The organism is Porphyrobacter sp. SLTP (assembly GCF_009905735.1).
GTDB lineage: Bacteria > Pseudomonadota > Alphaproteobacteria > Sphingomonadales > Sphingomonadaceae > Erythrobacter.
This window is the reverse complement of the sequence record NZ_JAAALE010000010.1, coordinates 1-55,253: the sequence shown is the minus strand read 5'-3', so window position 1 is coordinate 55,253 and position 55,253 is coordinate 1. Positions and strand designations below refer to the sequence as shown.

The following is a 55,253-nucleotide window of genomic DNA, read 5'->3' as shown; positions in this document are numbered from 1 at the left end:
CGATGACGCTCTGCGCGCGCACGCCATCCTGGCCGAGCCGGGCGAGCCGCACCTGCACCTCTACGGCAAGCACGAAGTGCGCGAGGGGCGCAAGATGGGCCACGTCACCCGCGTCGGACATGCGGTGCGATGACCCCCGAAATCGTGCTGATCTACGCCCGCGCCGCCAATGGCGCGATCGGCAACGAGGGCGACCTGCCGTGGCGCCTGCCCGCTGACCTCAAGCGCTTCAAGGCGCTGACGATGGGCAAACCGATGATCATGGGCCGCAAGACCTTTGAAAGCCTCCCCGGCCTGCTCCCCGGCCGCCGCCACATCGTGCTCTCCCGCCGGGACAGCTTTGCCGCCGACGGCGCGCAGATCGCCGGATCGGTCCAGGAAGCGCTCGCGCTGGCGGAGGAAGGCAACGCAGCCGGCGAAGTCGCGATCATCGGCGGGGCGGCGATCTATGACGTGTTCCTGCCCCTCGCCCACCGGATCGAGCTGACCCAGATCCACGCGAGCTACCCCGGCGACACCTTCATGGCCGAACCGGGGCGCGACTGGGTGCTGACAGGGCGCGAGGATCACGCCGCGCAGGAGCAGCATCCCGCATTCTCGTTTCTGACCTTCCGCAAGGCTGGCACCGTCTGATGCGCTGGCTCGATCACCGCGATTCCATGCCCGAGGCGCTGCGCGGTGCCATCATCGCGCTCGGCAATTTTGACGGGTTCCACGCGGGCCATCAGGCCGTGGCGGGCGAGGCGATCCGCTGGGCGCAGGCCGAGGGCCGCCCCTCGATCATCGCCACCTTCGATCCGCATCCGGTGCGCTTCTTCAAGCCCGATGTGTCACCCTTCCGGTTGACGACCTTGGAGCAACGACAGGAATTGTATCTGGCGGCGGGCGCGACCGCGATGCTGGTGTTCCACTTCGATGCCGATCTGGCGGGGACGAGCGCCGAGGACTTCATCCGCGCCATCCTGATCGAGCGCTTTGGCGCGCACGGGGTGGTCACCGGCGGCGATTTCACCTTCGGCAAGGGCGCGAAGGGCAATGTCGAGCTGCTGCGCACCCTTGGCAGCGAATTGGGCCTGCAATCGCGCGTGGTCGCAGCGGTGAGTGAGGGAGACGAGGTCGTCTCCTCCAGCCGCATCCGGCAAGCCTTGCGCGACGGCGACCCGCAGCTGGCCGCGCGCCTGCTCACCCGACCCTTCGCGATCCGGGGCATCGTCGAACATGGCGACAAGCGCGGGCGCACCATCGGCTACCCCACCGCCAACGTCACAATCGACAACTACCTGCGCCCCAAATACGGCATCTATGCCGTGACAGGCCGCCTGCTCGCCACCGGCCAGGTGCTCCACGGCGCGGCCAATATCGGCATCCGCCCGCAGTTCGAACCGCCCAAGGAGCTGCTGGAGCCCTATTTCTTCGACTTCTCCGGCGACCTGTATGGGCAGGAGATCGAGGTGGCCTTCCACCACTTCCTTCGCGGCGAGGCGAAGTTTGACTCGCTCGACGCGCTGATCGCACAGATGGACAAGGATTGCGCCGAAGCGCGGCGGTTGCTCTCTTCGTCATCCTGAACTTGTTTCAGGATCCATTGCGTCACAAGCACCGCTGCTCGAAGCCGAAGAATGGATGCTGAAACGAGTTCAGCATGACGAGTTTGGGACGTGGTGCGCGCAAACACTTTATCGCGAGCCGCAATTGCCCTAACGGCCCGAGCCTATGTCTGACGAAAGCACCAAGCGCGATTACCGGGACACCGTCTTCCTGCCGAAGACCGATTTCCCCATGAAGGCCGGCCTCCCGCAGAAGGAGCCGGGCATTGCCGCGCGCTGGGAGCAGATCGGGCTCTACAACGCCCTGCGGGATGCCCGCCGGGGCCGCGAGAAGTTCATCCTCCACGATGGCCCGCCCTATGCCAATGGCGACATGCATATCGGCCATGCGCTGAACCATATCCTCAAGGACATGGTCTGTCGCACCCAGAACCTCTTGGGCCGCGATGCGCCTTACGTGCCGGGCTGGGATTGCCACGGGTTGCCGATCGAGTGGAAGGTCGAAGAAGCCTACCGCAAGGCCAAGAAGAACAAGGACGAGGTTCCGCCCAAGGAATTCCGCGCCGAATGCCGCGCCTATGCCCAGCAATGGGTGGATGTGCAGCGCGAGCAGCTGAAGCGGCTCGGCATCATGGGCGATTGGGACCATCCCTATCTCACCATGGATTTTCAGGCCGAAGCGACGATTGTCGCCGAGCTGATGAAGTTTGCCGAGGCGGGCAACGTCTATCGCGGGGCCAAGCCGGTGATGTGGTCCCCGGTCGAAAAGACCGCGCTGGCCGAAGCGGAAGTCGAATACGAGGACATCACCTCGACCCAGATCGACGTGGCCTTCGAGATTGTTGAGTGCCCCAATGATCCAAGCCTTGTCGGAGCGTTCGCGATCATCTGGACCACGACACCTTGGACGATCCCGGTGAACCAGGCTTTGGCCTATGGGCCGGAGGTTGAGTATGTGATCCTCACTCTCGATGGCGAACGCTACTTGGTCGCGCAGCAGCAAGTCCTTGAGTTCTACCGGAGAGTGGGATTCACCGTTATTGACGGTGTCATTCAGGACAATGAGCCGCAGAAGCGGTGGAACGACACCGGCAAGCTGATCAAAGGCGCAGACCTCGCCGGCACCCTCGCCCGCCATCCGATGCACCACCTCGGCGGGTTCTACGCGACCCCGCGCCCGCTGCTGCCCGGCGACTTCGTCACCACCGACTCTGGTACTGGCCTCGTCCACATGGCGCCCGATCATGGCGAGGACGACTTTGACCTCTGCAAGGCGAACGGCATCAACCCCGTTTTCGCGGTGATGGATGACGGGCGCTACCGCGACGACTGGCCATGGCTGGGCGCTGCCGACGAGCGCCGCATGAGCGTCATCAACCCCAAGTTCAACGCGCCCGATGGCCCGATCTGTTCGGACCTGCGCGAAACCGGCGCGCTGCTCGCCGCAAGCGCGGATTACGCCCACTCCTACCCGCATTCGTGGCGCTCCAAGGCCAAGGTGATCTTCCGCTGCACCCCGCAGTGGTTCGTGCCGATGGATAAGGTCCTCGGCGAAGGCGGGACTCTGCGCGACGTCGCCCTCTCCGAAATCGCCCGCGTCGACTTCATCCCCGAAAAGGGCCGCAACCGGATCGGTGCGATGGTCGAAGGGCGGCCCGACTGGGTGCTCTCCCGCCAGCGCGCGTGGGGCGTGCCAATCACGTTATTCGTGCGGCCGGATGGCTCGTACCTACAAGACCCCGAAGTCAACGCCCGCATCGTTGCCGCCGTGCGTGAGGAAGGCGTCGATGCGTGGGAGGAAGCGCGCAAGGCGGAATATCTCGGCAGCGCGCACAATCCCGACGACTACGAAATGGTCACCGACATTCTCGACGTCTGGTTCGATTCGGGCTGCACCCATGCCTTCGTGCTCGAAAGCGGGCGTTGGCCGGACCTGACATGGCCCGCCAACCTCTATCTTGAAGGCTCCGACCAGCATCGCGGCTGGTTCCAGTCCTCGCTGCTGCAATCCTGCGCCACGCGCGGCCGCGCGCCTTACGACCAGGTGCTGACCCATGGCTTCACCATGGACGCCAAGGGCCGCAAGATGTCCAAGAGCGAGGGCAACACCATCAGCCCGATCAAGGTGATGGAGGAATACGGCGCCGACATCATCCGGTTGTGGGCGCTGAGCGTCGATTTCACCGAAGATCACCGCATCGGCGACGAGATCCTCAAGGGCGTCGGCGACCAGTATCGCAAGCTGCGCAACACCTTCCGCTACCTTCTGGGTGCGCTCGACGGCTTTGTGGGCGACATGGGCGATGGCGGGGCCTTGCCGGAGCTGGAAGTTTACGTGCTGTCGCTGCTGGCCGATCTCGACCGAAAGCTGAAAGCCGCGGCGGAAGCCTACGACTTCAACCTCTACACCCGCCTGCTGGTGGATTTCTGCAACGAGGATCTGTCCGCGTTCTACTTCGATATCCGCAAGGACTCGCTGTACTGCGACGGGCCGGATTCGACCACGCGCAACGCCTATCGCACGGTGCTCGACCTCCTGTTCCACGCGCTGATCCGCTATGCCGCGCCGGTGCTGGTGTTCACGGCGGAGGAAGTATGGCTCAGCCGCTATCCCGAGGATGGCGAGGCGGACGACAACGGGCAGCGCGGGTCTGTCCACCTGCTCGAATGGCCCGCCGTGCCGGGCGTCGTGGTCGACAATGCCCGCTGGGACATGCTGCGCGCGCTGCGGGATCAGGTCAACGAAGCGATCGAGCCGCTGCGGCGCGACAAGACGATCCGCTCCAGCCTCGAAGCCGAAGTGGTCGTTCCTGACAGCGCGGTGCCCGAAGGCGTTTCGGACGAACAACTCGCCGAGCTGTTCATCACCGCGACAGTGACGCGCGGGCAGGGCGATGCGGTGATCGTCACCAAGACCTCCCACCACAAATGCGGCCGTTGCTGGCGGCTCCTGCCTGACGTGGCGGAAGACGGGGCGTTGTGCGGTCGTTGCGATGCAGTTGTCGGATCATGAGCGGGTTGTTCACCCGCAACCGGCTGATTGGCCTGGCGCTGGCGGCGCTGGTCGCCATCATCGACCAGGTGGTGAAGTGGTACGTGATCGGCCCGCTGCAACTGCGTCAGGTGCTGCATATCGACCTGCTGCCGTTCTTCGACCTTACCTATACCGAGAACAAGGGCATCTCGCTCGGGATGTTCCAGGCCAATGACATGGAAACCCGCTGGCTGCTGGTGCTGCTCACCGGGGTGATCGCGCTGGTGGTGCTGGTGTGGATGATGCGCGAGCGCAAGCTGGGCGAGATTCTCGGCCTGTCGCTGATCCTTGGCGGAGCGCTGGGGAATATCCGCGATCGCTATGAACTGGGTTATGTCATCGACTATGCCGATTTCCACATCGAGACCTTCCGCCCGTTCCTGATCTTCAACATTGCCGACGCCGCCATCACCATCGGCGTCGTCATAATCCTTGCCCGCAGCCTGCTGGTGCGCGACAAGGACGACACCGAAACCGGGGAAGCGCCCCGTGGAGAGACCCAAGATGCGTAAGTTTGCACCCCTGATCCTGCTGACCGGCGCTTCGGCGATGCTGGCGGCCTGTGGCGGCGGCGGCGGGGTGTTCAACCGCGAGCGGCCCGACGAATTCGCTGTGCAGCGTCAGGCGCCGCTGGTGGTTCCGCCCGATTTCACGCTCACCCCGCCGGCCCCCGGCGCCCCGCGTCCGTCCGAAGGCACCGCGGCCGAACAGGCGCTCGACGCCCTGTTCGGTGGCCCTGCGCCGCGCAGCCGCGTGGAAGCGAGCGTGATCGACCGCGCTGGTGCCGCCGCGCCGAGCATCCGTAGCCAGGTTGGCGATACCGAAACCAACACGGTCGCCAAGGGCCGCGTGACCCGCGACATCATTGCCGCGCCCGAAGGTGACGGGCAGGCGGCAACGACGGTGATCCCTTCGTGATTTGCGCGGGCCCTCAGGCCCGCGACGTCCTCGCTCACGCAGTCTGAAGGCCGCATCGCTCCGGTCGGCCTTGCGGTCGGCGTGTGACCGCAATTGCGCTTTATTCCCTGCCCTCAACCTCGCGGCTCACCAGCAGCTTGTCGATCCGGCGACCATCCATGTCGACGACCTCAAAGCGCCAGCCTTGGTCGGTGAAGTGCTCACCTTCGCCCGGCAGTTTCTTCATCACCGACAGCGCATAGCCTGCCGCTGTGCCGAATTCCCGGTCCTCGCCATATTCGATGCCCAGCCGGTCTGCCAGCGCATCGGCCGATAGCGAACCCGATACCAGCAGCGAGCCATCCTCGCGCTCCACCACCGACGGCAAATCGCCATCATCGCTGTCACTCGCGAAGTTGCCGACAATCGCGGTCAGCAGGTCGACCGGCGTGACGATCCCTTCGAAGTGCCCGTATTCGTCGTGCACCACCGCCATTGCCACTTCAGCCGATTGCAGCACGCGCAGCGCGTCCATCGCGTCGAGCTGGTCGGGCACCACCTCGACCTTGCGCATCATCGCGCGGATCGAGACCGCCTCGCCGCTGACCATCGCCGCCAGCACATCGCGGACTTTGACCACGCCAAGGATCGTGTCGGGCGAGCCTTCGGCGACCGGCAGCAGCGAATGCGAGCTTTCCTCGATCGTTTCGCGGATTTCGGCGACGTCGGCATCGGCCTCGATCCAGTCGATATCCGTGCGCGGCGTCATCATCTCGCGCACCGGACGCTCGGCCAAGCGGACCACGCCGGTGAGGATCTGGCGCTGTTCGGCCTCGATCACGCCCGACCGGGTCGCCTCGGCAAAGATCATCCGCAATTCCTCGGCGGTGACTGTCGCCTCGTCGGTGCGGCGCAGGCCGAACAGGTTGAAGATGACCGCCGAGCTCGAATCGAGCAGCCACACCAGCGGCGCGCCGATCCGCGAGAGCATCGCCATCGGCAGCGCCATCACCAAAGCCAGCGGTACCGCGCTGCGCAGCGCCAATTGCTTGGGCACCAGCTCACCCACGACGACGCTGAGATAGGTGGTCAGCGCGATCACGACGGCAAATCCGGCCTCGTCAGCATATTCGGGCGGCAGGCCCAGCGCTTCCATCCGCTCACCCACCGGCCCGCCGAGGCTCGCCCCGGAATAGGCGCCAGCGACAATCCCGATCAGCGTGATGCCGATCTGCACGGTCGAGAGGAACTTGCCCGGATGGGCGGCCAGCGCAATCGCCGTTCGCGCCGCTTTGGACCCGGCTTCGGCCTTGGCTTCGAGCGTGCTGGTCTTGGCTGACACAATCGCCAGCTCGGACATGGCGAAGACGCCATTGATCACAACAAGCGCCACAATGGTGGCAAGATCGGTCCAGGGAAACGGGGTCACGCCTTCTGCGCTAGCACAAACGGGCGGTGTTGCCAGCCTTGCAACATCATCGCTTGGCGGCATTCTGTTCAACATGGGTCAATGCGCGAGGGGTCAAGGGCCCTATTGTCTCAGTGGGCTGAACCCTTGCTGCCGTTCCGGTTGCATGGCACTTTTAGCGTCACACAAGAGGGAGAAATTGCTTATGACTATCTCGCGTATTCTGCTGTCAGGCACAGCTGCACTTGCCTTGCTGGGCACCAGCGCCTGCGTCACTGACCCCAACACCGGCGAAAAGAAGATCTCGCGCACGGCCATCGGCACCGGCCTTGGCGGCACGCTCGGCTACCTGCTCGGCGGCGCCATCGGCGGCGATACGGGCCGCATCATCGGCGCAGGCATCGGCGGCTCGGCCGGCGCAGTGATCGGCAAGCAGTATGACGACCAGATCAAGGAACTGAAGGAACAGACCGCCGGCAGCGGTGTGGACGTGGAAGAAGTCGGCGATCAGGACGCCATTCTCGTGCGTCTGCCCGACGGCGTGACCTTCGCCACCGGTTCTGCGGCGATCAACCCGGGCTTCCTCGATACCCTGAACAGCGTCGCTGAAACGCTGATCAAGTATCCGAACAGCCTGATCGACGTCTATGGCTTCACCGACACGACCGGGTCGCCCGCCACCAACCAGCGTCTGTCCGAACAGCGCGCACAGGCGGTTGCCGATTATCTCGCCGCACGCGGCGTGGCGCGGGCGCGGATGGCGACGCAGGGCTTTGGCGAGCAGTATGACTATTTGCGCGTGAAGACCGGCGACAACATCAGCGAAGCGCTCAACCGTCGGGTTGAGATCAAGATCATCCCGGTCAGCCAAGCCGACGTGAGCGCCGCTCGCGGGAATTGATGGTCTGACACAGGCATAGCGGCGGGCCGTCCCTCGGGGCGGCCCGTTTGCGTTTATGCGTTCCGCACGCCATCCGGCGCGCGAAATCCTCGCTCCCTTCAGTCGCTGCGGGCGCGCGGTCGCGCTTGCGGGCTGCCCTAGCGGGACAGCCCGATTGCGTTTCAGCGCAGCGCTGCGGCCCGCTCCGCCAACCGCTCGACAGCAGCGGCGTGAATGGCCGGGGAGCACACCAGCACCCCGAAATCGCGTGGATCGTGCTTGTTATAGGCAAGCGGTCCGCCGAACGCGTCCGTCACCTCAGCCCCTGCCTCGCGCGCTATGAGAGTCGCAGCGGCGATGTCCCACTCGTAGCCCCAGCGCAATGTCGCCACCAGATCGGCCTGATCGGCGGCGACCATCGCGATCCTGAGCGCAATCGAGTTGGGCTGATCGACCATGACCAGATCGCTGTCATCGTTGGGGAGGCTGAGAGTCGGCACTCGCGCGCCGGAGAATTCGGTACGCTGGCTCGCCCGGATCATGATGCCGTTCAATGTCGCGCCTTGCCCAGCGACCGCCACCCATTCCTCGCGCCTTGCGGGTGCGGCGAGCATCCCGATCAGCGGTCGGCCCGAACTCACCAGCGCCACCGACACCGCCCAGCCCGGCCGCCCGCCGACAAAATCGCGCGTGCCGTCGATCGGATCGACCAACCAGATGAGGCCGCTCTGCGTGCGCGCCTTGTCATCGGCGGTTTCCTCGGACAGCCACGCCGCCGACGGCAACAAACGGTGCAGCTCGCGCTTGAGAAAGCGGTCAACCTCAAGGTCAGCCTCGCTCACCGGGTTGCCTGGGGTCTTGTCCCAGCTGTGCAGGTCATGCCCTGCCCCCGGCCAACGCGAGTGGGCGATGCGGCCCGCCTCGCGGACGATGGCCAGAAGGTGATCCCTGTCAATCATGAGAGGCATCCGTGTTGGCCGTGCCGCAAGCACTTTTCAAGAGGGTCGATCCGTGCTTAGGCCCCCGCCAGACGACCTCTCGTCAGGATACGCCCAGAATACGCATCAAAGGGATCGATACGCCATGAACGTCCATGAATACCAGGCCAAGGAACTGCTCGCCCAGCACGGGCTTGCCATCCCGGCCGGCCACGCCGCGCTGACCGTCGAAGAAGCGGTGGAAGCTGCCAAGAAGCTGCCCGGGCCGCTCTATGTCGTGAAGGCGCAGATCCATGCGGGCGGCCGCGGCAAGGGCAAGTTCAAGGAACTCGGCCCCGATGGCAAGGGCGGCGTGCGCCTCGCCAAGAGCCTTGAGGAAGTGGAAGCCCACGCCAAGGAAATGCTCGGCAACACGCTGGTCACCATCCAGACGGGGGATGCGGGCAAGCAGGTGAACCGGCTCTACATCACCGACGGCGTCGACATCGCCAAGGAATACTACCTCTCGCTGCTGGTTGACCGTGCCACCGGGCGCGTCGCCTTCGTGGTTTCGACCGAGGGCGGGATGGATATCGAGACCGTGGCGCATGATACGCCCGAGCTGATCACCACCTTTAGCGTCGATCCCGCGCAGGGCTTCCAGCCGCATCACGGCCGCGCCGTGGCCTTCGCGCTCAAGCTGACCGGCGATCTCAATAAGCAGGCCCAGAAGCTTGCCAAGCAGCTCTATGACGCCTTCCTCGCCACCGATTGCGAGATGCTGGAAATCAACCCGCTGGTCGAAAGCGAAGACGGCAAGCTGCTGGTGCTCGACGCCAAGATGAGCTTCGACGGCAACGCGCTCTACCGCCACCCCGATATCGAAGCCCTGCGCGACGAGACCGAAGAAGACCCGGCGGAAGTCGAAGCCAGCGAATATGACCTCGCCTACATCAAGCTTGATGGCAACATCGGCTGCATGGTGAACGGCGCGGGCCTCGCCATGGCGACGATGGACATCATCAAGCTGAACGGCGCCTTCCCGGCCAACTTCCTCGACGTGGGCGGCGGTGCCACCACCGAGAAGGTCACCGCGGCCTTCAAGATCATCCTCAAGGACCCTGCGGTCGAGGGCATCCTCGTCAACATCTTCGGCGGGATCATGAAGTGCGACGTGATCGCCAACGGGATCGTGCAGGCAGCCAAGGACGTGAACCTTCAGGTTCCGCTGGTCGTCCGCCTCGAAGGCACCAATGTCGCGGAAGGCAAGGCGATCCTCGAGAATTCGGGCCTCGCCATCGTCAGCGCCGACAATCTGGGCGATGCCGCACAGAAGATCGTCGCCGAGGTTAAGAAGGCCGCCTGATACATCCCGGGCGGCGTTGATCGCGTATCAATTTCGCCCGGTCCTACGCGCCGCCGCCTCGCTTGACGTTTACGTAAACGCAAGCTACGCGGCGGCCAAGGCTTCAGTTCCAGTGATTCTGGGCCAGTGATTTTGTGAGAGGAAGGAACGCCCCATGAAGATCCTCGTCCCCGTCAAGCGGGTGATCGATTACAACGTCAAGCCGCGGGTCAAGGCCGACGGCACGGGCGTTGACCTTGCCAACGTCAAGATGAGCATGAACCCGTTCGACGAGATCGCGGTCGAGGAAGCCATCCGCCTCAAGGAAAAGGGCGCGGCCACCGAGATCGTCGCTGTCAGCGTCGGGCCGGCCAAGGCGCAGGAAACGCTCCGCACCGCGCTTGCAATGGGCGCCGACCGGGCGATCCTGATCGAGACCGACGAGGACGTGGAACCGCTGGCGGTCGCCAAGATCCTCAAGGCGATTGCCGATGAAGAAGCCCCCGGCCTCGTCATCCTCGGCAAGCAGTCGATTTCGGACGATTCGAACCAGACCGGCCAGATGCTCGCAGCCCTCATGGGCCGTCCGCAGGGCACCTTCGCCAACACCGTTGAGGTGGATGGTGACAGCGTGATCGTGAAGCGCGAAGTCGATGGCGGCTTGCAGACCGTGAAGCTCGCCATGCCCGCGATCGTCACCACCGACCTGCGTCTGAACGAACCGCGCTACGCCTCGCTGCCGAACATCATGAAGGCCAAGCAGAAGCCGCTCGCGACCAAGACCGCTGCCGATTACGGCGTCGATCTGACCCCGCGCCTCAAGACCCTCAAGGTCGCCGAGCCGCCGGTGCGTCAGGCGGGCGAAAAGGTCGCCGACGTCGCCGCGCTGGTCGAAAAGGTCAAGGCGCTCGGCATCGCGTAAGGATTAACCCCGCCCCCGTTCGTGTCGAGCGGAGGGCGCAGCCCGTGGTCGAGACAGGCTTCTCGACTTCGCTCGAAGCGAACGGGTTTCAAGTGAGAGGTAAGTTCAATGAAGACTCTGGTTCTCGTCGAACATGACAACACAAAGGTGCACGATGCGACCCTCGCGGTCGTCACGGCTGCATCCAAGCTGGGCGAAGTGCACCTGCTCGTCGCCGGTCACAACTGCGGTTCGGTTGCCGAAGCTGCGGCCAAGATCGCAGGCGTGGGCAAGGTCCACGTCGCGGATGATGCTGCCTATGCCAACGGGCTGGCCGAAAACGTCGCTCCGCTCGCTGCCGAGCTGATGGGCCACCATGACGCGTTCCTCGCCGCTGCCACCACGCAGGGCAAGAACGTCGCCCCGCGCGTTGCGGCGCACCTCGATGTGATGCAGGTCAGCGAGATCCTGTCGGTTGAAGGCCCCAAGACCTTCACCCGCCCGATCTACGCCGGCAATGCCATCGCCACCGTCGAATCGACCGATGCCAAGCTGGTGATCACCGTGCGCGGCACCGCGTTCGAAAAGGCCGCGACCGAAGGCGGCTCGGGCACCGTCGAAGCCGTTGGCGGCGCAGGCGATGCCGGCATCTCCAGCTTCGTCAGCTCGGAAATCGCCAAGAGCGAGCGTCCCGAACTGACCAGCGCCAAGATCATCGTCTCGGGCGGCCGCGCGCTGAAGGATGCGGAAACCTTCGAGGCGACCATCACCCCGCTCGCCGACAAGCTCGGCGCCGCCATCGGCGCGAGCCGTGCGGCGGTCGACGCGGGCTATGTCCCCAATGACTATCAGGTCGGCCAGACCGGCAAGATCGTGGCCCCGGAAGCGTACTTCGCCATCGGCATCTCGGGCGCGATCCAGCACCTTGCCGGCATGAAGGACTCCAAGGTCATCATCGCCATCAACAAGGACGACGATGCGCCGATCTTCCAGGTCGCGGATATTGGGCTGGTCGCTGACCTGTTCACGGCGGTGCCGGAGCTGACTGCGGCGCTGTAAGGCGCGGAACGCGCAAAAACTTGAAAATGAAAGAAGCCTCCGGCAGCCTGCGCGCTCGCCGGAGGTTTTTTCATGCGTCGTGCCGCTCTTGCCCTCGCCGCCCTTGCGACCGCAATCACGCCTGCTGCTGCGGCCGAGCCCGTCGTGCTCGAGCCGGGCAGCAAGTGGAGCGTCGATTTCGACAAGGACAAGTGCCGGCTGATTCGCCTGTTCGGGCCCGAGAGCAGTCGCAATGTGATGATCCTTGAGCAGTATTTTCCGGGAGAGCACTTCAGTCTGGCGCTCGCTGGGCCTGCGTTCGACGCGATCAAATGGTCGGCGAAAGGCAACACTGTCCGGTTTCTCCCCGATCGCCCGCCAACCGTGCAGGAGCCTTTGGTCGGGCCGCTGGATGGTTACGGCCGGGCGCTCTACTTCACGTGGGTCAGCCTGAGCGGAGATGACCCGTTAGAGGCAAAACTCGGAAGAAATGCGCCACCCAAGCCCCCCCAGAGGCTCGACCCCGCGGTCGGCGCGGGGGTCAGGTCTGTCGAGATCGCCGATTCGAACAATCAGGTGCGCCTGATGACCGGACCGCTCGACGGCCCGGTCAAGGTGATGAACGAATGCCTGATCGATCTGGTAGGCTCTTGGGGTCTCGATGCGGAGCAGCATCGCACCATGACGCGCGCCGCCCAGCCGCAAAACACCGAAAAAGCCATGGGCAAGATATACTCTGCGGTCCCGTGGGAACGGCTCAACAAATCCGGAGGAATGGACGCCATGCGGATCCGGGCCATTGTCGGGCCAGATGGCGGCGTGGAAAGCTGCTCGCTGGTCGACAACACCGACGCCAAGCTGGAAACGGAAGTGTGCAAGGGCGTGGCGCGGGCACAGCTGGAGCCTGCTCTGGACGCGGCGGGCAAACCGATGCGGTCGTTCTGGCCAGTGACCATCTACGTGACGATGACCGCCCCGCGCGTTATCCGGATCCCCGGTTAGAGCACCGCCCCCAAGGCGTGCAGCGTCGTGCCCACCAGCCCGCCGACCAGCGTGCCGCTGATGCGGATGAACTGGAGGTCGCGGCCCATCACTCCCTCAGGACGGTCTCCGAGAGCTCGCCCATCCGCCTCCGCTCGTCGCATATCGACTTGAAACTGCAGGATTCGCTCGGCAGCTTGGCGGTCCCCGAAGAAAGGACTTGCCCAATGCGTTTCCCCCTCCTTGCGCTTGCTGCCCTCTCCACCGCCACCCCTGCACTCGCCGCGCCAGCTCATATCGCTACGCCTGCCGCGCCTTGGGAGGCCTCAAGCGAGGGCGGGGTGTGCCGAGTGCAGCGCAGCTTCGAGGCCGGTGGCAAGCCACACCTTATCATTCTCGAGCAGAACGCCCCGGGCCCGGCGGTCGGTATCGCGCTGGCAGGACCCTCGCTTGGCGACCTGCGCTCCGATAGCCCGCTGCGCGTTAGCTTCGCCGCCGACCACGGCGGATTCGAGAAGAAGGCCCGGATCGAGCCGAACCGCGAATACGGCAACGTCGCTATTCTTCAGGGCGTGTGGCTCGACACGAACAAGCCCGATCCCACCGCTGGCAGTGGCCGTATCGATACCGCCACCGCTGAGGGCGTGGAGCAAATCACTGTGTCCCAGGGCGGTGACGCGGTGACTTTCGCCACCGGATCGCTCGCCGATGCTGCCCGTGACCTCAATGACTGCACTGCGCAGATCATGCGCGGCTGGGGTCTTGATCCCGCGGTGCAGTACGCCCTCAGCCAAGCGGTGACGGCGGACGAAGCGAAGTTCGAATATCCGAGGATCGCTGCGCGCAACCTGCGCAGCGGGCCGGTCGAGGCGGTTGCGCTGGTCGATGCGGCGGGCAAGGCGACCGATTGCCAGATCATCATCTCATCGGGTCACGCTGATATTGATGCCGCCACCTGCGCGGCAATGACCAAAGCGCGCTACAACCCCGCGCGCGATGCCGCAGGCGCGCCGGTCGCCTCCTTTTGGAAGGCGCGGGTGAGCTACGCGGCCACCGCCTACGAGGCGCAGCGCGGCACCCGCTGAGCGGGCGGGTCTGTGGGGGGCGCGTCGCTCCCTAAAGCACCGTCGTGATAAAGTGCAGTGTCATCCCCACCAGCCCGCCGACCAGCGTGCCGTTAATGCGGATGAACTGAAGGTCGCGGCCCACGGCGCCTTCGACGCGGTCCGTGATAGTGGTCGCGTCCCAGCGCTTGACCGTTTCTGACACGAGTCGAACGATCTGGTCGCCATAACGGGTGGCCACGCCGACCATGGTGCGGCGGGCAAAGCGGTTGATCTGGAGCTGTAGCCGCTCGTCCGCCTGTAAGGCCTGTCCGAGTTCGGAGAGCATGTTGCGCATTTCCTCGCCCATGCTGCTTTCGGGGTCGCGGGCGCGGGTGATCAGCGAACGACGGATGCGCTCCCACACCCCGGTCCACCACACCGCCACGGCGGGGTTAGCGATCAGATCGCGCTTCATGTCTTCGACCTTGGCGCGGGTCTCGGGATCGTGCTGCAAATCCTGACCGAGCTTGGCGAGGCCTTCCTCGATCTTGCCGCGCAGGGGGTGATCAGGGTTCACCAGCACCTCGGCGAGCAGCTTGTAGAGCCCGTCGAGCACGCTGGAGGAGATGGTCTTGTCGATCCCCGCCCAGCGCAGCACACCTGCGACACGCTGGTGGATGATGTCGCGCAGGGTTTCCTCATTGTCCTCAATGGTGAGGCCCGCCCAGCGCACGAAGCCGTCGATCAGCGGCTGGTGGCGCTTGTCCGCCATCGTTGTCTCGATCATGCGGCCTGCAAGCGGCGCGATGTCGAGCTTCGCCAACTGGCCTGCGAGGCCCGCACGCACCTGATTGCCGAGCCGGTCGGGGTCGAGCGATTCCAGCACCTCCGCCAGCAATTCCGCCGCGCCGGACGTGATCCGCGAGCGTTCGTCCACCATCTCGCCTTTGGGGCCCCGTTCGGGCGAGGCCGCGAGGAACTCGCCTGCTGCCTTGGCGACGTTCATCGCCGACATCCGCCGCGCGACCACGGCGGGGGTTAGGAAATTCTCCCGCAGGAACTGCGCCATGGTGTCGGCGATGCGGTCCTTGTTTTCGGGAATGATCGCGGTGTGCGGGATCGGCAGGCCAAGCGGGTGGCGGAACAGCGCCGTCACCGCGAACCAGTCCGCCAGACCGCCCACCATCGCCGCTTCGGCAAAGGCGTTGAGATAGGCCCAGGCGGGGTGGCCGGTGGTTGCCAGACCGTGGGTGGCGATGAAGATCAGCGCCATCGCCGCCAGCATGCCGGTCGCCGTCCAGCGCATCCGCCGGGCACGATCGACCGTGAGCGGCTGGCCGCCGAGCGTGAGGGGCCTCAGAGAGCGCGTTGCCATCCTGTGGCCTTAGCCCGCTTCGGGGTCGTTCGTCACGCCCTTACAATCACTCAGCCGGTTCGCTGCCCGGTGGCGACAGCTTGGCAAGGCCGGGGAACGGCCGATCCTGCGCGCCATCGAAGCTGTTCTCGTCGCCCGGCTTGTAGGTCAGCATCCGCGCCCGGAGCCACGGTCCAACCCGCTTTTCGAAGCTGTCCGCCAGACTGAAGCCCGCGGGCACGATCAGCAAGGTCAGCAGCGTCGAGAGCACCAGCCCGCCGATCACCACGATGCCCATCGGCTGACGCCACGCCCCGTCGCCCGATAGCGAGAGCGCCACCGGCACCATCCCTGCAGTCATCGCAACCGTGGTCATCACGATCGGCTGCGCACGCTTGTGCCCGGCGTCCATGATTGCTTCGAGCTTGCCGACGCCCTTGTTCATCTCCTCGATCGCGAAGTCGATCAGCAGGATCGAGTTCTTCGAGACGATGCCGAGCAGCAGCAGGATGCCGATATAGACCGGCATGGACTGCGGCTGGCCCAGCAGCCAGATCAGCAGGATCCCGCCGAGTGGTGCCAGAGCGAGCGAAGTCATGTTGACCAGCGGGCTCATGAGCCGCTTGTAGAGCAGCACTAGCACCGCAAACACCAGCATCACGCCCGCGATGATCGCGATGATGAGGTTGGTGACCAGTTCGGCCTGCCATTCCTCTTCGCCGACCACGTCGCGAATCACGCCGACCGGAAGCTCCTGCAACACCGGCAGCGCGTCGATCTGCGCCTGCGCCTCGCCCTTCAGCACGCCTGCGGCCAAGTCCGCCCCCACCAGCACGCGGCGGTTCTGGTTGTAGCGCTGGATCGCGGTCGGGCCGGACCCGAAGGTGATATCGGCAACCCGGCTCAGCGGCACGGAACCGCCATTGGGCAGCGGCACCGGCAGGTTTTCGATCGTGCGGAAATCGGCGCGGGCGGCTTCCGACAGGCGCACCACGATCGGGATCTGGCGATCCGACAGCGAGAAGCGCGCGGCGTTCTGTTCGATCTCACCCAGTGTCGCGATGCGGATCGTTTGCGACAGGGCCACCGTGGTGATCCCGAGCTCAGCGGCGATCTTGTCACGCGGGGTGATGATGATTTCAGGACGGTTGAGGTCAGCGCTGATGCGCGGGGCGACGAGCGACTTGAGTCCGCGCATCTCCTCCACCAGCCGCGCGGCGGTCTGATCGAGCAGCACCGGATCGGAACCCGCCAGCATCACGGTCATGTCACGGCCCGAGCCGAACCCGCCGGACTGCGACTGGAACCGCACGCGGGCATCGGGGAACTTGGCGAGATCGGGCGCAAGCTCACGCTCGAACTCGACCGAGGTGCGCTGACGATCTTCCTTCAACTTGACGAAGATCGACGAGCTTTCACCCAGCCGGATGCGTTCCAACAGGCGTTCGACCTCCGGCTCCTGGCGCAGGCGATCGGCCACGGTGTTCACCACCCGCTTGGTTTCGGCGAGCGTGGTGCCGGGCACCATCTCGATTTCGACGCGGCTGTTTTCGTCATCGATGGTGGGCTGGAACTGACCCGGGATCTGGCCGAACAGCAGGATCGTCACCAGCAGCGAAAACCAGCCGATGCCGAGCATCCAAATGCGGTGATCGTAGAACCGCGCCGTCATCCAGCGGATGCTGCGGGCAAATCTGCTGTCGCCGCCCGCAGGCGCCTCGATCGCCTTGAACGCGGCGAAGGTCGCAAAGAAGGACAGCAGCGAGACCAACAGCACGATCACCACTTCGAATACCTTGGCGACAATCTTGTGCGCGGTGGTGTTGGGATCGGCGGAGACTGCCGCGGCGATCTGCTTGTGCACGTCGAGCCCGATGAGGCCCTTCCACGGCGGCGCAACCCCCATGCCTCCTGCGAACATGGCCGAGATCGAACCGCTTGCCAGTTCGAACATCGCCAGCGCCGGGACGATCAGCAGCACGATCACCGCCAAGAGCAGCGTCAGCACATAGACTGCGCGGTGGCGCGGGCCGTCGAGCCCGGCGCGGCGCGCTGCCATACGCCCGGTATCGAGCGTCCAGGCCAGCACCCGCATATAGGCGTCGATCATCGGCCCCTCGCCATGTTCGGCGTGGCCCTTGGACTTCAGGAAATAGGCCGCCATCAGCGGCGTGACCATCCGCGCGACGGCCAGCGACATGAGCACCGCAATCACCACGGTGATGCCGAAGTTCTGGAAGAACTGGCCCGACACGCCCGGCATCAGGCCCACGGGCAGGAACACGGCAACGATGCAGAAGCTGGTAGCGACCACCGGCAAGCCGATTTCATCCGCCGCGTCGATGCTCGCCTGATAGGCCGATTTGCCCATGCGCATATGGCGCACGATATTCTCGATCTCCACGATCGCATCGTCGACCAGCACCCCTGCCACCAGCGCCAGTGCCAGCAGTGACAGGAAGTTGAGGTTGAAGCCGAGGAGATCCATGAACCAGAAGGTCGGGATCGCCGACAGCGGGATTGCGACCGCCGAAATAAAGGTCGCGCGCCAATCGCGCAGGAACAGGAACACCACGACCACCGCGAGCACCGCGCCTTCGACCAGCGCCCACATCGAGGACTTGTACTGGCCGCGCGTATAGGTCGTGCTGGTCGACAGCTTGATGAACTTCACGCCTTCGTTCTCGGCCTCGATCTTGTCCATCTCGGCCAGCGCCGCGTCATAGACCGCAAGGTCCGATGCACCGCGCGCGCGGTTCATCATGAAGTTCACGACTTCCTTGCTATTGACTTCGGAAATCGAGGTGCGTTCGGAAAAGCCGTCCCGCACCTTGGCGATATCAGCGAGGCGCACGGTGCGTCCGCCGCCCAGCTGAATCTGGGTCTGGGACAAGGCAAAGGCCGTGTCCGAATTGCCGAGCACGCGCAGCGACTGGCGGGTGCCGCCAATCTCGGCAAGGCCGCCTGCGGCATCGAGATTGCCCTGACGCAGCGCGGCGTTGATCTGGGACGCGGTGACGCCGAACGACTGCATCCGCGCGGGATCGAGGATCACTTCGATCTGCCGGTCGACCCCACCGAAACGCTGGACTTCGGCCATGCCTTCGATCTTCAGCAGCCGCTTGGCGACCGTATCGTCGATGAACCAGCTCAGTTGCTCCAGCGTCATGTCATTGGCTTCGACCGCGACATAGCCGATCGGTTCACCCACCACGTCGACCTTGGAGACCTGCGGTTCGAGAATGCCGTCGGGCAGGCTGCCGCGCACCGAATCGATCGCGGTTTCGACCTCGTTCACCGCTTCGATCAGGTTGGTGCCGATTTCGAATTCGACGAAGGTGTTGGAACTGCCCTCACGCGCAGTCGACTGGATCGAATTGACCCCGCTGATCGAACGCAGCGCACTTTCCACGCGCTGGGTGATCTGGTTCTCGATCTCGGTCGGCGAGGCGCCGGGCTGAGAGATGTTGACCGTGACCGCCGGGAAATCGACGTCCGGGTTGTTGGTCACGTCCATTTGCAGGAAGCTGACGATCCCGGCAAACAGCAGGCCGGTGAAGAACACCAGAGGGATCACCGGATTGCGGATCGACCAGGCCGAGATGTCGCGTAGAGCCATGATATTCCTGCCTGTGTTTCGCCGGTGCTGCGCCCACTCCCCGTCAGTTACGCGGCAAACCGCCGCGGGGATGGACGCGATTACTTCTTGAGGGGCTGGGGGTTGACGGTTTCACCGGGGTTGAGGAACCCGCCGGCGCGCAGCACCACCTGCTCGGAGCCGGTGAGGCCTTCGGTGATGGCAAGGCCGTTGGCGGTCACTGCGCCGGTCTTCACCGGGCGACGCACCGCCTTCTTGTCCTTGCCGATGACGTAGACGAAGCTGCCCTGACTATCGGCGAGCACAGCGCTTTCGGGAAGCACCGTCGCGCTGAAGCTGCCCGCATTGATCCGCGCCGTGGCAAAGCCGCCGGGGCGCAGCTCGGGCGCGAAGGACAGCGCGATCCGCGCCGTGCCCTGCCGGGTCGTCGCGTCGATCACCGGAGCGACCTGCCAGATCTGACCCGAGAAGCTCTTGTCCGATCCGGTCGGAGTGATGGTCGCCATCGTGCCGACCGACAGCTTCGACAGCTGTTCTTCGGAAAGCTGGGCGAGCATTTCCATCTCGCCGCCGCTGGCAACGGTGAACAGCGCCGGAGAGCCTGCGCCGACCGTCTGGCCGGGCTCGACATTGCGGGCGAGAACATAGCCGGTGGCGGGCGCATAGATATTGAGCCGCTCGTTCCGCGCGCGCTGTTCGCCGAACTGCGCCTGCGCGACCTTCACGCGGGCGACGGCGGAATCGCGCACGGCGGTCAACCGGTCGATATCGGCCTTGGACACAAACCCTCGCGCCACCAGCTGCGAGGCGCGATCAAGATTGGCCTGCGCCAGATTGGCGTCAGCCTTGGCGACATCGATCTGCGCGGATTGCGCGGCGGCCTGCTGGACCTGCACCGAACGGTCGATCACCGCCAGCACCTGGCCCTGCTGGACCCAATCGCCCGCATCGACGGTGACGCGCAGGACCTGCCCGCCTTCACCCACGACGCCAACCGGCATGGGGCGGCGTGCCGCCAGTGTGCCGGGCGCCTCAATCTCGCCTGCGACCGTCGTCATACCGGGCGTGACAACGGTGACCGAAGGAGCCTGCGAATTGTCATCGTCAACCGCCACCGGCTCACCGCCGGCCAGCGCAAACCACGCCGCGACTGCCAACAGCAGCCCGAATACGCCAAGACCGCCGACAATCAGCCAGCGCGGGAGCGCGGGCGCGGCAAGCGTGCGCGCACCGGCATACTCGGTGGTCACTCCGTCGGCGGCCTCGGCCCTGATTGTCGTCTCGTAATTCATCGCCATTCCCTCACTCGGACCGGTTCCGCGCAGCGGACACTCCGGCCACGAAGTGTATTACTCGCATAAGTCACCAACTGCAACGCCTCATAGATTGTCGGGCGTTGGGCTGCAATGACTGCATCGACCGATGACTTTCAGCCTAGACGAAAGGCGCGGCTCATCGGTTCCGAGCGAGGGAAGGCTATCGCGTCAGCGCACGCGGCCGCGCTGGATCAGGTTGACGATCCCGAGCAACACCACCGCGCCGATCACGGCAACGATCAACCCTCGGAGCGAGAATTCCTGCACGCTGCCGCTGATGCCGAGCAGGGGGCCGGCAATCAAATTGCCAATCACCGAGCCGACGCAGCCGACCACGATGTTGAGGACGACGCCCATTGATGCATCGCGATTCATCAGGAGGCTGGCCAGCCAGCCCGCCACACCGCCAACAATCAACGCGATAATCCATCCCATAAAGTGTCTCCCATACCGGCAGCTGGTACACGAGATATGCGCGCTGCCGTGGACAAGGAGTGCCGCCAAACGACGACAGCCCGCAACGCCTTACGGGCAGAGCGGGCTTCCGGCGGGACGAATCGAGGCTGGCGTCAGTACTTGAGCTGGCGCTCGTAGAGGTCGCGATAGTGCTGGATCTTGGTGACGCGCAGGCCGTGCATGCCCGAACGATCGACCGCACGCTGCCACGAAGCAAACTCCTCCAGCGTCAGGCCATACCGCGCGAGCGCTTCGTCGAGCGTCAGCAGCCCGCCATTCACGGCAGCCACGACCTCGGCCTTGCGCCGCACCACCCAACGCTTGGTCTGGGGAGAAGGCAGGTCGGCAAGCGTCAGCGGCTCGCCAAGCGGGCCGATAACCTGTGCGGGGCGGATGTCCTGGTTCTCAATCATTGCTTGTCTCTCGCATCGCCGCAGGGTGCGTCGGAGGGTAATCCTTTCGCGTCGCCCGGGCGGTTGGCTTCGTCGGAGCCAACCATTGCACCCAAGGCTTTAGATTGCCCTAAAGCATCAAGGTTAACACCCGGTTCGCTATCGTCGAGAAGCGCAAAGTAACTTGCAGCCGCATCGCCGAAGCTGGCGGCGGCCTGCTCGATCGGCGCATGCGATTCGGTTCGCAGCAACAGCCGCAGATCGCGCGCTGCGTTGAGCCGAGCGGTCAGCTCGCTCCATTCGAGCGCGCGCAGGGCCTCACCCGCGCGCCGCGCCGGTCGCTGGGCGAATCGCTCCTCAGCCCCAGCGGAGGCCGAGGTCCGCACGCGGGTGCGTTCTTCGGCGGGACGACCACCGGAAAGCGCACCACGGTGCGCATTGAAAGGCTGGGCTTTCTCAAACATCATCGCCCTTCCTAACCCGAGTGCGTCAAAATCCGGTAAAAGGGGCATTTACCCCGGCTTAGGAATAGTGCTGGCGGATCGGGCAAGATTATCTTGCCGGAATCGCGCACGGGATGGGCGCCACTGGCGAAACAGGCCAAGGCTCGCTATATCGCGGCCCGCCCATGGACACCCCTGCCCTTCTCGACACCGGCCTGATGGCCCCTGCTGACGCCGCTGCTCTGTTCGATCTGCCGCGCGCCGCGAGCCAATGCCGGATCGTCGTCGCCATGAGCGGCGGGGTGGACAGCTCGGTGGTCGCCGCCCTCGCCCATGCCAGCGGGGCGGAGGTGATCGGCATCACACTCCAGCTTTATGATTATGGTGCCGCCACCGGCCGCAAGGGCGCGTGCTGCGCGGGCGACGATATTCGCGATGCCCGCGCCGTGGCTGATCGGCTCGGGATCGCGCATTACGTCTTCGACCACGAAAGCGCCTTCCGCGAAGAGGTCGTCGAACAGTTTGCCGACGAATATCTCGCGGGACGCACGCCGGTCCCCTGCATTCGCTGCAATATGGGCCCGAAGTTCACCGATCTGTTCCGCATGGCGCGCGAATTGGGCGCGGATTGCCTTGCCACCGGGCATTATGTCCGGCGGGTGATGACGGCGGACGGCCCGCAATTGCACCGCGCCTTCGATCCGGCGCGCGATCAGTCCTACTTCCTTTACGGCACCACCGAAGCGCAGCTCGATTACCTGCGCTTTCCGCTGGGCGGGATGCCCAAGCCGCAGGTGCGCGAACTCGCCGAAGCGGCGGGGCTGCGCAACGCGGCCAAGCCGGATTCGCAGGACATCTGCTTCGTGCCCGATGGCAATTACGCCAAGATCGTCACCAAGGTGCGCCCCGAAGGCGCGGCCCCCGGCGCGATCGTCCACGCCGCCACCGGCGAGACGCTCGGGACACACAAGGGCATCGTCCACTTCACCGTTGGCCAGCGCAAGGGTCTGGAGATCGGCGGCCAGCCTGAGCCGCTCTATGTGATCGGCCTCGATGCGGCAGCGCGCGAAGTCCGGGTCGGGCCGAAGCGGATGCTGGCGGTCAACGCCGCGCGCGTGACCGAAACCAACCGCATCGGGCCTTTGGGTGACGAACCGCTGACGGCCAAGGTCCGCAGCCTCGCCAAGCCGGTGCCGGTGACTCTGGAAGGCGCGCTGGGCGACGGCGCAGCAGTGACGATCCGCTTTGCCGCGCCTGAGTTCGGTGTCGCGCCGGGTCAGGCGGCGGTGATCTACGCCGGTGACCGGGTGATCGGCGGCGGATGGATCGATTCGACCGAAAAAGTCGCCGCTTAACCCTCGTAAGGCTCCAGCACGCAGCCGTATCCTTCACGGTAGGTCGCGGTTGCCTCGGCCACCAAGGGGAAGCGGGCGGTGACGCTCTTCGCTTCGGGATTGTCGCGCAAGGTCACGGCTTCCATTCCGGCGAGCTTGTCCTTGCGGCAATCCTCAAGGCTCCGACCCGCGACAAAGCGGCACGAACAGGCGACGCGCGCCGAGTAGGCCGACGCGATGCTGCCATAGCCGTTGATCGGCTCGCGAAACGCCCAGGCAGCGCCGCCCACACCCAGCGCGATGATCGCCAGCAACCACAGCCCGTAGCGGGGACGACGGATCGCTGTGCGGGGGGATGATTTCGCCATTGCCAAGCCTTCGCGCATCGGGAATTGGGGCCGCATGACCCTTGGATCGCCTGCCCATAATCGCGCGGCCCTGCTAGCACCAGCCCTGCTGATGCTCGCCGCCTGCGGATCGACACCGCCGGGACAAGCCCCCCTGTCCGAAGCCGCGCTCGCCGCTGTGACCGCGGATGCGGGCGCGCCGAAGGACCAGCTTGCCCGCTCGATCGACGATCTGTTCACGATGCCGGGCCTCGGCGAAACCCGCGCCGTGGTGTTGATGGCGAACGGGAAGCTCGCTGCCGAACGCTATGGCCCGGGCTATGACAAGGACACCCGCTTCATCAGTTGGTCGATGGCCAAGACGGTCACCGGCGTGCTGATCGGGATGCTGGTCGCTGACGGCAAGCTGAGCCTCGATGCCCCCGCGCCCGTCCCGCTATGGCAGCGCCCCGGCGATCCGCGCTCCGAGATTACCTTGCGCCAATTGCTCCAGATGCGCAGCGGGCTGCGCCACACCGAAGCGGGCGATCCGCCCTACGAATCGAGCGAGGTCAGGATGCTGTTCCTCGACGGGCGCGACAACATGGCGAAGTGGGCGGAGGAGCAGCCGCTCGAAGCCGAGCCGGGCAAGCAGTTCGAATATTCCTCAAACACCAGCGTGATCCTCGCCGATATCGCCGCGCGGGCGCTGACCGCCAGCACCGCGCCCGATGCGCGGCGCAAGGCGGTGGCGGGGTATTTGCAGGAACGGTTGTTCGGCCCGCTCGGCATGACGTCAATGGTGCCCGAGTTCGATGCGAGCGGCACGCTGATCGGCGGCAGCCTGATGCACGCCACGGCACGCGACTGGGCGAAGCTGGGCGAGTTCCTGCGTCTGAAAGGCCGCGCGCCCGGCGGCGAGCAATTGGTGCCGCAGCGCTGGGTCGAGGCGATGGTGACCCCTTCCCCCCGCAGCCCGCATTACGGGTTCCAGACCTGGCTCAACCGTCCGATCCCCGGCACACCGGCGAGCGAACACCCGCTATTCCCCGACCGCTCGCCGCAAAGCCTGTTCTCGCTGATCGGGCACATGGGGCAATATGTGCTGGTCTCACCCAGTCAGCGGGTGACGCTGGTGCGGCTCGGCCATTCGGACAGCACCGAGCGCCCGCCAATGTTGCAGCAGGCCGCGGATATTCTCGAACTGTATCCCGCACCTTAGTTTTCCGCACGCCATCCGGCGTGCGGTCCTCGCTAGACGCGCAGCAAGCTGCGCCCGCTGCGGGCGGGCAGTCGCCCTTGCGGTCGCTTCGCGCCCGATTAGAGGTAGAAGCTACCCTCGACGACAGTGACACATGGCCCACCGAGCCATGCCTTGTCGCCGTCAAGCCGCAGCGTCAGATCGCCGCCGCGCGTGCTTGCCTGATGCGCGGTGAAGCTGTCGCGTCCCAGCCGCTTCGCCCAATAGGGCGTCAGCACCGCATGGGCCGAGCCGGTCACGCTGTCCTCGTCCACCCCGCCGCCGGGGACGAACACGCGGCTGACGATGTCGGTGTTCTCTCCGGGCGCGGTGACGATAAACTGGTCTTTGCCAAGCTTTTCCAGCCCGCGAATATCCGGCGAAAGCCCGCGAACCGCCGCCTCGTCTTCATAAAGGTAGACATTGTAGCCCAAGCCCGAGCGATAGACTTCCAGCGGCTCGGCCCCGAGCAGGCGGATCGCTTCGGCCTGATTCTCACGGGTATCGACCTCGGTCGCAATCGCCGGGAGCGCCAGTTCATAGGCATCCCCCACGCGCGCCACTTCCAGCACGCCGGATTTTCGCGTGCGGAAGGTAACGCGATCAAGCGCCTGACCTTCGGCATCGCGCGTGAGCAGCACATGACCGCTGGCCAAGGTGGCATGACCGCACAGCGCGATTTCATAGGTCGGCGTGCACCAGCGCAGTTCCCAATCGGCCTCCCCTGTGGCGTCACGCACCACAAAGGCAGTCTCAGCGAAGAGATTTTCGCCCCCGATCTTCACCAGCACATCATCGGGGAGCCACGCATCGAGCACCATCACCGCCGCCTGGTTCCCGCCGAAGGGCTGTGCGGCGAAGGCATCGACGTGCCAATAGGGAATTTTCTGCGTCATCGGGGCAATCCTCAGGGGTAGAGCAGTGTGTCGGACCACGGCGCATCGGCCGCCTCGCGGATGAATTCGCGGCGGTCATGCAGCCGGTTGTCGCGGTCGATCCAGAATTCGATCCGGCGCGGGCTCAAGGTGAAACCTGTCCAATGCGGCGGGCGCGGCACTTTGCCTTCGGCTTCGTGCGCGGCCCACAATTCCTGCACCCGGTCGAGATAGGTCTGCCGCTCGGCCAGCGGACGGGACTGGTCGCTCGCCGCACTGCCAACCTGGCTCTTGTAGGGGCGCGAGTGGAAATAGGCGTCGGCGCGAGCAGGCGAGACCTCGATCAGCGGGCCTTCAATGCGGATCTGGCGGCGCAGGCTTTTCCAGTGGAACAGCACGGCGGCCTGCATATTGGCGCGGATGTGCTGGCCTTTGCGGCTTTCGGCGTTGGTGAAGAAGGTGAAGCCCCCGCCGCCCATGCCTTCGGGATTTTCGTCCTTGCCGTGACCCTTCAGCAGCACCATCCGCACCGCTGGCGCCGCATCCGCGGTCGCGGTGGCGAGGGCCATGGCGTTGGGATCGTTGATTTCGCCCACTTGCGCAGCGGCAAACCACTCCTCGAACAGATCAAAGGGATCGCCGCCCGCAGGCAGCACGCTATCCGCCAACTGGGCGTCGTCGAGAGGGGTTGCATCGGACATGGGCGCTGAGTTCCTTGGTGGCTGGGGCAGCACATAGTTATGCGCGCGCAGCGGGAAAAGGCGCGTATCGTAAATTTCCCGTTGCCCCGGCATCACCCGCAAGCTTGCACACCGCGACTGTCTCACCTAGCTAATACGCCATGCGCGATCCCTACAGCACTCTTGGCATTGCCCGCACGGCGTCCGAGGCGGACATCAAGAGCGCCTATCGCAAGCTCGCCAAGGAGCTGCACCCCGACCGCAACAAGGACAATCCCCAGGCATCGGAGAAGTTTTCCGATGCCACCCGCGCCTATGATCTACTGTCGGACAAGGCGAAGCGCGCGCAATATGACCGGGGCGAAATTGATGCGGATGGCAACCCGGCCAATCCCTTTGCCGGGATGGGCGCGCGGCCGGGCTATGGTCGGGGCGGCACCTATGGCGCCGGTGGGCCGGGCGCGGCCGACTTTGCAGGCTTCGGCGCGGATGATGTCGATCTCGGCGACCTGTTCGAAGGCCTGTTCGGCGGGCGCGCTCGCCAGCAGCAGGCACCGCCCAAGCGCGGCTTCGGCCGCCAGCCCCCGCCACCCCCGCCCAAGCGCGGCGCGGACATCCATTACCGGCTCGCCGTGCCGTTCGTCGAAGCCGCCGCCGGGCGCGATCAGCGCATCACGCTGGCCGATGGCAAGGCGATCAACCTGAAGCTGCCCGCAGGTGTCGAAGACGGCACAATGATGCGGCTCAAGGACAAGGGCCAACCGGGCACCGGCGGCCATGGCGACGGGATCGTGATGGTCGAAGTCGGCAGCCACCCGTTCTTCCGGCGCGAAGGCGACAATATCCGCATGGACCTGCCGATCACCCTCGATGAAGCGGTGCGCGGGGCCAAGGTCAAATGTCCCACGGTCGATGGCGCGGTGATGTTGACGGTCAAGCCGGGCTCGTCGTCCGGAACCGTGCTGCGGCTGGGTGGCAAGGGCTGGACGCGCAAGAACGGCAAGACGGTCGACGGGAAGCCCGAACGCGGCGACCAGCTGGTGACGATCGCAATCCAGTTGCCCGCCGATCTGGAGGCACTGGAACAACGGCTTGAAGGCTGGGTAGACACGGCCCGCCCGCGCGAGAAGTTCGGCCTCTAGGCCGGGCGCGCAAGGAGCCCGATATGAGCGCAGACAGCCGCGCGCAGCCCCAAGAACGCGAAGTCCGCTCGCTCTCGCCCGAAGCGCGCAAGCAGCGTGCGCGTCACGGCGAACGCGAACCTCGCAGCGGGATCATGGCGCGCCTCAAACGGGTGCTCGGGCCGGGCAGCCGCGTATTTGAAGTGGCCGGCCGCGTGCTCGCGGGCACCTATAATGAAGGCTTCATCCACGCCGGCAACCTCGCCTATCTGTCGATGGTGGCGATCTTCCCGTTTTTTGTGCTGGGTGCAGCGCTGTTTGAACTGATCGGCGGGCGCGAGAGCGCGCAGGGCATGATCGCGGCAATCGGCCTCGCCCTGCCGCCCACCGTTGCCGAAGTCATCGCCCCGGTGGCCGAAACCGTGATGAACGCGCGCTCGGGCTGGCTGCTGGGCCTTGGCGCCTTGGTCGCGCTATGGACGGTAACGAGCCTGATCGAGACGATCCGCGACATCCTGCGCCGCGCCTATGGCACCAAGGCGCGGCTGGCGTTCTGGCGGTATCGCCTGCTGTCGGCGGGCCTGATCCTGGGCGCGGTGGTGCTCTTGATGATCTCGCTGTTTTCGCAGGTGGTGATCGGCGCGGCGCAACAGGTGATTGAAGCGCGTTTGCCGCAACTCGGCGAGCTGATCGCGTGGCTGCGCTATTCGCGGATCGTCCCCGCGCTGGGCCTTGGTGGGTCGCTGTGGGTGCTGTTCGTAACCCTGACCCCCCGTTCCTATCGCGGCAAGGCCTTTCCGAAATGGCCTGGCGCGATGTTTACGACGGCGTGGTGGGTTGCGGTCACCGCGGCGCTCCCGGTCGTGCTGCGCGATGTTTTCAGTTATGATGTCACCTATGGAAGCCTGGCCGGCACGATGGTGACGCTGTTCTTTTTCTGGCTCGTCGGCCTTGGCCTCGTTATCGGAGCGCAATTGAACGCAGCGCTGGCCGAGCCTGAAAAGCTGGCGGGCAGGCCCGCAGAGGAGACAACAGGATGAATGGTAACGCTGGATCCGGGCTGATGGCGGGCAAACGCGGGCTGATCATGGGGCTGGCCAATGACAAGTCGCTGGCGTGGGGCATTGCCAGGAAGCTGGCCGAGCATGGCGCGGAACTGGCGTTCTCCTATCAGGGCGACGCGCTGGCCAAGCGGGTCAAGCCACTCGCCGCCGAATTGGGCAGCGATTTCACCTTCGAGTGCGACGTATCGAAGATGGAGTCGCTGGACGCTGCCTTCGCGACCCTGAAAGAGCGCTGGGACAGCCTCGACTTTGTGGTCCATGCGATCGGCTATTCGGACAAGAACGAGCTGCGCGGCCACTATGTCGATACCAGCCTCGACAACTTCCTGATGACCATGAACATATCGGCCTATTCGCTGGTGGCGATCACCCAGCGCGCGGCGGCGATGATGCCGGAAGGTGGCGGCGCGATCCTGACGCTGAGCTATTACGGCGCCGAAAAGGTGGTGCCGCATTACAACGTGATGGGCGTCGCCAAGGCGGCGCTGGAAACCAGCGTCAAGTATCTCGCCAATGACCTCGGCCCGCGCAATATCCGCGTCAACGCGATCAGCGCCGGGCCGATCAAGACCCTCGCCGCCAGCGGGATCGGCGATTTCCGCTACATCCTCAAGTGGAACGAATTGAACGCGCCGCTGCGCCGCAATGTCACTATCGACGATGTCGGCGGGGCGGGGCTCTATCTCTTGTCCGACCTGTCCTCGGGCGTCACGGGAGAGACCCATCATGTCGATGCAGGCTACCACGTGGTCGGCATGAAGCAGGAAGACGCGCCGGATATCGCGCTTTCTTAAGCTTGGCAGCGTAGGGAGCGCGCCCATGCGCACCGTTCTTGTCACTGGCTCTGCCGGGTTCATCGGCTTCCACCTTGCACAATTGCTGCTGGAGGAGGGTTTCCGCGTCGTCGGCTTCGACGGGATGACCGATTACTATGACGTGCGCATCAAGCAGCGGCGCCACCAGATGCTGCTGCAACACCCGCATTTCTCCTGCACCGAGGGGATGCTCGAGGATTTCGAGTCGCTGCACGCGCTCGCGATGGCGGAAAAACCCGATGTGATCGTGCACCTCGCCGCGCAGGCGGGGGTGCGGTACAGCCTCGAAAACCCGCGCGCCTATATCGACGCGAACCTCATCGGCACCTTCAATGTGATGGAATGCGCGCGCGAGCTGAGCGTGGATCATCTGCTGATGGCGTCTACCTCATCGGTCTACGGCGCCAATACCGAGATGCCCTTCGGTGAAGACCAGAAGTGCGACACCCCCCTCACCCTCTACGCTGCGACCAAGAAGGCGAACGAGGCGATGGCGCATTCCTATGCCCATCTGTGGAACCTGCCGACGACGATGTTCCGGTTCTTCACCGTCTATGGCCCGTGGGGACGGCCCGACATGGCGCTGTTCAAGTTCACCCGCGGGATTCTCGAAGGCACGCCGATCGACATCTACAATGATGGCGAGATGTACCGCGATTTCACTTACGTCTCTGATCTGGTGCGCGGCATCCGCCTTCTGATCGACGCAGCACCGGTGCGGCCCGATGCGCCCGAGGACATTGCGGAGGGCGACAGCCTCTCCCCCGTTGCCCCGTTCCGGGTGGTCAATATCGGCAATGGCGACAAGGTGCGGCTGATGGACTTCATCACCGCGATCGAGGCCGAATGCGGGCGTGAGGCGGTGAAGAACTTCATGCCGATGCAGCAGGGCGATGTGCCCGCGACCTGGGCCGATGCGTCGCTGCTCAAAGCCCTCACCGGCTACGCCCCGCAGACCCCGTTCCGCGAAGGGGTGGCGCGGTTTGTCGCGTGGTACCGGGATTATTACCGCGTTTGAGGCTTACTTCGGCGGCGTTTGTGTTGCGGGTTGGGGCAGCGTGCCTTCGCCGGGCAGATCGCCCTGCCGTTCCCGCTCGAGCCGCTGCATGTATTCGCGCTCGATCATTTCGACCCGCTCCTGCTCGGCAGCCGCATCAGCGTCGATGGTGGAGAGACGCTCGGCGCGTGCCTTTTCGATCAGCTGGCCAAAGCGCACGCCATCTTCCTCGGCCTTGTCCTTGTAGGCGGCTTCGATGAACTTCTGGGTGCAGCCGGTGAACCCGCCCGCGCCGGCCGGGCTACAGCTCATCGCGCCGAAATCACCGACATATTTGATCTGATCGACCTGCCGGGCGAGCGACTGGTTGGCGGGGTTGTCGCTGTAGCGCAGGTTGGAGGGGATACGGTACCGCTCCTCCTCGACCAGGATCTCGCACACCACCACTTCGCCGGGCTGCGCGACAGGGCATTCAGCCTCGCTATAGGCGATCACCATGTTGATCTTCTCATCCGCGCTCTGCGCGGCGGCAGGGGCCGACGCGGCAGCAAAGGCGGCGAGAGCGGCGGCGGGGGCAAGCAGATGCTTCATGGCGCGTGATCCTTTGTCGGTGCGCGGAAAATCGAAGGCTAGCAATGCCCGCGACCGGGGCCGCTTGTCTAGTCCGACGGGGCTGAACCCGCGGTGAAGCCGCAAAGCCCGCGTGGTTAGCGAAAAATTGAAATCTCTCGCGCTATGCAGGCGCATGGACGGGAAAATTGCAGTCGTGGGCTTGGGCTATGTCGGCCTGCCGGTCGCCGTGGCGCTGGCGGAGCGGCTCGGCGCGCGCGGCGTTCAAGTTACGGGCTTCGACATCGCCGCTCAGCGCATCGCCCAATTGCGCGCAGGGCATGATGCGACCCGCGAGATTGATGACGCGCGGCTGACGTCATGCGGCCTTGCCGTCAGCGATGATCCAGCAGTGCTGGAAGACGCAAGCCTGATCATCGTCACCGTACCGACCCCGATCACCGACGAACGCCGTCCCGATCTCACCCCGCTAGAGCGCGCCTGCGAAACCATCGGCCCGCGCCTGTCCAAGGGCGCGCTGGTGGTGTTCGAATCGACCGTCTTCCCCGGCGTGACCGAGGACATCTGCGGCCCCTGGCTCGCCGCGCATTCGGGCCTCACGCAGGGCGAGGACTTCGCGCTCGGTTACAGCCCCGAACGGATCAACCCGGGTGACACCGTCCACCGGCTCGAGACCATCACCAAGATCATCGCTGCCGACAGCCCCGAAGCGCTCGCGCGGATGCGCGCAGTCTACGGTGCGGTGGTCGATGCGGGGCTGCACGAAGCGCCCTCGATCAAGGTGGCCGAGGCCGCCAAGGTGATCGAGAACACCCAGCGCGATCTCAACATCGCGCTGATGAACGAAATTGCGCTGATCTTCGACCGCATGGGCCTTGCCACGCGCGATGTGCTGGCGGCGGCGGGGACAAAGTGGAACTTCCTGACCTTCACCCCCGGCCTGGTCGGCGGGCATTGCATCGGGGTCGACCCCTTCTACCTCACGGCCGCAGCGGAAAAGCTCGGCTACCGCCCCGAGGTGATTCTGGCTGGGCGGCGGATCAATGATGCGATGGGGCAGGCAATCGCGCAAAAGGTGGTGAAGCTGCTGATCGCGGGCGGCGTCTCCCCCTGCCGCGCGCGGGTTGGGGTCATGGGGCTGACCTTCAAGCAGGACGTGCCCGATATCCGCAATTCCAAGGTGCCCGATATCCTCACCGAACTGCGCGAATATGGGATCGAAGCGCTGGTGAGCGATCCGCTGGCCGATCCGGTGGCGGCGCAGCACGAATATGGCATCACGCTCAGCCCTTCGGATGAGATGGTGCAACTGGATGCGCTGGTGCTGGCGGTGAACCACGCGGACTACATCGCCAACCCCATCGACCTGATCGCCCGCGTGCGGAGCGGCGGCGTGCTGGTGGATGTGAAGAGCGCGTTGGACCGCGAAGGGCTGCCAACCGAATTGGTTTACTGGAGTTTGTAAGGACCTATCGATGTTGGCCAAACGGCCCGAAGGGCCGCAAGGCCGACCGGCCGCCCGCAGGCGCTCAAGCCCGAAGGGCTTGAAACAGCGCCGAGGACGCACCGGCGGAGGCCGGTGCGAACATCAAAGGCGCTCACTCACCTTGATCGCAAACCGGCATCCGAGCCGGATCGCTCCCGCCAGCAATGGATAGGCAGGCGCACGCTCCGCGCCGTTGGCCATCGCTGCATCGAGGTGATCGCGCTCGTCCGCGCGGAAGGCTTCGATCATTTCAGCCAGTTCCGGGTCAACTCCGGAAGCCTCCAGCTTTTCGAGCTGTTCGGTGTAATGCTTGTCGATCTCGGTTTCGACCGCCGCCGTGCAGGCCATTGCCGCTTCCGGGCCGAGCAGCGCGGTAAAGGCCCCCAGCCCGTAACCCGCCGCCGACCAGAACGGATGCAGCGCCGTCGGACGCACGCCGCGCCGGGTCAGCAGCGCATCGAATTTGGCGCGGTGTTCGGCCTCCTGCGCGGCCATGTGGCGGATTTCCGCCGAATGCGGCCCGCGATCGCCCATCACGGCGAGCTGGCCTTCATAGATGCGGGTCGCGCCGAATTCGCCGGCCTGATCGACCCGGATCATGCGGTGGAGTTCATCGCGCTGCATTGTCGGCTCCTTCGTTCGAATCCCTACTTCCTATACGCCGCGAGCGCCACAATGGCCGCACCGCTGACGCTGGAAATCAGGAAATTGAACCCGGCGAGCGAGATGCCCCAAAGGGTCCACGGGGCCACATCGCAGCGGATCAGCGGTGCGGCATTGAAGTCCAGCACGTTGGCCCCCGCCATCGGCGCGGTGCAGGCGGTGATGCCCTCCCACCAGCCATATTCGACCCCGGCATGAAAGCCGCCGATCAGCCCGGAGGTCAGGATCGCCAGCCCCGCCAGTGCCGTCCACACCTGCGGCGGCTTCATCACATAGGCGAGCAGCCCGATGCCGACTGCGGCAAAATGGGGATAGCGCTGCCACCAGCACATCTCGCACGGCGGCAGGCCGAAGCCATATTGCGCCACATAGGCCCCGCCCAGCAATGCTGCCGGGACCAGCACGGCAAGCGCGCGGGCCTTACCCAGATTGTCCATAACACGTCGCCCTTACGGTTTGGCCGGTCGGGGTGCCGGGCGAAGCGCGACGGTGCTCTTGGTGGTGCGGCGCAGGGTTTCCATCGCGTAATGCAGCTGGAAGTCCTTCACGCCCTGCTGTTCAAGCTGCGCGGAGGTCAATTGGAAGCGCGGATCGCCGATCTTGTCCGCCTCCATCTCCTCGTCCTTGACCGCGAGTTCGTTGATCAGGTGGCCGCGCAGATCGCTCTCGCGGGTCTGGTACTTCATCCGCAGCATGTAATCCGGGTCGGAGATCTGCGGCACGGCGATGTCGGGGCGGATGCCGCCCTCCTGCACCGATTTACCCGCCGGGGTGAAATACCGCGCGGTGGTCAGTTTGAGCGCGGCATCGGGGCCGAGCGGGAGGAGCGATTGCACGCTTCCCTTGCCGAAACTGCGCTCACCCATGACAAGCGCCCGGCGATGATCCTGCAACGCCCCCGCAACGATCTCGCTCGCCGAAGCAGAACCGGCGTTGATCAGCACGATCATCGGCACGCCTTCGGCCATGTCACCGCGATAGACGCTTTCGGCATCGTAGAGCATCGTTTCGCCCCGCGCGCGGCCGCGCTGGCTGACGATCCGGCCATCGCTGAGGAACAGGTCGGACAGCGCGACCGATTCATCCAGGCTCCCGCCCGGATTGTTGCGCAGGTCGAGCACCAGCCCGCTCACGCGTCCGCCCGGTGCCTTCTTCTTGATGTCCTGCCACGCGGCATAGACGTCCGCGCCGACATTGGCGGAGAATTCGTTGACCGTGATGATGCCGATATTGCCGGCCGCGACTTCGTGCGTGACAGGCTCAAGCTCGATCACGCCGCGGGTCACATTGACCTCAAGCGGTTCTTCGCGACCCGGACGGAAGATCGTCAGCTGGATCGAAGTCCCCTTCGGCCCACGCATCTGCGCGACGGCATCGTCGAGCTTGGTATCGACGATCAGCTTCCCATTGAGGTGCGTGATGAAATCGCCCGCCTTGATACCGGCGGTTTCAGCCGGGCTACCCCGGAACGGCGAGACGACCTTAACCGCGCCGTCTTCCATCACCACCGACAGGCCAAGGCCCGAATACTGCCCGTCGATCATCGTCTCCAGCCGTTGGAGATCGCTGCCATCGAGATAGGCCGAATGCGGATCGAGCGCCGCCAGCATCCCGTCAATCGCGCCGCGGATCAGCACGTCATCCTCGACCGGCTCGACATAGCTGGACTTCACCCGCTGGAAGACCGCGAAGAGCTTGGCAAATTCGGGGCCGGCGCGGCCATCGACCTGGGCCATGGTGGCGGTGGTGGCGGGGATCAGGGCGACTGCGGTGACAAGCGCAGCGCTGCGCAGGAGAGCGGCGATTTTCATGGACGTTGCAAGGCTCCTTTGAAGGGGCAAGGTATAGGATTGCCGGTCTGAACACCAGATGAGAGCGAGTGCGCCGCGCCAAGCGTGTCCACGCGGGACAGCTTGGGACGTCGCCCCGTTCGGACGACAACAATTATCGCATATATTGCAGAGGGTTGACCGGAACCCCCTCGCGCCGCAATTCGATCGTCACCGGGTCCGTCCCGCCGCTCGCCCGGCCCATCGGGCTGCCGCCGATGACGAGATCGCCCACTGCGACCTCGACCTGCGCAAGCCCGGTGACAAGGCTGGTCCAGCCGCCGTCATGCTCGATGATGATGATTCGTCCAAACCCGCGATAGGCACCGGCAAAGGCAATCCGCCCGCGGGCAGGGGCCACCACCTGCGCACCCTTGGCCGGGGCGAGGCTCAATCCGGTGCTGGCGATGCCGCTGGCGCGCTTGGCCCCGAAGCCGGTCAGCGTGCGACCCTGCACGGGAAGCTGGAAATCGCGCGGCGGCGGAATGCTCGCGCTGGGAGCAGGAGCCGGGGCAGCGGGGAGCGCAGTGGCGAGATCGGCAGGACGCAGCACCGGTCCGGGCAGCGCGGCGAGTTCCTGACGCAGCGCCGCCACCTCGCCCAATTTGTCCACCAACCCATCAAGGTCGCGCGCTTCCTCGGCCAGCGCCAGCGCGCGCTCGCCTTCACGCAGGGCCGCCCCGCGCGCATTGCGCGAGGCGAGGCGCTGCTGGTTTTCAAGCGTGGCGAGTTCAGTGCGGCGCTGGCGCAGGGCGCTTTCGCCGCTGCGCATCTGATCGAGCGCGCGTGCTGCCTGCGCCTCAAGCGCGCGGCCGCGATCAAGCTCGCTGCGCAACGCGGTGGTGCGGGCGCGGATCTGCGGCACGGCGCTATCGAGCACCGCACGGACATGGACCACGTCCTTGAGCGATCCCGGCTGCAACGCGGCAAGCGCCAGCGGGCGGCGGGCAGCGGTCTGGAGCGCGGCGGCGAGGCGGGCGGTCGGCTCCTGCTTCTTGGCCAACCGCGCCGTCAGCGTGGCGCGGGCCAGCCGCGCGATGGTGAGCTGCGCGCGGGCGACTTCGATATCGGCTTCCGCTTGCTGGATGCGGGCGGCGAGTGCGGCGGCCTCGCTCGCGGTGCGGGCGGCGGCTTCGGTCGCGGCTTCGGCCTCGCGGGTCAGGCGTGCGGCGCGGCCCTCGGCCAAGCGGCTTTCACGGGTGGCGCGGGCGAGCGCGGCTTCGGCCTCGTCTGGTGCGAGCATAGCAATCGACGGCGCGGCCTGTGTTTCGGGCAAAGCCAGCGCCAGCGCTCCGCCGACGCCGAGCATGGCAAGCAGGGTGAGGATGGTCGGCCGCGGCATGGCGGTGTCATGCCCGATGATAGGGATGCCCTGCAAGGATCGTGGTGGCGCGATAGAGCTGTTCGATCAGCATCGCCCGGGCGAGCATATGCGGCCAGGTTGCCGGGCCAAAGGCGAGCAGCAGGTCAGCCGAGGCGCGCTCGGCGTCAGAATGCCCATCCGCCGCGCCGAGCATGAAGCGCGTCTCGCGCACGCCTTCGTCCCGCCAGCGGCCCAGAAGATGGGCGAAATCCTCCGACGTCATGGCCTTGCCGCGCTCATCCAGCAGCACGGTCCGGCAGGGGGTCAGCGCATCAGCCACCTTGCCCGCGCCGGTATCGGGCCATTCGGTGAGCTTGAACGGCCAGGTCATGCGCTTGGCATAGCGATCCACCAGCTCACCCTCAGGCGACCGGCCGATTTTCCCACGCGCGATGATGTGCAAAAGGATGACACGCCCCCAAAAGAAGCGGAGCCAAACGGTCGCGCAGCGACCGCAAGGGCGACCGCCCGCCCGCAGGTGCTCCGTCGCAAAGCGACGGAACCGCACCGAGGACGCTCGCCCGGAGGGGCGAGCGAAAAACAGATTACGCTCTGCCCTGTGTCGGCTCACCACCCTCGAACGACCACATGCGTTCAAGGTTGTAGAAGGTGCGCACTTCGGGGCGGAACAGGTGGACGACAACATCGCCCGCGTCGATCAGCACCCAGTCGGCAGCCGGCAGGCCTTCGACACGCGCATGGCCGAAACCAGCTTTCTTGATCTCTTCGGCCAGCTTCTGCGCCATCGACGCCACCTGCCGGGTCGAGCGGCCGCTGGCGATCACCATGTGATCAGCAATCGAGCTCTTGCCCTCAAGCGGGATGGAGACAATCTCCTGCGCCTGATCATCGTCAAGCTGCGCGAGCACCAGCTGGTGCAGGGCATCGGTAGCCATTTCAGGCTTGCCCAGCGACGTGGCTGTGGTGGCGGCGGCTTGCACCGCGCCAAGCGGAAGGGAAGCGACAAGGGCCTCGGTCATCGGCAATCGGGTATCTCCAGAGTTTGAGGTCAATGCAGGCCACATGACGCAAGCGGGCAGAACACCGGGCCGAAACGCTGACGCGTCTCATGCCTTGTCCTCTTGCCTGAGCTTACGGAATGTCAGCCGGTCACGCACCTTTGCCCCTCGTTCCTGACTGTCCGATCCCTTGCCAAGCAAAGCATCGGCCCACCCGGCATGGGCACGGCGAATGGCCGTGGCCGAGCGGTAGTCCGGATCGAAACGCAATAACACCAGGGCTGGTGCGCTCCATTGCCCCCGTTTCCGAATGCTGGCGGCGGGCACACGATAGCGCCTGAGCCAGGCCATGGCGGGGCTCGTCATGGCATCCGCATCATAGCCCGGACGGGCAATAACCGCAATCGGCATTGTCCGGGCGATCCGGCGCCAGTCTTTCCAACGGTGCAACTGGGCGAGATTATCGCTCCCCATCAGCCAGATGAACCGGCGTCTGGGGTAACGCCGGGTGAGCCTGGCGAGCGTGTCCACGGTGTAACGGGTGCCAAGTTGCTGCTCGATAGCGGTCGGCACGATGGCCGCGCGCCGTGCCTGATTCCGCGCCGATTTGAGCCGCGCAGCCAGCGGCGCCATGCCCGCCTGCGGTTTCAGCGGGTTGCCGGGGGAGACCAGCCACCAGGCCTCGTCCAGACCCAGCGCGTCCATCGCGAACAGCGTGATCCGCCGATGCCCACCATGCGCCGGGTTGAAGCTGCCGCCGAGCAGTCCCGTGAGTTGAGGGCGCGAACGCAAGGGTGTCAGGCCCTGATTCTCACGGGCGCGTTTGCCCGCTCCCGCGCACCTGCCACTTGTAGGTCGTCAGTCCCTCCAGCGCGACGGGTCCGCGTGCGTGCAGCCGCCCAGTGGCGATCCCGATTTCTGCGCCGAGGCCAAACTCGCCCCCGTCGGCATATTGCGAGGAAGCGTTGTGCATCACGATGGCGCTGTCGACCTCGGCGAGGAAGCGTTCCGCTGCCGCCGCGTCCGCTGTCACGATCACATCGGTGTGAGCCGAGGAATGCCGCGCGATATGCGCCAGCGCCGCTTCCAGCCCGTCCACCACGGCCACAGACAGGATGGCGTCGAGATATTCGGTGTCCCAGTCATTGGCGCTGGCCGGGATCACCCGGCGGTCAAGCGCCTGCGCCCGCCCGTCACCGCGCACTTCGCAGCCCGCATCGATCAACGCGGCGACCAGCGCGGCGGCCTTGGGATAGGCCGAATCGATCAGCAGCGTCTCCATCGACCCGCAGATGCCGGTGCGGCGCAGCTTGGCGTTGACCGCGATGGCCTCGGCCATGGCAGGCTCGGCGGCAGCGTGGACAAAGGTGTGATTGATGCCGTCGAGATGCGCCAGCACCGGTACGCGCGCATCGGCCTGCACCCGCGCGACGAGACTCTTGCCCCCGCGCGGGACGATCATGTCGATGAGGCCACTCGCGGTCAGCATCGCACCGACACAGGCGCGATCTTGCGAAGGGATGAGCGTCACAGCCTCAGCCGGAACCCCGCCCGCCACAAGTCCTTCGACCAGAGCGGCGTGGATCGCGCGATTGGAATGCACCGCCTCGCTCCCCCCGCGCAGCAGCGCCGCATTACCGGCGCGCACGCACAGCGCGGTGGCATCGGCGGTGACGTTGGGGCGGCTTTCGTAGATGATCCCGATCACCCCGATCGGCACCCGGATTCGCTGAAATTTCAACCCGTTGGGCTGCTCGGACTGGTCGATGATCTGCCCCACCGGATCGGGCAGATCGGCGACGGCAGCGACCGCGTTGGCAATCGCAGCAATGCGCGCGTCATCCAGCGCCAGGCGGTCGAGCATCGCGCCTGACAGCCCGTTCGCCTTGCCTGCTGCAAGGTCCTTGGCGTTCGCCTCCAGAACCGCCGGAGCGGCGGCCCGCAAGGCATCGGCCGCACGGTGTAGCGCGGCGGCGCGCGCAGCGCTCGGCATCGCCGCAAGCGTGCGCTGCGCGAGGCGCGCGGCCTCGGCAAGGCGCGTCACCAGCGCGGCGGGATCGGCGGTTTCAGCGCCCGGCGAGATTACGGTCATGCGATTCATGCGGTGCGGTCTAGCACCACGCAGCCCCCCTGTCAGGCCCATCGCCAGAGGGGCGAATCACCTGCGGCTTAGTCGATTCGCAGCGGTTAGGCCCCGCCGTTAACGCTGCGAAACCAGAGCACCTTCACTTCGTCGTGATTCCCGTTCGATTCATCTGGGAGCGCCACATAGGATTCGACCACAGGTTAACGCGCTGATAGCGGCGCAATCGTGGGGCATAGATAACAAAATCGGGGCCGCAGTTTGTCAGACAAAATTGCCGCGAAATCGTGGGGAGAACGGCTGCGCCAGTGGTTCCCTGACCGCGAATTTTTCATGCGCGCCGATGGGCAGGTGCGCTTCATCAAAGTCTCATCGAAACTCCAGATTCGCGTCGCTGTCGGCGTGGTCGCGATGGTGCTGCTGTGGCTTGTCGCGCTCGCCGTGATGGCCTGGGGCCAATACCGGGCCGAGGCTGATCTCGCCTCCTTCGCCGAGGAAAAGGCGCGGGTCGCCACTACGGATGAGCGGATCAAGGCCTATGGCGGCAATCTCGACAAGGTCGTCGATGATCTCAAGCAGCGCCAGGAATTCCTCGACGAGATGGCGCGGATGCTGCCCGAGGATATCGTCGCCGAAGGTGCAGCGAGCGGCACTGTCTCCGATTCGTCGACCGAAGCGGCAAAGACCGTGCAAAAGGTCGGCGCGATGATCCCGCAGGCGCGCGGCCTTGCTGAAATCGAAGCCCGCCAGCTTGCCTTCGTGGAACGCTTGACCCGCTTCGCCGATGCCCGTGCTCGCCGCGCCGAGAGCGCAATGCGCAAACTGGACCTCGACCCCAAAGCCATGAGCCGCGACACGCAGCAGGCGATGGGTGGTCCCTTCGAAGCGATCAGCGGCGGAGACGACATCGACCCGCGGTTCGAACGCCTGGGCCTCAGCCTCGCGCGCATGGCGGTGCTCGAACGCGCGCTCGACGGCATCCCGCAGGTCGTGCCCGCCAGTGTCGAGAATATCACGTCAGGTTTCGGCTACCGCCGCGACCCCTTCAACGGCCACGGCGCCATGCACGCCGGGATCGACTTCAAGGGCGCGATGGGTTCGCCAATCTTCGCCGCGGCGGAAGGCCGCGTGACCTTTGCTGGATGGAAATCGGGCTATGGTCAGGCGATCGAAATCACCCATGGTAACGGGATGTTGACCCGCTATGCCCACTTGTCGCGGATCGACGTGAAGGTCGGCCAGCCGGTTGCTGCCGGCGCCACCATCGGCGGGCTCGGCAGCACCGGGCGCTCGACGGGGCCGCACCTGCATTTCGAAGTCCGCATCAATGACCGCGCGGTCAATCCGCGCCCGTTTCTGGAGGCTGCCCCCGATGTTCTCAAGGAAGTCCGCAGCGGCCGACCTGACCGCACCGCCGCCCTCGCGGCCCGCAAATAGGAGCAGCACCATGGCCTCGGGTTCGACCTTTTCCGTGATCGGCGCGGATGTGACCATCACCGGCAATGTCAGCGCTTCGGCCGACCTGCATATCGACGGTACGGTCGAAGGCGACATTACCTGCTCCAGCCTCGTGCAGGGCGAAAAGAGCAGCATCCACGGCGCCGTCGTTGCCGAAAGCGCGCGGCTGGCGGGTAAGGTCTCGGGCTCGATCAAGGCGCGTGAGCTGGTAATCCTCAAGACCGCGCATATCGAAGGCGACGTGCATTATGACGCGCTGACGATCGAACAGGGCGCGGCGGTGGATGGCCGCTTCGCACCCAACGCGCGGACCGCGGTGAAGGCTGTGCCCAGCAGCGTCGAGGCTGCGGAATAGGGCTTACAGCACCTCGGCCCGCAGCGTCTTGCGGTCGAGCTTGCCGATGATCGTCTTGGGCAGGCTTTCGCGCACCACCACCTGATCGACGCGTTCGTGCTTGCCGATCCGGGCATTGAGCCAGCTTGCCAGCTCCTCGCCGGTGGCTGAGGCGCCATCGTTCAGCGTGACATAGGCGCGCGGCACTTCGCCGCGATATTCCTCGGGCACACCAATCACCAGCGCTTCCTTCACCGCCGGATGTTCGAGAATCACGTCTTCGACCACGCTCGGGAAGACCTTGAAGCCGCCCACGGCGATCATGTCCTTGATGCGGTCGACGATTTCGAGGAACCCATCCTCGTCCACCCGCGCGACATCGCCGGTGCGCAGGTAGCGCTTGCCGTCCCGCTCCACGAAAGTTTCGGCGTCGGTTTCCGGCCGGTTCCAGTAACCCCGCATCACCTGCGGGCCGTGGACGGCAAGCTCGCCCGGTTCGCCTTCAGGGGCGAGATTTTCGGGGTGCTCCTTGTCGAGCAGAATCACTTCGGTCCCCGGCACCAATTGCCCGATCGTGCCGCGCTTGCGGGTGCCGTCATAGGGATTGGCCGAGACCACGCCTGCGCTTTCGGTCAGGCCGTAGCCTTCGACCAGCCGCACGCCGGTCGCCTCTTCGAAGCGGACATGGACGGGGCCGGGCATCGGCGCGCCGCCCGAAATGCAGATCTTGAGGCTGGAAAGGTCAGTCTTGGCGAGGTCAGGATGATCGAGCATCGCCTGAAACATCGTCGGCACGCCGGGAAAGCCGGTGCAGCGATATTGCTGGATCGTCTGGAGCACCTGCTTGGTCTCGAACCGCGGCACCATCGCAATCGAGGCACCGGTGACGCAGGCGTGATTGAGCAGGGCGGTGTTGGCGAAGACGTGGAAGAACGGCAGCGCCCCCATGAACACCTCGTCCCGCGCATTGCCGAAGGGATTGATCGCGGCGACCTGCTGAGCGTTCACGCTCAGTTGGTCATGCCCCAACATAGCGCCCTTGGGCCGTCCGGTGGTGCCGCCGGTGTATTGCAGCAGCGCGAGGTCTTGCGCGGTGACTTCGACAGAAGGAGGCGGGCCGTTCGGCGTCATATCCGTCCAGCGCCGCACCTTTGTACCATAGGCGACATCGGCGATCTGGCTGCGCTTGAGCAGCTTCAGCGCCAGCCCCTTGTACCACGGCAGCATGGCGGAAAGTGACCCCACCACCAGCGTCTCCAGCGCCGTTCCTTCGAGCACCTTGTGCGCGGTCTTGTAGAGTTCCGGCACGTCCAGCGTCACCAGCACCCGCGTGCCGGAATCGCCGACCTGCCAGCTCAACTCCTCGACCGAATAGAGCGGCGAGAAGTTCACCACTACGGCGCCTGCCATCATCGCCCCGTAATAGGCGGCGGCATAGATCGGGACATTGGGGAGAAACAGGCCGACACGGTCGCCCTTGGTGATCCCCATTGCGCTCAGCCCCAGCGCAAAGGCCTGCGCCTGCGTGAAGATCTGCTGGTAGCTGTAGGTCCGCCCCAGGAAATGCAGGAACGGGGCGTCCGGATTGGCGCGAACGCTGCGTTCCAGCATCGCGGGCAAGCTCATCGGCGCGAACCGGGTGTTGAGGGGCGTGGGGTGGTGATAGGCAGCGTTACTGACAGGCATGTCAATAATACTGGCTGACAATCACACGGCGCACAAGCGAAAGTCGGGGGAGGCGCAGGTTTTTGCCACATCAAAACAACGTCGCCCCGGACTTGATCCGAGGCTCGGCTTCTTCATCAGGTCATGAGACAGAAGATAGCCAAGCCCCGTTTCAAGCACGGGGCGACGATGTGAGATTTACGAGGGCAATAGTCTCTTAGATGAACCCGCTTTCCGGATCGATCTTCTGCTCGGCGGCTTCGGCGGCGCGGCGCGCGGCGAGCCAGGCTTCGGCCTCGGCTTCCTGCGCGGCTTGCCCGGCGGCCTTGACGTTGGCGTCGCGCTCGGCGCGCAGTTCCGCGATCAGGTTCTCGCGATCATTGCGATCCGACTTGACCGGGGCATCGACGTCTTCGGTGATCCCGGCGCGCTTGGCCGCCTTGGCGACCATCGCGTCAAGCTCACGCTGCGAACACAGGCCCAGCGTCACCGGGTCTTTCGGGGTGATGTTCTGGATGTTCCAGTGGGTCCGGTCGCGCAGGGCACCGATGGTGTTGCGGGTCGTGCCGATCAGCTTAGAAATCTGCGCGTCCGACACTTCGGGATGGTTGCGCAGGATCCACGCGATGCCATCCGGCTTGTCCTGCCGCTTCGACACGGGGGTGTAGCGCGGGCCCTTGGTGCGGGTCACTTCGACCGGAGCCTTGTGCATCCGCAGCGAATAGGTCGCGTCGGCCTGACCCTTTTCAATCTCGGCCTGCGTCAGCTCGCCCGAGTGAACCGGATCGCGCCCGGTGTACTTGCTGCCTGCAAGGTCATCGGCCATTGCCTGCACTTCGAGGATGTGAAGTCCGCAGAACTCGGCAATCTGCTCGAACGAGAGCGCGGTGTTGTCCACTAGCCAGGTCGCGGTGGCATGCGGCATCAGCGGCTTGGGCTGATCCTTGATCGCCATGGTGGGAATCTCCGTTGAAAATGAAAGGGCCGCCCCTTTCGGAGCGGCCGCCTTGGATTCCTAAATAGGCGAATGCCGCGAAAACGGCAAGGAATGGATTCAGAAAGCGGGCATCGCTTGCAGCGAAACCGCTTCCTCCTCTTCCAGCGCGACCAGACCGGCGAGGAACTGGCGCGTGGCCGCTTCCCACGAATAGCCGGCGGCATAGGCGGCGCAGGCGGCACGGTCGCAATAGCGGGCGGCGTCGATCGCGCGGGTGAGGTCTTCGGACATCGCGCCTACGGCATCGGTGATGATGTCGAGCGGCCCTGCCACCGGGAAAGCGGCCACCGGCGTCCCGCAGGCAAGTGCTTCGATCATGACGAGGCCGAAGGTGTCGGTGCGGCTGGGGAAGACGAACACATCCGCTCCGGCATAGCAGCCCGCCAGGTCAACCCCCGATCGCTTGCCGAGGAACAGCGCTTGCGGAAATTTAGCCGCCAGCGCCGCGCGGGCCGGGCCATCGCCCACCACGACCTTGGTGCCGGGATAGGGGCAGGCGAGGAAGGCTTCGATGTTCTTCTCGACCGCGACCCGTCCGACATAGAGCAGGATCGGCCCGGCGATCCCGGCATATTCGGGTGGCGGCGGGGCCTTGGGCGAAAAGCAGGCGAGATCGACACCGCGGCTCCAATGGGTGAGCTGGGTGAGACCCTGTTCGCGCAGCTGGGTGCGGATCGTCTCGGTCGCGACCATGATCCGCTGTGCCGGGCGGTGGAACCAGCGGATATAGGGCCAGAAGGTGCGCGCCGGCAGGCCGGTGCGCCGCGCGAGGTAATCGGGGAACTGGGTGTGGTAGGCGGTGGTGAACGGCACCCTTCGCCGCAGGCAATAGCGCCGCGCCGCCAGCCCGAGCGGGCCTTCGGTGGCGATATGCACTGCGTCAGGCGAGATTCGCGCCAACCGCCGCCCGACCGCGCCAGGGGCCGTCAGCGCCAGGCGAATTTCGGGATAGGTCGGCGCCGGGATCGAGGGGTAGCCCTCGGGCGAGATCACCGTGACCTGATGGCCCCAACCGCGCAGCACCTCGCACGTGGTCGAAAGCGTGCGCACCACGCCATTGGTTTGCGGATGCCAGGCATCAGTGATGATGGCGATCGAAGCTGGCGTCACGCCGCCACACGCGCAGGGGTATCGGCGGAGGTATCGACCAACGCTGCGGCACGCTCCCGCCGCTTCATCTCTTCGGGCCAATGGAGAATCTCCATCCGCCCGTCATGATGCTCGACCAGCGCGTTGCAGCCTTCGACCCAGTCACCATCGTTCCAATATTCGACCGGCTTACCGTTATGTTGGAACTCACGGAATTCAGCGGTGTGGATGTGGCCGCACACGACGCCATCGACCCCACGCTCGCCAGCCGCGCGGGCGACGGCTTCCTCGTACTTGCCGATGAATTCGACCGCGTTCTTGACCTTGTGCTTGGCCGCCTTGGACAGCGACCAATAGGGCTTGCCCAGCCAGCGCCGCACGGTGTTCACCGCGATGTTGCACTTCATCATCAGGTGATAGGCATGGTCACCCACGAAGGCGAGCCAGCGGTGCGACAGCATCACGGCATCAAACTCGTCACCATGCAGGACCATCAACCGGCGGCCATCGGCGGTGTCATGGAAGGCGGCGCGGCGGATTTCGATGCCGCCGAAGTTCAATCCGGTGAACTGGCGGAACATCTCGTCGTGGTTGCCCGGGATATAGACGATCCGGGTCCCGCGATGCGCGCGCTTCAGAATGCGCCAGACGATGTCATTGTGTGCGGCGGGCCAGTAGAACTTTTTCTTCAGCCGCCAGCCATCGATAATGTCGCCGACCAGGTACATCGTCTCGCTGTCAGTATGGTCGAGGAAGTCGATCAGCAGCTCGGCATTGCAGCCCTTGGTGCCGAGGTGAACATCGCTGATCCAGATCGTGCGATAGGAGCGTCGTTCGCCGCCGACCGGTTCGGGCACCCGCGGCGGGCTGAGCGGCAGGCTCGTGATGTTGTCATTGATCAGGTCGGAAAGGTCGGCGCTGGTCATGGGCAATCCCGCAGATCGTGGTTCGCTTGCAACCCCTTGGCAGGGAAATGTTACAGCCGACTCACAGACTGGTGACGGTTTCGCGTCACTGCATCGCGATGAACCCCGGGAGAGCCTGCACCCGCGCGATCCAGCTGAGGATGTGCGGGTAATCGCGCAGACCGAAGCCGCCTTCCTCCGCGACATGGGTGTACGGGAACAGGGCAATGTCCGCGAGCGTCGCGCCCTTGCCGCAGAAAAATGCGTGGTTCGCCAGATGCGTGTTCATCAGATCGAGCGCCGCGCAGCCCGCCGTGCGTTTGGCGATGATCTGCGCGCTCTGCTGCTCCGAAAGGTTCGCCTCGCCGACGAAGTGCAGCCAGAAGCGGAGCGTCGCGATATTGGGCTCGTGGTTGTATTGTTCGAAGAACATCCAGCGCAGCATGTCGGCCTGGGCGAAGCGATCCTCCGGGATCAGCGCAGAACCATGCGCGAGATACCAGCAGGCGGCGTTGCTCTCCGGCAGGAAGCGCGCATCAGCCCCCTCACCGATCTGAAGCACCGGAATGCGGCCATTGGCGTTGACGTTGGCGAGAAACGCCGGCGTCCGGGTCTCGCCCTTCATGATGTCATAGCCCCGCGTTGCCAGCGGCAGGCCGAGCAGCGCAGCGGTGAGCTTGATCTTGAAGCAATTCCCGCTGCGGGGGTCTTCGTGGAGGGTGAGGGGGGCCATGAACATGCTCCGGTGTTTGTGCGTCGAGACTGTCTGTTGCTTCGATGCCCGCCGCGTGACAATTGGCCGAATTGCCATTTACAGGAAGGATTCTGCCAATGCCGTCCGAACCGCCCTGCGGGCCGTCCGTCGTCGCGCTCGCCTTTGACGGGGCACCGATGTTCGAACTGAGCATCCCGGCCGAGATTTTCGGCCTGCCGCGCCCGGATTTCGGCGCGGATTGGTATCGCTTCGCGCTTGCCTCAATCGATGGCGCGCCGGTGCGCACCAGCCACGGTTGGCAGCTTTCGGTCGATGGCGACCTGTCACTGTTTGACCGCGCCGATCTGATCGTCATTCCCGGCTGGCGACCCGCCGACCCCGCGCTTCCCGATGCCCTGCGCGCGGCCTGTCTTGCCGCCCATACCCGCGGAGCCCGCTTTGCCTCGATCTGTTCAGGGGCCTTCCTGCTCGCCGAACTCGGCCTGCTCGACGGACGGCGGGCGACCACGCACTGGCTCCACGCCCCGCGGCTCGCCCAGCGCTATCCGCGGGTCGCAGTCGCATCGGACATCCTGTTCGCCGATAGCGGCGACGTGCTGACCTCGGCGGGATCGGCGGCGGGGATCGATCTGCTGCTCCACATCGTGCGCGGCGATTACGGCGTGGCGCGGGCGAATGCGGTGGCGAAGCGGCTGGTGCTGCCCGCTCAGCGCGAGGGCGATCAGCGCCAGTTCGACGATTCGCTGCGCGCCCCGCTCCCGTCAGACCGGCTGGCCGCGCTGATGACCCGGATTCTCGCCCAGCCTGACGAGGACTGGCCTGTCAGCCGCCTCGCGGACGAAGCCGGGATGAGCCTGCGCAGCGTCGCGCGCGCCTTCACCGCCCGGGCCGGATGCGCACCAGGCACCTATGTCCTGAAGGCGCGGATCGCCCGCGCGCGCGAATTGCTGGAGACGACGGGCCTGCCGATCGAACGGGTCGCGCAGCTCGCCGGGTTCGGTTCGGCAACCAGCCTACAGCAGAACTTCCGGCGCCAGCTGGGATGCGCGCCGACCGCCTACCGTCGCAACTTCACCGGTATGCCGGTTCCCGCGCCGGGGGCTTAGCCGCCGGCCACTTCCAGCACGATCTTGCCGATGTGGTCGCCCTTTTCCATCCGCGCGTGGGCGGCAGCGGCTTCGGCGAGGGGGAAGGTCATGTCCATCACCGGCGCCAGCTCGCCATCGGCGAACAGCGGCCAGGCATTGTCGGCGATCTCGTCCGCGAGCGCGGATTTGAAGCTGTCGGAGCGCGGTCGCAGGGTCGATCCGGTCAGGGTCAGGCGGCGCATCATCACCACCGCCATGTTGATGTCGGCCTTCGCCCCGCCCAGCACCGCGATGGTGACGTGGCGGCCATCTTCGGCCAGACACTTGAGATTGCGCGCGACATAGTCGCCCGAGACCATGTCGAGCACCACGTGGACGCCCTTGCCCTCGGTATGGGCCATGACCGCCTCGACATAGTCGGTCTCGCGGTAATTGATCGCGAGATCCGCGCCGATCCGGGTCGCGGCAGCGCATTTGGCGGTGTCGCCGCAGGTCACGATCACCTCAAGCCCGAACGCCTTGGCGAGCATGATCGCCATGGTGCCGATGCCGGACGTACCGCCGTGGATGAGCACCCGCTCGCCATCACGGGCCAGGCCGCGCTCGAACAGGTTGTGCCACACAGTGAACAGGGTTTCGGGGAGTGCGGCGGCTTCGGCCAGCAGCATCCCTTCGGGCACCGGCAGGCAGTGCTGCCAGTGCGCCGCGCAATATTCGGCGTAGCCTCCGCCCGGCGTGAGCGCTGCGACATATTGCCCGATCATCTCGCGCGGGACTTCGGTGCCGACCGCCACGATTTCGCCCGCGACTTCCAGCCCCAGCAACGGCGAGGCCCCCGGCGGCGGCGGATAGGCGCCCGCGCGTTGCAGGCAATCGGGCCGGTTGACCCCGGCATAGGCGACACGGATCAGCACATCGTCCGGCCGCAGGCGCGGCAGCGGGCTGGTTTGCAACCGCAGCACCTCCGGCCCGCCCGGCGCGTCGAAGCCAATCGATTGCATGGTCTCCGGCAAGTCGACCTCGCTGCTTGCAACCATCACAATCTGCCCCCAATCCACCGCAGTTAACTATCTCGCATGTGCGAATAACCGTCTCGCCGATTGACAGCAAGCCGCTTGGGCCTGATGCTGCGGCGCAATGGAAGAACCCGATCGCCCCCGGCCCAGCGGAGACGCGGCGAGTCGCCTCGGACACGAGGACCTCGCCCCCTATTCGCAGGCCGAACTGGATGAACGGATCGCCCTGCTCGAGACCGAGATTGCCCGGGTGACGGCCCACCGCGACAAGGCTGCCGCCCACCGCGCCGCGGCTGATGCGCTGTTCGGGAAGGGCGGCGGATGATCCGCGCGGTATTCTTCAGCGTATCACCCTTAGGGGATTCGCAATTTGCGCCGCCCATCCCATATTGTCGGAAACTGGCTTCCCCCGCTCCTTCGCCACGAGCATCCTCCCGCAGATAGAGGCCTCTCCCATGCCCAGCTTCGCCCAGAACCTCGAACGCACGCTGCACAACGCACTCGGCAATGCGTCCGAACGGCGGCATGAATATGCCACGCTCGAACACCTGCTCTTGGCGCTGATCGACGATGAGGACGCCGCCGCTGTCATGGCCGCCTGCGGTGTCGATTTGGCCGAGCTTGGCGAGGTCGTGAAGCAGTATCTCGATCAGGAATATCAGTCGCTCAAGACCGAAGACGGCGCCGATCCGCAGCCGACCGCTGGTTTCCAGCGGGTGATCCAGCGCGCGATCCTTCACGTCCAGTCCTCGGGCAAGGATACGGTCACCGGCGCCAATGTGCTGGTCGCGCTGTTTTCGGAACGCGATAGCTACGCGGTCTATTTCCTCCAGCAGCAGGATATGAGCCGCCTGGATGCGGTGAGCTTTATCAGCCACGGCATCGGCAAGGGCGGCCGCCAGATGGAGCCCAAGACACCGCAGGGCACCGACAAGGCGGATGAGCCTGCGCAGACCAAGGAAGCGGGCGGCGGCAACAAGAAGGAAACCGCGCTCGACCAGTTCACCGTCAACCTCAACGCCAAGGCCGAAAGCGGCAAGATTGATCCGCTGATCGGGCGCGGGCCGGAGGTTGACCGGACGATCCAGATCCTGTGCCGCCGTTCCAAGAACAACCCGCTCTATGTCGGCGATCCCGGCGTGGGGAAAACCGCGATTGCCGAAGGTCTGGCGCGCAAGATCATCGAAGGCGATGTGCCCGAAGTGCTGCTGCCCGCGGTGATCTACTCGCTCGACATGGGCGCGCTGCTGGCCGGCACGCGCTATCGCGGCGATTTTGAAGAACGCTTGAAGCAGGTCGTGACCGAGCTTGAAGCCATGCCCAATGCGGTACTGTTCATCGACGAGATCCACACGGTCATCGGCGCTGGCGCGACCAGCGGCGGGGCAATGGATGCCTCGAACCTGCTCAAGCCTGCCCTGTCGAGCGGCGCGATCCGCTGCATCGGGTCGACCACCTACAAGGAATTCCGCAACCACTTCGAAAAGGACCGCGCGCTGCTGCGCCGGTTCCAGAAGATCGACGTGAACGAGCCCACCATCGAGGACACGATCAAGATCCTCAAAGGTCTGCGCTCGGCCTTCGAAGAACACCACAAGGTCAAGTACACGCCGGACGCGATCAAGACCGCGGTGGAGCTGTCGGCGCGTTACATCAATGACCGCAAGCTGCCGGACAAGGCGATCGACGTGATCGACGAGGTCGGCGCGATGCAGATGCTCGTCCCGCCGAGCCGCCGCAAGAAAACCATTACCGCGCGCGAGATCGAGCAGGTCATCGCAACGATGGCGCGCATCCCACCCAAGTCGGTCAGCAAGGACGATAAGAAAGCGCTCGAAAACCTCGAACGCGATCTGAAGCACGTCGTCTTCGGGCAGGACGAGGCGATCACCCGCCTCGCCACCGCCATGAAACTGAGCCGTGCGGGCCTGCGCGATCCCGACAAGCCGATTGGCTCGTTCCTGTTCTCCGGCCCCACCGGCGTCGGCAAGACCGAGGTCGCGCGCCAGCTTGCGAACATCATGGGGATCGAGCTCAAGCGGTTCGACATGTCGGAATATATGGAGCGGCACTCGGTCTCCCGGCTGATCGGCGCGCCTCCGGGCTATGTCGGTTATGATCAGGGCGGTCTGCTCACCGATGCCGTCGACCAGAACCCGCATTGCGTGCTGCTGCTCGACGAGATCGAGAAGGCCCACCCTGACCTGTTCAATATTCTGTTGCAGGTGATGGATAATGGCCGTCTGACCGATCACCACGGCAAGACAGTCGATTTCCGCAATGTGGTGCTGATCATGACCACCAATGCCGGTGCGTCCGACATGGCGCGCAGCGGGATCGGGTTTGGCGACGTGTCGAAGGCCGATGCCGGGACCGAGGCGGTGAACAAGATGTTCACCCCCGAATTCCGCAACCGTCTGGATGCGATCGTGCCCTTTGCCTATCTCGGCAAGAGCATCGTGGCCCGCGTGGTCGACAAGTTCATCCTCCAGCTGGAACTCCAGTTGGCCGAACAGAACGTCCACATCCAGTTCGACAGCGACGCCCGTGCGTGGCTGGGGGACAAGGGTTACGACAAGCTCTACGGCGCCCGCCCGATGTCCCGCCTGATCCAGGACAAGATCAAGCAGCCGCTCGCCGAAGAACTGCTGTTCGGCAAGCTGGCCGAAGGCGGCGAGGTGCATGTCAGCATCAAGGACAACAAGCCGTCCTTCGAAATGACCCCGGCCCCGCCGAAGGTGAAGCCGGTGAAGAAGGTCTCGACCAAGAAAAAGGCGCCCGCAAAGAAGCCTGCGACCGAGACGGACGAAGGCTGAGGCCAACCGAAATGAAAAACGGGGCGCGGGAGAGGAACATCTCCCGCGCCCTTTTTGTTTAGTGCACAATGACCGCCCCATTCTCCTGGATCCGGCCCGAGCCGCACGGCATCCATGTCGTCCCTGCCGACATCTGGGTCGATCCCTCGCGCGCCGTGCCGCGGGCTTTGGTGACCCACGGCCATGCCGACCACGCGCGCGGCGGGCATGGGGAGACCATCGCGACCCCGGCAACGCTGGCGATCATGAAGTTGCGCTACGCAACTTCGGACGGTGCGGTGCCGGTCGCGTATGGGGAGAGCATCGCCCTCGGCGGCGGCGTTTCCGCAACCTTCCTGCCCGCGGGTCATGTGCTCGGCTCGGCGCAAATCCTGCTCGAACACGCGGGCGAGCGGGTCATCATCACCGGCGATTACAAACGCGCGCCCGATCCGACCTGCGCGCCGTTTGAAGTCACGCCCTGCGACATCTTCATCACCGAGGCGACCTTCGGCCTCCCGGTCTTCACCCACCCGCCCATCGGCGAGGAGATCGGCAAGCTGCTCGACGCGCGCAGGGAAAACCCCGACGCCTGCATCCTCGTCGGCGCCTATGCGCTGGGCAAGGCGCAGCGGGTGATCGCGGAATTGCGCGCGGCGGGGCACACGGACACGATCTGGCTCCACGGCGCGATGGAAGCGATGTGCCGGTTGTATGAGGAACATGGCGTGGCGCTGGGCGATCTGCGTCTCGTCAGCGATGCCACCAAGGATGAGATGCGCGGCGCGATCGTGGTCGCCCCGCCCTCAGCGCTCAACGACCGCTGGAGCCGCCGTCTGCCTGATCCAATCACCGCGATGGCGAGCGGCTGGATGCGCGTGCGTGCCCGTGCCCGGCAGCGGGGGGTCGAATTGCCGCTGGTGATCTCCGACCATGCGGACTGGAACGAACTCACCCGCACCATCGCGCAGGTAAACCCGCAGGAAACCTGGATCACCCACGGCCGCGAGGAAGCGCTGCTGCGCTGGTGCGAGCTATCCCAGCGCCGCGCGCGGGCGCTGGCGCTGGTGGGCTACGAGGACGAGGATGACTGAGGTGGTGGTGGATCGAGAGTGCCTCCCCGTTGCGAAGCAATGGGGAGGGGGACCGCTCGCCGCGAGGCGAGTGGTGGAGGGGTCCTGCGGCCGGAACCAACCTCTCCGTCAGCCCTGTGGGCTGCCACCTCCCCATTCGCAAGCGTACGGGGAGGGACTTGATCCGCCGCGCTTACTTGATCTCGGCCAGATCGGCAGCGATCTTGGCCAGCATCTCGTCCGTGATCATCCCCTGCGAGAAGGGTGCGACCGCCTTGAGGCTGAGCGATTTGAACTGTTCGTAAGCCGGGTGCTGCGTCAGATCCATCCCGTTGAAATGCTTGGCGACTGCCGCCTTGGCACGTTCGTCCGCCATCAGCACTTCGATGGGGGTGTCGATGCTGAAGGCCGTGGCAGGAGCGGTGGTGGGCACGCTGTCATCGGCGAAAGCCGGGATCGTCAGGGCAGCAACGGTCAGGCCCAGAGCAGCAAGCGGAGCAAACTTCATAACAGCGAATCCTCGTTGAAGACGCGCACCCATGCGGCGTCAGCGACGCGCTTTAGCCGATCCATATGGCACTGCAATGAACGGATCGACGAACGGATCGATGAACGGATGGAGCACGGCTGATGGAGGAGTTTGCCGCCCTGCTCGACGCGCTGGTCTACACCACCAGTCGCAACCGCAAGCTGGCGCTGATTGCGGCCTATTTGCGCCAAGCCCCCGATCCTGATCGCGGCTGGGCCTTGGCGGGCTTGACCGAGGGGCTGGATTTCCCGGCCGTGAAGTCATCGACCGTGCGCAATCTGATGATGGAACGGGTCGATCCGGTGCTGTGGGCGCTCTCCCGCGATTTCGTGGGCGATACGGCGGAAACGGCGAGCCTGCTGTGGCCCGAGCCCGAGGATGCCGCAGCGCAACCGCCGCTCACCCTGGCCGAGGTGGTCGAGCGGCTCGCCGCCCTCACCCGCGCGACCGCCCCGAAAGAACTGCCGCTGCTGTTCGACCGGATGGATGCCAAGGGCCGCTATGCCCTGATCAAGCTCGCCACCGGCGGGATGCGCGTCGGCGTCTCGGCCCGGCTCGCCAAGACGGCCTTTGCACTCGCCTTCGATGTGTCGGTGGAGGAGGTCGAGGAATATTGGCACGCCCTCACCCCGCCCTATACCGAGCTGTTCCAATGGGCCGCAGACGGAGGCCCTGCGCCCGATCTCGCCGGGGTACCACGCTTCCGCCCTTTCATGCTGGCCCACCCACTCGAAGATGGCGAAGTCGACTTGGCCGACTACGCCGCCGAGTGGAAGTGGGACGGCATCCGGGTCCAACTGGTGCGCGCAGGCGGGGAAACGCGGGTCTACTCCCGTTCAGGCGACGATATCTCGGCGAGTTTCCCCGAAATGCTCACTGTGCTGCCGATGGACGCTGTCCTGGACGGCGAATTGCTGGTGCGCGGATCGGCGCAAGGCGGCGAGGCTGGCGGTGCCGCCAGTTTCAATGCGCTGCAACAGCGGCTTGGGCGCAAGACCGTGTCGGGCAAGATGCTCAAGGAGGCCCCCGCCTTCGTACGGCTCTATGATGTGCTGCTGCTGGACGGCATCGATTGGCGCGAGCACCCGTGGAAGTCGCGCCGCGCGACTTTGGAAGGCCTGATGCCGCGCCTGCCCGCCAGCCATTTCGACCTGTCCCAACTGGTCGAGGCCGAAGACTTCGCCGCGCTGGCCGCCATCCGCGACACCGCGCGCGACGAAGCGATCGAAGGCCTGATGCTCAAGCATCGGGAGAGCCCCTATGTGGCCGGCCGCAAGGTCGCGCTGTGGTACAAGTGGAAGCGCGATCCGCTGCTGGTGGATTGTGTGGTGATGTATGCCCAGCGCGGCAGCGGCAAGCGGTCGAGCTTCCATTCGGATTTCACCTTTGGCTGCTGGGACGGTGATCCCGATGCGGGCGCGGAGCTGCTGCCGGTGGGCAAGGCCTATACCGGCTTCACCGATGCGGAGCTGAAACAGCTCGACAAATTCGTGCGCCAGAACACGCTGAACCGCTTCGGCCCCGTGCGGGAGGTGAAGCGTGAGCTGGTGTTCGAGGTGGCGTTCGATTCGGTCCACACCAGCAAACGCCACAAGAGCGGCCTCGCCATGCGCTTCCCCCGCATCCACCGCATCCGCTGGGACAAGCCCGCGCACGAGGCCGACCGGATCGAAGCGCTGCGGGCGCTGGTGAAGGACTAAGCCAGAACCTCGTCATTGCGAGGAGCCGAAGGCGACGAAGCAACCCATGGCATGCCATTGCGCCAAGCGGGACGCTGCGGTTGATGGATTGCCGCGCGGCTGCTCCGCTCGCAATGACGAGGGCGGAGGGTGCATTGATAAAGGACGGGCCGCGGCCTACCTCACCCTCACACCATCGGGAGAGACCTATGTCCTACGCCACCGCCGCCCTTGCCACTTATGCCAACATGCTGGGCACGCTCGACAACCTCGTCGCGAAGGCCGGCGCGCATCCGAAGGGCGAGGCACTGCTGCAAGTGCGGCTTGCTGAGGACATGTTCCCGCTCTCCACGCAGATCCGCTTTACCCTCGACCAGGTCACCACCGCGCTCAACCGGCTCGGCGATCTCGGACTGGCCTCGAACGAGAGCGACATCACCAGCTTCGCCGATGCCCGCGCCCGGATCGCCAAGGCGAAAGACATGGTCGCCGCGACCGATCCCGCCACTTGGCCGGGCGCGAACGACGTGGTGGAGTTCGATCTGCCCAACGGCATGGGCTTCGTGATGCAAGCGCATGAATATTGCCGCGATTGGGCGACGCCGCAGTTCTATTTCCACCTGATGACGGCCTATGCGATCCTGCGTGCCGAGGGGCTGGCGATCGGCAAGATCGACTATGTCGGCTATATGATGAAATATCTTAAGCAACCCGCCTGAGATGCACCGCTACGACCCCGCCCGCCAACGCCTCGCGCTCGGCCTTGCCGGATTGGCGGGGCTGGTGGATGCGACGGGGTTTGTGGTCGCGGGGGGCTACTTCACCAGCTTCATGTCGGGGAACACGACCCGGATGGGCGTGGAGCTGGTCGAACGGCCAACGCTGGCCCTCGCACCGCTGGGGTTGATCGCCTGCTTTCTGGCGGGTGTCATCGGCGGCGCGGTGATTGGGC

At 65.3% G+C, this 55,253-nt stretch carries 56 protein-coding genes (1 of these 56 running past the window's edge); 28 read left to right on the top strand and 28 right to left on the bottom strand.

From position 1 onward, the window contains the following. The 6 genes from GVM20_RS10105 to GVM20_RS10080 form a co-directional block, all read left to right on the top strand. On the top strand, positions 1-133 hold the end of the coding sequence (locus GVM20_RS10105) for a 5-(carboxyamino)imidazole ribonucleotide synthase (protein WP_166547142.1). It extends 935 nt beyond the left edge of the window; only the last 133 of its 1,068 coding nucleotides appear in the window; the start codon falls outside the window, past its left edge; the stop codon is at positions 131-133. After that, complete coding sequence (locus tag GVM20_RS10100) at positions 130-633, top strand: dihydrofolate reductase (RefSeq protein WP_166547076.1); 504 nt, start codon at positions 130-132, stop codon at positions 631-633. The genes GVM20_RS10105 and GVM20_RS10100 overlap by 4 nt, the downstream gene beginning before the upstream one ends. Further along, complete coding sequence (locus tag GVM20_RS10095; protein WP_166547075.1) at positions 633-1,568, top strand: bifunctional riboflavin kinase/FAD synthetase; 936 nt, start codon at positions 633-635, stop codon at positions 1,566-1,568. The genes GVM20_RS10100 and GVM20_RS10095 overlap by 1 nt, the downstream gene beginning before the upstream one ends. 145 nt (positions 1,569-1,713) lie before the next feature. Then, positions 1,714-4,560, top strand: a complete 2,847-nt coding sequence (ileS, locus tag GVM20_RS10090; RefSeq protein ID WP_166547074.1) for an isoleucine--tRNA ligase — start codon at positions 1,714-1,716, stop codon at positions 4,558-4,560. Beyond that, a complete protein-coding gene (gene lspA / locus GVM20_RS10085) occupies positions 4,557-5,093 on the top strand; it encodes a signal peptidase II (RefSeq protein WP_166547073.1) in 537 nt (178 codons plus the stop codon). The genes ileS and lspA overlap by 4 nt, the downstream gene beginning before the upstream one ends. Beyond that, positions 5,086-5,499, top strand: a complete 414-nt coding sequence (locus GVM20_RS10080; protein ID WP_166547072.1) for a DUF3035 domain-containing protein — start codon at positions 5,086-5,088, stop codon at positions 5,497-5,499. The genes lspA and GVM20_RS10080 overlap by 8 nt, the downstream gene beginning before the upstream one ends. A gap of 100 nt (positions 5,500-5,599) precedes the next feature. Here the strand turns inward: GVM20_RS10080 and GVM20_RS10075 are convergent, their stop codons facing one another. Beyond that, positions 5,600-6,907 carry a hemolysin family protein gene (locus GVM20_RS10075; protein WP_166547071.1) on the bottom strand — a complete coding sequence of 436 codons (1,308 nt, stop codon included), beginning with the start codon at positions 6,905-6,907 and terminating at the stop codon, positions 5,600-5,602. A 184-nt stretch (positions 6,908-7,091) separates the two neighbouring features. Between GVM20_RS10075 and GVM20_RS10070 the strand changes: the two genes are divergently transcribed. Continuing rightward, positions 7,092-7,787 carry a YiaD family glycine zipper/OmpA-like lipoprotein gene (locus GVM20_RS10070; protein WP_166547070.1) on the top strand — a complete coding sequence of 232 codons (696 nt, stop codon included), beginning with the start codon at positions 7,092-7,094 and terminating at the stop codon, positions 7,785-7,787. A 161-nt stretch (positions 7,788-7,948) separates the two neighbouring features. On the opposite strand, the gene GVM20_RS10065 is transcribed toward GVM20_RS10070, so the two are convergent. Beyond that, a complete protein-coding gene (locus GVM20_RS10065) occupies positions 7,949-8,725 on the bottom strand; it encodes a 3'(2'),5'-bisphosphate nucleotidase CysQ (protein WP_166547069.1) in 777 nt (258 codons plus the stop codon). A 124-nt stretch (positions 8,726-8,849) separates the two neighbouring features. Here GVM20_RS10065 and sucC point away from each other — a divergent pair, with 124 nt between their 5' ends. From sucC to GVM20_RS10045, 4 genes are all read left to right on the top strand, one after another. Beyond that, positions 8,850-10,049 carry an ADP-forming succinate--CoA ligase subunit beta gene (sucC, locus tag GVM20_RS10060; protein WP_166547068.1) on the top strand — a complete coding sequence of 400 codons (1,200 nt, stop codon included), beginning with the start codon at positions 8,850-8,852 and terminating at the stop codon, positions 10,047-10,049. A gap of 154 nt (positions 10,050-10,203) precedes the next feature. Beyond that, positions 10,204-10,950, top strand: a complete 747-nt coding sequence (locus GVM20_RS10055; protein WP_166547067.1) for an electron transfer flavoprotein subunit beta/FixA family protein — start codon at positions 10,204-10,206, stop codon at positions 10,948-10,950. A gap of 108 nt (positions 10,951-11,058) precedes the next feature. Next, entirely contained in the window at positions 11,059-11,988 is a 930-nt protein-coding gene (locus GVM20_RS10050; RefSeq protein WP_166547066.1) for an electron transfer flavoprotein subunit alpha/FixB family protein, read from the top strand. A gap of 72 nt (positions 11,989-12,060) precedes the next feature. Beyond that, complete coding sequence (locus GVM20_RS10045; protein ID WP_166547065.1) at positions 12,061-12,969, top strand: hypothetical protein; 909 nt, start codon at positions 12,061-12,063, stop codon at positions 12,967-12,969. On the opposite strand, the gene GVM20_RS16530 is transcribed toward GVM20_RS10045, so the two are convergent. Then, positions 12,966-13,112, bottom strand: coding sequence for a DUF445 family protein (locus GVM20_RS16530; RefSeq protein ID WP_353653136.1), 147 nt, complete (start codon positions 13,110-13,112; stop codon positions 12,966-12,968). The two genes, GVM20_RS10045 and GVM20_RS16530, sit on opposite strands and share 4 nt — an antisense overlap. Before the next feature lie 63 nt (positions 13,113-13,175). Between GVM20_RS16530 and GVM20_RS10040 the strand changes: the two genes are divergently transcribed. Continuing rightward, complete coding sequence (locus GVM20_RS10040; protein ID WP_166547064.1) at positions 13,176-14,033, top strand: energy transducer TonB; 858 nt, start codon at positions 13,176-13,178, stop codon at positions 14,031-14,033. 31 nt (positions 14,034-14,064) lie between these two features. On the opposite strand, the gene GVM20_RS10035 is transcribed toward GVM20_RS10040, so the two are convergent. The 6 genes from GVM20_RS10035 to GVM20_RS10010 form a co-directional block, all read right to left on the bottom strand. Further along, complete coding sequence (locus GVM20_RS10035) at positions 14,065-15,369, bottom strand: DUF445 domain-containing protein (RefSeq protein ID WP_166547063.1); 1,305 nt, start codon at positions 15,367-15,369, stop codon at positions 14,065-14,067. A 46-nt stretch (positions 15,370-15,415) separates the two neighbouring features. Continuing rightward, positions 15,416-18,967 carry an efflux RND transporter permease subunit gene (locus GVM20_RS10030; protein WP_166547062.1) on the bottom strand — a complete coding sequence of 1,184 codons (3,552 nt, stop codon included), beginning with the start codon at positions 18,965-18,967 and terminating at the stop codon, positions 15,416-15,418. 80 nt (positions 18,968-19,047) lie between these two features. Further along, entirely contained in the window at positions 19,048-20,238 is a 1,191-nt protein-coding gene (locus GVM20_RS10025) for an efflux RND transporter periplasmic adaptor subunit (RefSeq protein WP_166547061.1), read from the bottom strand. Between the two features lie 192 nt (positions 20,239-20,430). Then, complete coding sequence (locus tag GVM20_RS10020) at positions 20,431-20,697, bottom strand: GlsB/YeaQ/YmgE family stress response membrane protein (protein WP_166547060.1); 267 nt, start codon at positions 20,695-20,697, stop codon at positions 20,431-20,433. Between the two features lie 134 nt (positions 20,698-20,831). Then, a complete protein-coding gene (sciP, locus tag GVM20_RS10015) occupies positions 20,832-21,131 on the bottom strand; it encodes a CtrA inhibitor SciP (RefSeq protein WP_068350083.1) in 300 nt (99 codons plus the stop codon). Next, positions 21,128-21,577: a hypothetical protein gene (locus GVM20_RS10010; RefSeq protein ID WP_166547059.1), complete on the bottom strand. Its 450-nt coding sequence runs from the start codon at positions 21,575-21,577 to the stop codon at positions 21,128-21,130. The genes sciP and GVM20_RS10010 overlap by 4 nt, the downstream gene beginning before the upstream one ends. A 161-nt stretch (positions 21,578-21,738) precedes the next feature. Here GVM20_RS10010 and mnmA point away from each other — a divergent pair, with 161 nt between their 5' ends. Then, positions 21,739-22,908 (top strand): tRNA 2-thiouridine(34) synthase MnmA, encoded by a 1,170-nt coding sequence (mnmA, locus tag GVM20_RS10005; RefSeq protein WP_166547058.1) that lies wholly within the window; start codon positions 21,739-21,741, stop codon positions 22,906-22,908. Here mnmA and GVM20_RS10000 read toward each other — a convergent pair. Beyond that, positions 22,905-23,291 carry a hypothetical protein gene (locus GVM20_RS10000; protein ID WP_234031948.1) on the bottom strand — a complete coding sequence of 129 codons (387 nt, stop codon included), beginning with the start codon at positions 23,289-23,291 and terminating at the stop codon, positions 22,905-22,907. The two genes, mnmA and GVM20_RS10000, sit on opposite strands and share 4 nt — an antisense overlap. On the opposite strand from GVM20_RS10000, the gene GVM20_RS09995 reads away from it, so the two are divergent. Beyond that, the gene (locus GVM20_RS09995) at positions 23,290-24,435 is read left to right on the top strand and encodes a serine hydrolase domain-containing protein (RefSeq protein WP_166547057.1); all 1,146 of its coding nucleotides are present in this window, start codon (positions 23,290-23,292) and stop codon (positions 24,433-24,435) included. The genes GVM20_RS10000 and GVM20_RS09995 overlap by 2 nt on opposite strands. 98 nt (positions 24,436-24,533) lie before the next feature. Here GVM20_RS09995 and GVM20_RS09990 read toward each other — a convergent pair whose 3' ends face one another. Further along, positions 24,534-25,349 (bottom strand): PhzF family phenazine biosynthesis protein, encoded by an 816-nt coding sequence (locus GVM20_RS09990; protein ID WP_166547056.1) that lies wholly within the window; start codon positions 25,347-25,349, stop codon positions 24,534-24,536. 11 nt (positions 25,350-25,360) lie between these two features. Then, complete coding sequence (gene pdxH / locus GVM20_RS09985; RefSeq protein WP_166547055.1) at positions 25,361-26,029, bottom strand: pyridoxamine 5'-phosphate oxidase; 669 nt, start codon at positions 26,027-26,029, stop codon at positions 25,361-25,363. Between the two features lie 140 nt (positions 26,030-26,169). Between pdxH and GVM20_RS09980 the strand changes: the two genes are divergently transcribed. Genes GVM20_RS09980 through GVM20_RS09965 form a run of 4 tightly spaced genes read left to right on the top strand, consistent with a single transcriptional unit; the run spans position 26,170 to position 30,026 of the window. Further along, positions 26,170-27,150, top strand: a complete 981-nt coding sequence (locus GVM20_RS09980) for a DnaJ C-terminal domain-containing protein (RefSeq protein WP_166547054.1) — start codon at positions 26,170-26,172, stop codon at positions 27,148-27,150. A 23-nt stretch (positions 27,151-27,173) separates the two neighbouring features. Continuing rightward, positions 27,174-28,169 (top strand): YihY/virulence factor BrkB family protein, encoded by a 996-nt coding sequence (locus GVM20_RS09975; RefSeq protein ID WP_166547053.1) that lies wholly within the window; start codon positions 27,174-27,176, stop codon positions 28,167-28,169. A gap of 23 nt (positions 28,170-28,192) precedes the next feature. Further along, positions 28,193-28,987: an enoyl-ACP reductase FabI gene (gene fabI, locus GVM20_RS09970; RefSeq protein WP_199799551.1), complete on the top strand. Its 795-nt coding sequence runs from the start codon at positions 28,193-28,195 to the stop codon at positions 28,985-28,987. Between the two features lie 25 nt (positions 28,988-29,012). Then, positions 29,013-30,026, top strand: a complete 1,014-nt coding sequence (locus GVM20_RS09965) for an NAD-dependent epimerase/dehydratase family protein (RefSeq protein WP_166547051.1) — start codon at positions 29,013-29,015, stop codon at positions 30,024-30,026. Positions 30,027-30,029: 3 nt separating this feature from the next. On the opposite strand, the gene GVM20_RS09960 is transcribed toward GVM20_RS09965, so the two are convergent. Continuing rightward, positions 30,030-30,596 carry a hypothetical protein gene (locus tag GVM20_RS09960; protein ID WP_166547050.1) on the bottom strand — a complete coding sequence of 189 codons (567 nt, stop codon included), beginning with the start codon at positions 30,594-30,596 and terminating at the stop codon, positions 30,030-30,032. Positions 30,597-30,750: 154 nt separating this feature from the next. Between GVM20_RS09960 and GVM20_RS09955 the strand changes: the two genes are divergently transcribed. Continuing rightward, positions 30,751-32,040 carry a nucleotide sugar dehydrogenase gene (locus tag GVM20_RS09955; protein ID WP_166547049.1) on the top strand — a complete coding sequence of 430 codons (1,290 nt, stop codon included), beginning with the start codon at positions 30,751-30,753 and terminating at the stop codon, positions 32,038-32,040. Between the two features lie 123 nt (positions 32,041-32,163). Here GVM20_RS09955 and GVM20_RS09950 read toward each other — a convergent pair whose 3' ends face one another. The 8 genes from GVM20_RS09950 to GVM20_RS09915 all read right to left on the bottom strand — a co-directional run bounded on the left by GVM20_RS09950 (position 32,164) and on the right by GVM20_RS09915 (position 38,976). After that, positions 32,164-32,685 (bottom strand): demethoxyubiquinone hydroxylase family protein, encoded by a 522-nt coding sequence (locus GVM20_RS09950; RefSeq protein ID WP_166547048.1) that lies wholly within the window; start codon positions 32,683-32,685, stop codon positions 32,164-32,166. A 23-nt stretch (positions 32,686-32,708) separates the two neighbouring features. Beyond that, entirely contained in the window at positions 32,709-33,161 is a 453-nt protein-coding gene (locus tag GVM20_RS09945) for a disulfide bond formation protein B (protein WP_166547047.1), read from the bottom strand. Between the two features lie 12 nt (positions 33,162-33,173). Beyond that, complete coding sequence (locus tag GVM20_RS09940) at positions 33,174-34,535, bottom strand: S41 family peptidase (RefSeq protein ID WP_166547046.1); 1,362 nt, start codon at positions 34,533-34,535, stop codon at positions 33,174-33,176. Between the two features lie 133 nt (positions 34,536-34,668). Further along, positions 34,669-35,895 (bottom strand): murein hydrolase activator EnvC family protein, encoded by a 1,227-nt coding sequence (locus GVM20_RS09935; protein ID WP_166547045.1) that lies wholly within the window; start codon positions 35,893-35,895, stop codon positions 34,669-34,671. Positions 35,896-35,902: 7 nt separating this feature from the next. Next, positions 35,903-36,325 carry a 23S rRNA (pseudouridine(1915)-N(3))-methyltransferase RlmH gene (locus GVM20_RS09930; protein WP_160760396.1) on the bottom strand — a complete coding sequence of 141 codons (423 nt, stop codon included), beginning with the start codon at positions 36,323-36,325 and terminating at the stop codon, positions 35,903-35,905. Between the two features lie 136 nt (positions 36,326-36,461). Further along, positions 36,462-36,896: a ribosome silencing factor gene (gene rsfS, locus GVM20_RS09925; protein ID WP_502706192.1), complete on the bottom strand. Its 435-nt coding sequence runs from the start codon at positions 36,894-36,896 to the stop codon at positions 36,462-36,464. Between the two features lie 87 nt (positions 36,897-36,983). Next, complete coding sequence (locus GVM20_RS09920) at positions 36,984-37,667, bottom strand: nicotinate-nucleotide adenylyltransferase (protein ID WP_166547044.1); 684 nt, start codon at positions 37,665-37,667, stop codon at positions 36,984-36,986. Between the two features lie 19 nt (positions 37,668-37,686). Beyond that, positions 37,687-38,976, bottom strand: coding sequence for a glutamate-5-semialdehyde dehydrogenase (locus GVM20_RS09915; protein WP_166547043.1), 1,290 nt, complete (start codon positions 38,974-38,976; stop codon positions 37,687-37,689). Positions 38,977-39,219: 243 nt separating this feature from the next. Here GVM20_RS09915 and GVM20_RS09910 point away from each other — a divergent pair, with 243 nt between their 5' ends. Continuing rightward, positions 39,220-40,395 carry a peptidoglycan DD-metalloendopeptidase family protein gene (locus tag GVM20_RS09910; RefSeq protein WP_353653135.1) on the top strand — a complete coding sequence of 392 codons (1,176 nt, stop codon included), beginning with the start codon at positions 39,220-39,222 and terminating at the stop codon, positions 40,393-40,395. Between the two features lie 10 nt (positions 40,396-40,405). Continuing rightward, the gene (locus GVM20_RS09905; protein ID WP_166547042.1) at positions 40,406-40,771 is read left to right on the top strand and encodes a bactofilin family protein; all 366 of its coding nucleotides are present in this window, start codon (positions 40,406-40,408) and stop codon (positions 40,769-40,771) included. A gap of 3 nt (positions 40,772-40,774) precedes the next feature. On the opposite strand, the gene GVM20_RS09900 is transcribed toward GVM20_RS09905, so the two are convergent. From GVM20_RS09900 to GVM20_RS09880, 5 genes are all read right to left on the bottom strand, one after another. Next, on the bottom strand, positions 40,775-42,436 hold the full coding sequence (locus tag GVM20_RS09900; protein WP_166547041.1) for an AMP-binding protein: 1,662 nt from the start codon (positions 42,434-42,436) through the stop codon (positions 40,775-40,777). Positions 42,437-42,632: 196 nt separating this feature from the next. Then, positions 42,633-43,370, bottom strand: coding sequence for a DUF1013 domain-containing protein (locus tag GVM20_RS09895; protein ID WP_166547040.1), 738 nt, complete (start codon positions 43,368-43,370; stop codon positions 42,633-42,635). Between the two features lie 99 nt (positions 43,371-43,469). Next, entirely contained in the window at positions 43,470-44,522 is a 1,053-nt protein-coding gene (locus GVM20_RS09890; RefSeq protein WP_353653134.1) for a glycosyltransferase family 4 protein, read from the bottom strand. After that, positions 44,519-45,427, bottom strand: coding sequence for a UDP-2,3-diacylglucosamine diphosphatase (locus GVM20_RS09885; RefSeq protein WP_166547039.1), 909 nt, complete (start codon positions 45,425-45,427; stop codon positions 44,519-44,521). Before GVM20_RS09885 ends, GVM20_RS09890 begins: the two co-directional genes overlap by 4 nt. Positions 45,428-45,512: 85 nt before the next feature. Beyond that, complete coding sequence (locus tag GVM20_RS09880) at positions 45,513-46,139, bottom strand: glutathione S-transferase family protein (protein ID WP_166547038.1); 627 nt, start codon at positions 46,137-46,139, stop codon at positions 45,513-45,515. Positions 46,140-46,237: 98 nt separating this feature from the next. On the opposite strand from GVM20_RS09880, the gene GVM20_RS09875 reads away from it, so the two are divergent. Then, on the top strand, positions 46,238-47,227 hold the full coding sequence (locus GVM20_RS09875) for a helix-turn-helix domain-containing protein (RefSeq protein ID WP_166547037.1): 990 nt from the start codon (positions 46,238-46,240) through the stop codon (positions 47,225-47,227). Here the strand turns inward: GVM20_RS09875 and GVM20_RS09870 are convergent. Next, the gene (locus GVM20_RS09870) at positions 47,224-48,246 is read right to left on the bottom strand and encodes an NAD(P)H-quinone oxidoreductase (protein ID WP_502706191.1); all 1,023 of its coding nucleotides are present in this window, start codon (positions 48,244-48,246) and stop codon (positions 47,224-47,226) included. The two genes, GVM20_RS09875 and GVM20_RS09870, sit on opposite strands and share 4 nt — an antisense overlap. Positions 48,247-48,346: 100 nt before the next feature. Between GVM20_RS09870 and GVM20_RS09865 the strand changes: the two genes are divergently transcribed. The 3 genes from GVM20_RS09865 to GVM20_RS09855 all read left to right on the top strand — a co-directional run bounded on the left by GVM20_RS09865 (position 48,347) and on the right by GVM20_RS09855 (position 52,114). Continuing rightward, complete coding sequence (locus GVM20_RS09865; protein ID WP_166547035.1) at positions 48,347-48,550, top strand: DUF1192 domain-containing protein; 204 nt, start codon at positions 48,347-48,349, stop codon at positions 48,548-48,550. 130 nt (positions 48,551-48,680) lie between these two features. After that, positions 48,681-51,041, top strand: coding sequence for an ATP-dependent Clp protease ATP-binding subunit ClpA (clpA, locus tag GVM20_RS09860; RefSeq protein ID WP_166547034.1), 2,361 nt, complete (start codon positions 48,681-48,683; stop codon positions 51,039-51,041). Positions 51,042-51,109: 68 nt separating this feature from the next. After that, positions 51,110-52,114: a ligase-associated DNA damage response exonuclease gene (locus GVM20_RS09855; protein WP_166547033.1), complete on the top strand. Its 1,005-nt coding sequence runs from the start codon at positions 51,110-51,112 to the stop codon at positions 52,112-52,114. 172 nt (positions 52,115-52,286) lie between these two features. On the opposite strand, the gene GVM20_RS09850 is transcribed toward GVM20_RS09855, so the two are convergent. Continuing rightward, positions 52,287-52,601 carry a hypothetical protein gene (locus GVM20_RS09850; protein ID WP_166547032.1) on the bottom strand — a complete coding sequence of 105 codons (315 nt, stop codon included), beginning with the start codon at positions 52,599-52,601 and terminating at the stop codon, positions 52,287-52,289. Between the two features lie 122 nt (positions 52,602-52,723). Here GVM20_RS09850 and GVM20_RS09845 point away from each other — a divergent pair, with 122 nt between their 5' ends. The 3 genes from GVM20_RS09845 to GVM20_RS09835 form a co-directional block, all read left to right on the top strand. After that, the gene (locus GVM20_RS09845; protein WP_166547031.1) at positions 52,724-54,322 is read left to right on the top strand and encodes a cisplatin damage response ATP-dependent DNA ligase; all 1,599 of its coding nucleotides are present in this window, start codon (positions 52,724-52,726) and stop codon (positions 54,320-54,322) included. A 188-nt stretch (positions 54,323-54,510) separates the two neighbouring features. Next, the gene (locus GVM20_RS09840; RefSeq protein ID WP_166547030.1) at positions 54,511-55,020 is read left to right on the top strand and encodes a DUF1993 domain-containing protein; all 510 of its coding nucleotides are present in this window, start codon (positions 54,511-54,513) and stop codon (positions 55,018-55,020) included. A 1-nt stretch (position 55,021) separates the two neighbouring features. After that, positions 55,022-55,253, top strand: a 232-nt coding sequence (locus GVM20_RS09835; RefSeq protein WP_166547029.1) for a DUF1275 family protein, incomplete at its 3' end; no start/stop codon positions are given.

Bases quoted from the DNA above. Each gene is read 5' to 3' on its own strand.
- pdxH (WP_166547055.1), bottom strand. From the start codon at position 26,029: ATGTCCGATGCAACCCCTCTCGACGACGCCCAGTTGGCGGATAGCGTG.
- GVM20_RS09990 (WP_166547056.1), bottom strand. From the start codon at position 25,349: ATGACGCAGAAAATTCCCTATTGGCACGTCGATGCCTTCGCCGCACAG.
- GVM20_RS10070 (WP_166547070.1), top strand. From the start codon at position 7,092: ATGACTATCTCGCGTATTCTGCTGTCAGGCACAGCTGCACTTGCCTTG.
- GVM20_RS09975 (WP_166547053.1), top strand. From the start codon at position 27,174: ATGAGCGCAGACAGCCGCGCGCAGCCCCAAGAACGCGAAGTCCGCTCG.
- GVM20_RS09940 (WP_166547046.1), bottom strand. From the start codon at position 34,535: ATGAAAATCGCCGCTCTCCTGCGCAGCGCTGCGCTTGTCACCGCAGTC.
- GVM20_RS09935 (WP_166547045.1), bottom strand. From the start codon at position 35,895: ATGCCGCGGCCGACCATCCTCACCCTGCTTGCCATGCTCGGCGTCGGC.
- GVM20_RS10035 (WP_166547063.1), bottom strand. From the start codon at position 15,369: ATGGCAACGCGCTCTCTGAGGCCCCTCACGCTCGGCGGCCAGCCGCTC.
- GVM20_RS09865 (WP_166547035.1), top strand. From the start codon at position 48,347: ATGGAAGAACCCGATCGCCCCCGGCCCAGCGGAGACGCGGCGAGTCGC.
- GVM20_RS10040 (WP_166547064.1), top strand. From the start codon at position 13,176: ATGCGTTTCCCCCTCCTTGCGCTTGCTGCCCTCTCCACCGCCACCCCT.
- GVM20_RS10000 (WP_234031948.1), bottom strand. From the start codon at position 23,291: ATGCGGCCCCAATTCCCGATGCGCGAAGGCTTGGCAATGGCGAAATCA.
- GVM20_RS09840 (WP_166547030.1), top strand. From the start codon at position 54,511: ATGTCCTACGCCACCGCCGCCCTTGCCACTTATGCCAACATGCTGGGC.
- GVM20_RS09900 (WP_166547041.1), bottom strand. From the start codon at position 42,436: ATGCCTGTCAGTAACGCTGCCTATCACCACCCCACGCCCCTCAACACC.
- GVM20_RS10100 (WP_166547076.1), top strand. From the start codon at position 130: ATGACCCCCGAAATCGTGCTGATCTACGCCCGCGCCGCCAATGGCGCG.
- GVM20_RS09945 (WP_166547047.1), bottom strand. From the start codon at position 33,161: ATGGACAATCTGGGTAAGGCCCGCGCGCTTGCCGTGCTGGTCCCGGCA.
- GVM20_RS16530 (WP_353653136.1), bottom strand. From the start codon at position 13,112: ATGCGACGAGCGGAGGCGGATGGGCGAGCTCTCGGAGACCGTCCTGAG.
- GVM20_RS09875 (WP_166547037.1), top strand. From the start codon at position 46,238: ATGCCGTCCGAACCGCCCTGCGGGCCGTCCGTCGTCGCGCTCGCCTTT.
- GVM20_RS09850 (WP_166547032.1), bottom strand. From the start codon at position 52,601: ATGAAGTTTGCTCCGCTTGCTGCTCTGGGCCTGACCGTTGCTGCCCTG.
- GVM20_RS09960 (WP_166547050.1), bottom strand. From the start codon at position 30,596: ATGAAGCATCTGCTTGCCCCCGCCGCCGCTCTCGCCGCCTTTGCTGCC.
- GVM20_RS09980 (WP_166547054.1), top strand. From the start codon at position 26,170: ATGCGCGATCCCTACAGCACTCTTGGCATTGCCCGCACGGCGTCCGAG.
- clpA (WP_166547034.1), top strand. From the start codon at position 48,681: ATGCCCAGCTTCGCCCAGAACCTCGAACGCACGCTGCACAACGCACTC.
- GVM20_RS09955 (WP_166547049.1), top strand. From the start codon at position 30,751: ATGGACGGGAAAATTGCAGTCGTGGGCTTGGGCTATGTCGGCCTGCCG.
- GVM20_RS10050 (WP_166547066.1), top strand. From the start codon at position 11,059: ATGAAGACTCTGGTTCTCGTCGAACATGACAACACAAAGGTGCACGAT.
- GVM20_RS09845 (WP_166547031.1), top strand. From the start codon at position 52,724: ATGGAGGAGTTTGCCGCCCTGCTCGACGCGCTGGTCTACACCACCAGT.
- GVM20_RS09895 (WP_166547040.1), bottom strand. From the start codon at position 43,370: ATGGCGATCAAGGATCAGCCCAAGCCGCTGATGCCGCATGCCACCGCG.
- GVM20_RS09965 (WP_166547051.1), top strand. From the start codon at position 29,013: ATGCGCACCGTTCTTGTCACTGGCTCTGCCGGGTTCATCGGCTTCCAC.
- GVM20_RS10065 (WP_166547069.1), bottom strand. From the start codon at position 8,725: ATGATTGACAGGGATCACCTTCTGGCCATCGTCCGCGAGGCGGGCCGC.
- GVM20_RS10030 (WP_166547062.1), bottom strand. From the start codon at position 18,967: ATGGCTCTACGCGACATCTCGGCCTGGTCGATCCGCAATCCGGTGATC.
- GVM20_RS10055 (WP_166547067.1), top strand. From the start codon at position 10,204: ATGAAGATCCTCGTCCCCGTCAAGCGGGTGATCGATTACAACGTCAAG.
- GVM20_RS09885 (WP_166547039.1), bottom strand. From the start codon at position 45,427: ATGACCAGCGCCGACCTTTCCGACCTGATCAATGACAACATCACGAGC.
- GVM20_RS09995 (WP_166547057.1), top strand. From the start codon at position 23,290: ATGACCCTTGGATCGCCTGCCCATAATCGCGCGGCCCTGCTAGCACCA.
- GVM20_RS09915 (WP_166547043.1), bottom strand. From the start codon at position 38,976: ATGAATCGCATGACCGTAATCTCGCCGGGCGCTGAAACCGCCGATCCC.
- GVM20_RS10020 (WP_166547060.1), bottom strand. From the start codon at position 20,697: ATGGGATGGATTATCGCGTTGATTGTTGGCGGTGTGGCGGGCTGGCTG.
- GVM20_RS09880 (WP_166547038.1), bottom strand. From the start codon at position 46,139: ATGGCCCCCCTCACCCTCCACGAAGACCCCCGCAGCGGGAATTGCTTC.
- GVM20_RS09870 (WP_502706191.1), bottom strand. From the start codon at position 48,246: ATGGTTGCAAGCAGCGAGGTCGACTTGCCGGAGACCATGCAATCGATT.
- GVM20_RS09950 (WP_166547048.1), bottom strand. From the start codon at position 32,685: ATGCAGCGCGATGAACTCCACCGCATGATCCGGGTCGATCAGGCCGGC.
- GVM20_RS10045 (WP_166547065.1), top strand. From the start codon at position 12,061: ATGCGTCGTGCCGCTCTTGCCCTCGCCGCCCTTGCGACCGCAATCACG.
- ileS (WP_166547074.1), top strand. From the start codon at position 1,714: ATGTCTGACGAAAGCACCAAGCGCGATTACCGGGACACCGTCTTCCTG.
- GVM20_RS10080 (WP_166547072.1), top strand. From the start codon at position 5,086: ATGCGTAAGTTTGCACCCCTGATCCTGCTGACCGGCGCTTCGGCGATG.
- GVM20_RS09855 (WP_166547033.1), top strand. From the start codon at position 51,110: ATGACCGCCCCATTCTCCTGGATCCGGCCCGAGCCGCACGGCATCCAT.
- mnmA (WP_166547058.1), top strand. From the start codon at position 21,739: ATGGACACCCCTGCCCTTCTCGACACCGGCCTGATGGCCCCTGCTGAC.
- GVM20_RS09905 (WP_166547042.1), top strand. From the start codon at position 40,406: ATGGCCTCGGGTTCGACCTTTTCCGTGATCGGCGCGGATGTGACCATC.
- GVM20_RS10025 (WP_166547061.1), bottom strand. From the start codon at position 20,238: ATGAATTACGAGACGACAATCAGGGCCGAGGCCGCCGACGGAGTGACC.
- GVM20_RS10095 (WP_166547075.1), top strand. From the start codon at position 633: ATGCGCTGGCTCGATCACCGCGATTCCATGCCCGAGGCGCTGCGCGGT.
- GVM20_RS10010 (WP_166547059.1), bottom strand. From the start codon at position 21,577: ATGATGTTTGAGAAAGCCCAGCCTTTCAATGCGCACCGTGGTGCGCTT.
- rsfS (WP_502706192.1), bottom strand. From the start codon at position 36,896: ATGACCGAGGCCCTTGTCGCTTCCCTTCCGCTTGGCGCGGTGCAAGCC.
- fabI (WP_199799551.1), top strand. From the start codon at position 28,193: ATGGCGGGCAAACGCGGGCTGATCATGGGGCTGGCCAATGACAAGTCG.
- sciP (WP_068350083.1), bottom strand. From the start codon at position 21,131: ATGATTGAGAACCAGGACATCCGCCCCGCACAGGTTATCGGCCCGCTT.
- lspA (WP_166547073.1), top strand. From the start codon at position 4,557: ATGAGCGGGTTGTTCACCCGCAACCGGCTGATTGGCCTGGCGCTGGCG.
- sucC (WP_166547068.1), top strand. From the start codon at position 8,850: ATGAACGTCCATGAATACCAGGCCAAGGAACTGCTCGCCCAGCACGGG.